This is a genomic window from Arthrobacter sp. E44 (assembly GCF_041877125.1).
Taxonomy (GTDB): Bacteria; Actinomycetota; Actinomycetes; order Actinomycetales; family Micrococcaceae; genus Arthrobacter.
The window spans coordinates 1-57,671 of record NZ_JBHDJA010000012.1; the positions used below are offsets into that span (position 1 = coordinate 1).

Sequence of the window (57,671 nt, forward strand, 5' to 3'; positions counted from 1 at the left end):
GCCGACCCCGCCGAAACGAATCAGTGGGCAGATCTGTTGGCCATAACCGGGCAGTTTTACTGGCCACCAGCGGGCACATCAACTGGCCGCCCATGGGCAGAACGTAATGGCCATTGACACAGGGTACCGATCTTTGTAACCATCTCATGGGTGATGCAACCATGACGTGTACTTTAAAGGCGGCCTGGACCTGCACCCTATTTTGGACGTCCGGCGACGTCGCCCGCTCGGCGCTCCCTGCATCCTCTTGGCGCCGAGAACGAATCGAACTCCGGCTCTGCCATAGGCTGGGCTGGTTCTTCGGCCGTAGATCCTCGACAGGGAGGACATTACCGTGGTCTGGCGGACAATGAGGGGTCTGTTTTCCACTGCATAGGAATCCTGCTCAGGGATGGAACGTGGCGGACTTTCCTGACCCACTAACAGAAAGGTCCCGGTCCGTTGAGTCGGGTCGGGGCCTTTTCGTGCGTCGGGTCAGGCGCCCCGCCTCTCCTTGGCCACGCTCATGCTGATGAGCACTGTGGCCGGGGCTGCCAGTGACAAGAGCATCAGGGGTGCGATCACTCCGACAGTTGCGAACGAAAGGAGTGCAGCCAAGACGGCGACTCCGGAGCAGACAAGCGCGAAGATCTGAACGCCTTTGCTCCTTCGCAGTGCCAGCACCAGGATGCCGGCGGTGAGGGCCGTCAGGCCCAGGAGGAGCAGGCCGAAGCCGAAGCCTGCAACCGCGGTGACGAGCATCCAGGCGCCCATCACGATGGTCATGACGCCGGCGGCGGTGCGGATGCTGGACTTGGGCGGCAGCGGGGCTGTCCAGCCAGGCTGGGCCTGGTACGGGTACGGTGCATTCTGCGGGTACGTCTGGGCGTAGGCCGGCTGCCCATAACCCTGTGCTGGGTACGGCTGTGGCTGCACGTAAGACTGCGGTGGGCGCGGCTGCTGGCCGTACGGAGCCGGCGGTGCTTGATGGTACTGCGGCGGTTGGTTAGGTGGCTGGCCGGGCGCGGCGAACGGCTGGTTGCTGGGCTGCGGTTCCGGTGGCACCGGCGGGTCGTTCTCGGTCATCTGATCCCCCAGGACGTGGTGATGTTGGGGACAGATTACATGTGCGCGGAGCTCATCGAGACTCAGATGGCCAAAGCTGATGCCATCTTGAGTTTCCCCAGAACCTCGAGCATCTCTCCGTGAACCCAGCCGTTGCTGGCCGCCAGATTGATTGTGTCCGTGCCTGCCCGGAAGTGGAGGTCCTGCCCCTTCCAGTCTGTGGTGATGCCGCCGGCTTCGGCGAGGACGAGCAGACCCGCGGCAACGTTCGGGGGTTCACCCCGGCTTCGAAGTCTCCTCCGGGTGCAGACAGGCGAAGATTCGGGCACGGCAAAGGGCGGCCGGATGGTCCCGACCGCCCTTTGTAGCGCTACTTGGTGTTGAGCACGTTCCAGAGGATCAGGTCGTGCGCGTGACGGGCCTTGTCGTCGCCCCGGAAGTCCGCTTCCTTCACGCTTCCCCCCGTGTCGATGCCGATGCTTGAGGTCGATGCGAACCGGCCCATCATCGACTTGTTGGAGAGCATGGAGACGGACCGGATGTTCTTGTAGGGCACGGAGACGATGGCAAGCTTGTTGCCGACGAAGCTCTTGTCCTGCAGGATGACCCGCATGTTGGTGATGCCGACGAAGCCGGTGCCGACTCCGATGCAGTCGTATACCGCGTACACGATCTCGCCCTGCAGCAGGCCGGCGTTGATCTGCGCCAGTTGCTCGGGCCTGTCATGGATGATTTCAGTCAAGATGTCGTCCCCTTTGAATCGTTGGTGGCTGGCAGAGTCAGTCGCGGAGCGGGACACCGTGTGCGTCTGTACGGAAGTACGCCGAACCGGCGATGATCATGATGCCTTCGATAAGGCCCCACAAACCGACAACAAATCCAAGGCCGAACGTCACGAAGCCCAGCACGATCGTCAGGATGAGCTGGATGACGGCGATCTTGGTGTAGCCCAGGTAGAAGCGGTGGATGCCAAGTCCGCCCAGGAAAATCCCCAGCAGACCCGCGACGATCTTCGACTTCGGCTGCGGGTAGCTGAAGGCCGGGTTCGGCATCGGCGGCTGCCCCGGGTACTGCTGTGCCTGCGGCTGGGGCGCCGGCGGGTAGGCCTGGTGCTGCGGCTGGCCAGCATACGGCTGCTGCGGGGCCTGGTACTGCGGCTGACCCGCATACGGCTGTTGGGGGCCTGCCGGGTAGCCCTGCTGCGGCTGGGGAGCCGTCGGGGACTGTCCGCCCTGGTACGGCGCGGGGACTGGGGGCTCGGAGATCTCCCCAGGAGCAGAGCTGGGGTCGGAGTGAGGGTGGGTCATAATGTACCTTTCATTGAGGTGGTGATGCGCCACGGTGCCCGGGCGGCAGCACCGTCAACGACGGCTTCCCCCAAGGATCCACGTGCCGTCATTATTCTGACGGATTAAAGCTGATGTGGCGCCTATTCGCGCTATGTTTCCTAGCCGAACGCCCCGCGGGCATCCGGTTCTTTTCGGGATTGGGCGACGTGCACAATGGCTAAGGTCCACCACAGAACAAATGGCGTGCCACTCGATCCCAGCCTGACTCTCAGTTGACCATGAAGAGGCTCCGGCGCGCTGATCGTGCCGGGGACTCTTTATGGTCACGGCATCGGCGCTGACCGAGACCAGTTTCTTCGCTATCAGCTCCAGCATGCCGTCGCTCCAGTACGTCCAGTTGCCAACGGCGCAAACCGGATAACGCCTGGCGTTGTCTTCGGTTGTCTTCCCCGTTGCAATATAGACAACAGGGACTGCCGCTTTTGATGGAGGAGGACATCCCCGGCCACCTCCTTGCAAGTCCTCCAAGGAGGTGGCCCCGCACTTCCGACAGGTAGGGCGTCTCACCCATTTGGCCAACTGCATGAACAGTTGCCAAAGTTCTCTGGAAACCTCACACTGTCCTGTGCTACCGCCAACTAGGCCAGTTTTTCGCCAACGGTCCAGAACGAAATCGCCAACTAGCTTCCGAGCTCACAGGCGGGCGAATGTGAGATTTTGATCTAGTCGGAAGAACTTCCAACAACGAATCGGCGGAAATACGCGCGACACATCTCCGGCGGCCAGGGCGCAGTGGCAGGTCAAATTGGAAGTTTTCGGTTCAGTTCTCGGAAGTCCGCCTCGGGGACCGTCGACGTCGCATCCGAGAAGCCCCTCGAGCTCCACGTTTTTATGAGGTTGCCTACCGGCATGGTGTCGATCAGACCAGCGGGACGGAGGTTCCCCTAAGTATCCTGGGAGGTCCGACGGTAGGCTGAGCTGACTGAACGGCAAGGGAGAGGTCGGGGACAAGTTGGTTGCAGTCTGGGGCATTCACAATGACGCACTGTCTGATGAATTGGTTGAGGAGGGATTCATCAGCATCGGCTGGTCTGCCATTCCCGACATTCGCTCAATCGGCAGAGACCGCGATTCATTGAAGCGCGCACTTAGCGGCGCTTATCCGGAAGCCAAGGCAGGAGCTATCCCAGTCTGGGCTGGCATTCTCTATCGCTTCGGCTTTGAAATGAAGGCAGGCGACGTCGTCATCGCACCGTACCGCGCCGATAGCACCCTCAACTTTGGCGTCATTACGGGAGAATACGAATACCTACCCGAAGTCCCTGTGCACCCTCACCGGCGCAAGGTCAGGTGGGTCAAGACGGGAGTTTCTCGAGGCTTGTTTCCCCAGGCTGCACTCTATGAAATTGGCTCTGCAATGACGCTTTTCCGGGTCAAGAAAAATGTTCCCGTGTTCATGAACTTCCTCGATGCAGGTACGGACAGCCCGACACAGGAACACGTTGTTTCAATAGAGTCACACGCGGTAGATGAGTGGATCGAAACCGAGCCAAGTGCCGCCCGTTTGGACCAATTCACCCACGACTTCATTCTGAAGACCCTGCTGCAAGACCTCTCACACGAAGAGTTTGAACATTTCACCGCCGATCTCCTCCGCGCCATGGGATACCAAGCGCGCGTGACGCCTTACTCCTCGGACGGCGGTGTTGATGTTATCGCGCACAAGGACCCTCTCGGCCTCGAACCACCGGTGATTAAAGTCCAGTGCAAACACACTGCCGCGCAGCAGTCCCGGCCGGACGTTCAACGCCTGAGTGGAACGCTTGCACACGGTGAACTTGCCCTCTTTGTCTGCCTTGGTAGTTTCAGCAAAGACGCTTTGGGCTACGAGCGTGAACGGCAAAACCTGCGGCTGCTCACAGGAGCGGAAGTCGTGGAACTGACCCTCAACAACTACGACAAGTTGGAACCGCGCTGGAGGACGCGTATCCCCCTACGTCAGGTGTACGTGGTGGACCGCGCTAGTGAAGGTCGTTAGCTCAGTCGGGGATTGCCGCTAAAGCAATGTGTTCGTCCAGTGGTCCCGCCAATTGCCGTGGAGTTCGAGCATCAGGGCGGGCTTCTCCACTGCACGAACGTTCGAAGCCTCGACCGAAAATTCCTGGTCGTGGGTGTTCAGCTTGCCACGGCACTTATCCCAGGACTGCAGAGAGCTTTTTCGTCCTCTGCCACCAGCCTCGTCAATCCTGGAGAACGAGGCTGACCGCATATTCCAGCGCATGCCGAGCGAGGCTTCATGGTCCTGCACAAGTTGAAGGCCCAGTGCCACGTGCGCGAAGTCAGTCGGCCCTTTCCGTAGCTTCGTCAGAGCCAGCCGCGCGCGCTCGTGTCGGTATCGAGGCGCCAACAGCTTCACTCCCGGGTAGTTTGTCCCCGGCAGGGCAGTGAGCAACAAAGACCATTCCATAAGGAGTTCGAGACGCTTTGCCTCAGTCTGAGACCTAGTGCCGGTACTGCCATAGACATCTGCTAGGGCACTCCAGAACAACACGAAGTTCTTGAGCAACCCGTCAGCGGCAAGAGCGTCGGAAGGCGCGCTCCGGTCGAGTTCAATTATGTCGAGTACAAGGGATTGGGGCAGTTAGGCACCCCTCGTGCCCCAGCTGCAAGAACCTGTCGATGCGGGCGGCCGTTGCGCTGAAGCACAGACTCCATTCCTGAATGCCCGGCACCTGAACCACAACAGACCGCTCGTGGTAGCGAAGCAGGTTTTTAGTCCAATTAAAGTACGGTGTGATTTCTTGCTCGGTCATCGTTTCTCCTTTAGTGGGTTAAAGCAAAGTGCCCTTGGCGGATGCCAAGGGCTGGAATTTTGGACAGAATATTCGTTCATGGATAAGCGGATCGGCGTGCACGGCAGCTGGTGCGGGGGTAAGGGAATGCAAAAGGCCTCCGGAACGATCCGGAGGCCTTCATTGCTTCTATTATCTTCTTTGCCGCGTTACCAAATCAATTATCGTTGTTCTGAGTGGGTTTCAGAGCGCCCGTCATCTCGGCAACCTGGACAACATCGCTGATGGCAGCCCGCTACTCCGGGTTATCGATGTGCTCTTCCGTCGTATCGTGGGACCGCTTCCGTGACACATGCAAATCCCGGTCACTGCATATCAGATCGCAACCGCGAAGCAGTGTGCCTAACCCATGAGGTCGTCATGGCTGCTTTAGTCGATCCGGACCTCAGCCAACGGCTCGTCTGAATCAGTAACCAGGGCCGCCGGCAGCGGCAACCCGTACTTCTCACACAGGAATCGGGTCTGGCAGTACCGCTGCGCATCAGCGGCCACGTTGCCGAGAACTGCTGAGTTCATGCCGGCACCAATGAGGATGCCCACGTACGGCACCACTTTAGCGACGTTTTGAACCGGCACTTTGGTACCGGCCGGACCGACGTGCTGCAGTAACTTCTCCAGGGCGGCCAGCAGACGATGGTCGGCACGGAGTTTCTCCGACCACCGAACACGTCCCTTGATAGCGTCAGCTGCGCGGGCGACGTCACGCAGCGGCTCGACCTTGGCTGCTTGCGCCATGAATGACCGGCGTACCAGGCGTTGGATGAAGATCTGCTCATCGGGGTCTTTAGCGTCGTAGCCGTACGAGTACGCGATTCGCGCCGCAATCGATGTGCTCAAGACTTGGATGACGAGAATGTCCGCTGTCATGGCAACAGGGATACCGGCCACGGGAGTCAGAGCCAGCACACCCATGGTCCCACCTTCCAGTGCGCCTGCTGTCCGCCACGTGAGGGTGTTGAATTTCAGCAGCCGGTCGCAAACCTTGAGATCGTGCTGCCGCAATTCGGTGAAACTATTGAGGTCGAGACCTCGCTTGCGGGCAAGCTTCTCAACGCCCTCAGGGTCGTTAAGCTCCATAGCCCAGTCGTTGACCAGCTCGAGAAGCGCTGCAGCGCCTTCGAGCGCTGGCCGCACCGCTGCAGTGGCGACAGCGTCGCCGGCACGGCGGATAGGCTCTTTGACCCCCTCTGGCACAGCTGCCGTGACCCTGTTCACGGCCATTCCTGTTACCTCTCCGGTGCGCTCGAGCGCAGTGCTCGCCCAGTTCGGCAGGCCACGGCGGTTGTTACGCTTCTGCCAGTGATCGTTGAGCTTGTCCCACACTTGCCCCTCGTAGGTGCTCATCGGCATCGCGCCGCCGACGATCGGATCGGTAAATGTGCTCACTGAGGTTCTCCATTTCGACTGCGATTGCTGGGTCCCATGATGCCCTACCACCCAACTCATGTTTGAGAAGGACCGCGTGTGGACGAGAAGGGCATCCGTCTTGTTGATCCTTAGCCGCGGGAATGCAGGACGGTAAGAAGCTCTCCGAGGAGTGCGAAGGAGACGAACCGGTGAATCCGGTAGGCCTCCTTTCGACCTCAAGACCGCCTATCCCGAAATTTGGATCCGGGCAGCCTCCTGCAGCAGCGGATCAGAAATCATGACGGTGGCAGCACCCGGAGCAATATCGAAGGCAACGTTGCCCCGCGCCTTGTCCCCGGGCAACACTTCGCCGGAGCCCAGCTGGTTATCGGCGAACATGCTCATGTCTGCCTTACGCCCGTTGGCATCCTTCGCCGAGAAGTAGAGCGGGTTGGAGCTCGTCTTGCCGGATTCTGTTTCCCAGAGCACGTCCAGGAGCAGGTAGGTGCCGTTCTTGGGCGGAGTAGCGAACGTGCCGGTGGTTACAGAGTCGGTGCGGACGGCGGATACGACAGTGATCCTGGCGACGTTGCCGTTGCGCATCTTCACGGAGAATGGGGCGCCCACCGAGGGTGCCGCGGGCGCGGCCGGAGCGGACGACGGCGGGGCTGCCGCCGCCGGGGCGGCAGGCGCAGCGGCAGCCGGCGCCTCCGCCTCAGCGGTCGCCGTGGCGGAGGCGACCGGGCTGGAGTCGGCCGCCTGCTTGCTACCGCCGGAGCAGGAGCCCATGAGAATACCCACCAGGAGAACGCCTGCGGGGACAACGAAGCGCTTCTTCTTATAGAACGGCCGGACTGCGGGTTCCTGGGCGGCCGGCGGAACAGGGGCGAAGTTCTGGTTGGTCATGATGGTGCCTTTCGAGTGATGCAGTTGGGTGATGCTGCGGAGTAACAGGGGCTACTGCTTTTCCGATTTGCCGCAGCGGGTGGAGTTGAAGTCCTGGCCTGCAGAGAGGGTGACCACGGGGCGGCCACCGCCGGGGATGTCGTTTTCGATGATGTCGCTGCCGTTGCTGCCGCTGCGGTAGATCCCCCAGTAGCAGCTAGATCCCACGGCAGCTGCGGCCCGATAGGTCCCCGGTTCGATGTCCGTGTCCACCGTCCAGGTCCCGTCGCCAACCGTGCGCGCCGCCTTCGCCTTCTCGGCTCCGGTCACGGCGTCCTCGCGGGCCTTGACCGCTGCCTCAGCCGTCTTCACGGCAGCGTCGGCCTTGCCGACTTCGGCCTCCCTGGCCGCAACCTTGGACTCGCGGGACGCCATTCCGTTCTCAAGCGAGTCGTACTTGCCTTTCAGCGAGGCGTAGCTGGAAAGCGCCGCATCCCGTTCGGTCTCGACGGTGGACTTCTCGCTGGCAAGGGACTTGTACGCGGTGCTTTCCTTGGGATCCGGCAACACCGTTCCAAGAGCCGTTCCGCCGGCTAACAGCACGACGGCGGCCGCCGCCAGAAGGACAGGCTTCTTCCGGCCCCGCCTGATCACCTCGGCAGGCTCGTCCTGCCCGGCTACATCCACCTGCTCGGTTTCGGGGATCTCCCCCGGGCCGATGTCGTTGTTCAACACTCAGTTCGCCCCATTTCGTCAGTCGTGCAGGTCGGCGGCGGGATACCTCCCCCCAATGTGCGGTTTCCCGCCACCGCCACAGCCCCGGAGAATCACCTCTTGGCTGCAGAAACAAGCTATGGCTGTGTAGGCAAATTCAGACGCTGACTAGCTGATAACGGGGGTTATCAGCAAGAGTCTGGCGATGTCAGGGCATCAGGTTACGCTGTGGGAACATTCAACGAAGGGGGACGGCAATGGTCACAGCAGCGCACTCACTGCGCATGACACTGACGGACGTGGCATCCGTCTCGCAGGTTCAGCGTCCCGTCGTCTCCATGTGGCGGAAGCGCAGCAGCGCGAGTTCACTCCCGTTCCCCGCGCCGGTGGAAACTGTAAACGGCGTCGAACTTTTCGACGCCGACCAAGTGACCGCATGGCTGCAAGCAACCGGCCGGGGCAACAATCCTGAGGCAAAGGACGACGTCGCGGTATACGCGAAACCTGCGGATCACGCTGGGCCATTGCAGGACGGCCGCAAGACCTTCGACGGCCTCACAGCCCTGCTCGCCCTGAAAGTCATCACCGGAGAGGTGCTGGGCCACCGGAGTGCATCCGGTCTCCTGGATGCGGCCGATGAGGCCGACTCTGATGACCTGTTCCTCTACTCCGAGCTGGAGGCTCTCGGCCCCGCTCTTACCGGGCTGGCCAGCTTTGCGGACAGGCTGGCGAACAGCGCCTACAGCGCTCCGGCGGCGTTTGAGAAACTGCTGACCCACCGCTTCAAGGAGGGCCTGAGGGAGCATGCGAATACCGCACTTACAGCCCCAGCCCTCAACCTCATCAGCGCGGCAGCCATAGAGCTCGCGGTCACGCTGGATAGCCGGCCAGTCTTTGTGGACGCCACACCAGGCGGAAGCGACGTCATGCTCAGCATCGCGCAGCAGTTCGGCGCGTCAGAGTCCGCCACCTTTTTGGCAGCGGATCACGACGGCGGCGCCTCACGTTTGGCCCGCCGGCGCCTGGCAGTGCATGGTGCGGACAGTGGGCCCGTCAAGGTTGATAGCAAAGGCGCCTTCGCCGTCACCGGTCCTGCAGTCCATGTTGCGCAATATCCCGCGCCCGGTGAACCCGGTCTGGACACCGAAGGCATCCTGTCCGGCATCGAGAACATCGTGCTGCAGATGGACGACTCCCAGAGGGCCGTCATTATTGCTCCCGCCCGGGTGCTTTGTGATGCACTGTCGGGCGTGGCCGGCAACGTCCGTGCCGACCTGCTCCGGTCCGGCCGGGCGCGGGCCATCATCCGGCTCACGTCTGGGCTCCTTCGGGCAAAGCCACGCGAGCCGCAGGCGCTGTGGGTGTTGGGGCCGTCTTTTGCCGACGTGCCCATCGCCGAGCGGTGGACCATGGTGGCGGATCTCAGCACCACCCCACTCACCCTCGACGTGAGTCAGGACCTGATCAGCGACGTCGTCGCCTCCATGGGCGACCGGGGCACCATCCGCGCCCACTCCTTCCGGTTCGCCCGGTTGGTGCAGACCCGGCTTCTGCTTGCGCGAACCGGTGCCCTGGTAGACCTGCCGGCCAAGGCTACGTCAACGGCGGCGCCCGGCGCAGAGGCGGCACTGCGTGCCGACGAACTCGTCAGGGCCCTGTCCACAGGGGGAAGTGGTGACACCACGCTTCTTGGTGTTCAGCCTGCCGCCAACCCTTCCTCCCCCGCTCCCGTCTCCGTCACAGAACTTACGGGCTCCGGATACCTCAAATACGTCAAGGGCATCCGGGTCGAGGACCAGCACATTAACAAGACGGCGGGAAGCAGGATCCTGGGCCGCGAGGAACTCATGGATCCCCAGAACACCCAGCCGCGCTTCATCACCCTGCTGGACTTCGCCGCCAACTACCCCGCGGGACGGCTCACCGAGCCGGGTGACGTCGTCTTCTGCACCAGCCCGCGGCCCGCCGCGAGGGTCGACCCAGAGGGCGGCGCCGTCGTCGTCTTTCCCGCGCGGATCCTGAGGATTGACCAGGGCGACCCGGGCGGCCTCCTGCCCGCCGTCGTCGCCAGCGACGTTAACAGCCTCAACCCGGCAGACAAGTCCTGGCGGGGCTGGCTGCTGCGCCGCACAGGCGAAGCCCAACGCCAGCCGCTCACCGAGGCCCTGCACCGCCTGCAACACGAGCAGGCTCTGGCCCAGGAACGACTCAAACAACTCGAAGAACTCGCTACCCTGATTACGGACGGCGTAGCGGGCGGAAGCCTCACCCTGACAGACCCTATTACCCACGCCGTACCAGAAAAAGGAACTGCATAATGCCCCCGAAAGTGAAGGTGGACCTCGCCCCGTCCACCATGAAGGAACTTAAGGACACTCTCTGGAAGGCGGCGGACAAGCTCCGCGGCTCGATGGATGCCTCACAGTACAAGGACGTGATCCTGGGGCTGGTGTTCCTGAAGTACGTATCGGACGCGTTCGAGGAACGGCGCGAACAGATCCAGGCCGAGCTGGAAGCTGAAGGGCTCAACGAGGAGCAGATCTCCCAGCTGATCGACGACGTGGACGAATACACCGGACGAGGCGTGTTCTGGGTAGCACCCCGCGCACGCTGGACGTACCTGGCGGAGAACGCCAAGGGCCTGGATGCGGTGGACGGTGCCGCGCCGAAGTCCATCGGGCTGCTGATTGATGAGGCGATGGAGCTCATCATGCAGGACAACAAGAGCCTGGCCGCCACGCTGCCCAAGATCTACAACCGGGACAACGTGGACCAGCGCCGCCTCGGCGAGCTGCTGGACCTCTTCAACTCGGCACGGTTCACCGGCCAGGGCGCCAGCAAGGCGCGCGACCTGCTGGGCGAGGTTTACGAATACTTCCTGGAGAAGTTCGCCAAGGCGGAGGGCAAGCGCGGCGGCGAGTTCTACACGCCCGCCGGCGTGGTCCGGGTACTCGTGGAAGTACTTGAGCCGCACCGCGGGCGCGTCTACGACCCATGCTGCGGCTCGGGCGGCATGTTCGTCCAGGCGGAGAAGTTCCTGGCCGCCCACCACCTGGAGGGCTCGGACATCTCCGTCTACGGCCAGGAGCTCAACGAGCGCACCTGGCGAATGGCCAAGATGAACCTGGCCATCCACGGCCTCAACGCAAACCTGGCTTCCCGCTGGGGCGACACATTCGCCCGCGACCAGCACCCAGAGCTGACCGGGAACAACGGCGCGGACTTCATAATGGCCAACCCGCCATTCAACATCAAGGATTGGGCCCGCTCGGAGTCGGACCCGCGCTGGAAGTACGGCGTCCCGCCGGCCGGCAACGCCAACTACGCCTGGATCCAGCACATCATCTCCAAGCTGGCGCCCGGCGGCAGCGCAGGTGTGGTCATGGCCAACGGCTCCATGTCTTCCAATTCAGGCGGCGAGGGCGAGATCCGCGCCCAGCTGGTGGAAGCAGACCTCGTATCCTGCATGGTGGCGCTGCCCACCCAACTGTTCCGCAGCACCGGCATCCCGGTATGCACCTGGTTCTTCGCGAAGGACAAGACCGCCGGCCCCCAGGGCTCCGTGGACCGGACCGGGCAGGTGCTCTTCATCGACGCCCGGAACCTGGGCTACATGGTGGACCGCGCCGAGCGCGCCCTGTCCGACGACGACATCGCCAAGATCGCCAACACCTACCACGCCTGGCGCGGCACCGCTTCGGCAATTGAGGCAGGGCTGACGTACGACGACGAGCCGGGCTTCTGCTACTCGGCCAGCCTTGCGGAGGTCAAGGCAGCGGACTACGCGCTGACGCCCGGACGGTACGTTGGTGCCGCTGAGGTTGAGGCCGACGGCGAGCCGATCGAGGAAAAGATCGCGCGGCTTTCAAAGGAGCTGTTTGAGCAGTTCGAGGAGTCCGAGCGGCTTGCGGCTATCGTGCGCGAGCAGCTGGGGCGGGTGCTGTGAACAATCTCGTCCTGGACCAGAAACTTGGAGACGCTGTCGAAGTATCGGACTACGTGGCAAATGGCAGTTTCGAATCGCTACGGCTCAACGTTTTCACGTCTTCAGCCAAGGGATACGCGGTATTAGTTCGCCTCGTCGATCACAATGCCGGATGGACCGGCCCATTCAGTTATGTTGATAGGTCTTCCTACGAGTATCTGCGTAAGAGCCGCCTGAGCGAGGGCGATGTGGTAGTCGCTAACGTTGGTGCGAACGCCGGAACCGTGTTCCGCGTACCTAACCTGGGCATGCCAACGACGTTGGGACCAAACTCGATTGTCTGCCGCCCTCGAGACCTGGACCAGGTGGACAAGACCTATCTGTATTACTACCTCGCGGGTCCTGTCGGTCAGTCGCTAATCGCCGGTATCATCAGCGGCAGTGCGCAGCCAAAGTTCAACAAAACATCCTTTCGGCAGCTTCCCATCTCCCTCCCTCCCATCCGTCAACAAAGAGGGATCGCAGAGGTGCTGGGCGCCCTCGACGACAAGATCGCCGCCAACACCAAACTTGCTAAGACGTCCGCAGATTTGGCGCAGGCCCTGTTCGCGGCTTCAATGCGCGCCGCGGACCACGAGGTAGCGCTTTCCGAAGTTACCGAGCTCCTTAGTCGAGGCGTTGCACCAAAATACTCGGAGGCTGAGGACACTGTCGTGGTGCTCAATCAAAAGTGCATCCGCGATCAGCGCGTCAACCTAGATCCGGCTCGGCGAACAATTGCATCGAAGGTCGGCAGGAACAAGATGCTGAAGATGGATGATGTACTTGTGAACTCCACAGGCCAGGGAACCCTCGGCCGGGTAGCACGCTGGACCAACAGTGACAACGCTACTGTTGACTCCCACATCACTATTGTCCGGTTCGATCCAGCGAAAGCTGATCCCGTCTGCGCGGGCATGGCTCTCCTGGCTTCACAGACAACCATCGAAGAGATGGGCGAAGGAAGCACCGGGCAGACAGAGCTATCACGAACTGAACTCGGCAAGCTCCGTATAAGGCTCCCCGAGAGGAGCCGGCAGGCTGAACTCGGGGAGCGAATCGCGTCGATGTCGGAGATGGAGAGCGCGCTCCTGAGCGAAAACCAGACCCTCGCTGCTACTCGTGACACCCTCCTCCCCCAGCTCATGTCCGGCAAGCTCCGGGTCAAGGACGCGGAGAAAGTTTTGGAGAACGCCGGGGTGTAAACGCTCAGCGCAGTTGCGGCGGGTACCGGGGACAGGGCAGAAGCCTGAGTAAGCTGAGCAACAAATCGATTTTGGGGGAATCACCGTGACATCACCAGCAGTAGCCTTCTCGGAAGCCGACTGGGAAGGCGCCGCGAAGGAGCGGCTTGGCGAGCTGGATTGGAAGCCGTTGGAGGGCCAGTCCATTGCGCCTGGTACAGGGGAACGAGAGTCGTGGTCGGAGCTGCTGATCCGGCCGCGACTGCTTGCCGCCCTCCAGCGCCTTAATCCGGTCGTCCCCGCCCAGTACCTGCAGCAGGCCTTGGCGGAAGTCGCTTCACCCAAGTCAAACGATCCGATGGCCGAAAACCACCGCATCCACAACTGCCTCGTCGACGGCTACCGGCTGAGCTATATCGACTCCGACGGCAACGAAGCCAACCCGACCATCCGACTGCTGAGCCAGGCACCGGACCAAAACGACTGGCTCGCCGTCAACCAGGTCACGCTGGTCCAGGGCGACTACAAACGGCGCTTCGACATCGTTCTTTACTGCAACGGCATGCCCATAAGCATTATTGAACTGAAGAAGGCCGGCAGCGCCCACGCCGACCTTCCCGGCGCCCACGCCCAGCTGCAGACCTACCTCCGCGAATTCCCCATGGCGTTCCGCTTCTGTGTTTTCACGCTCGCCAGCGACGGCATCCAGGCAAAGTACGGAACACCGTTCACCCCCTTCAACCACTTCTCACCTTGGAATGTCGATGACGACGGCGTCCCGGTCCCCCCGGGCTACATGGTGGATGGGGACGCCGTCACCGCCCTCGACACCGCGCTGGACGGCCTCTACAACCAGGAACGGTTCCTGCAGCTGCTCCGCAATTTCACGGCCTTCGACCAAGGCTCGGGCGGACTGGCCAAGCGGATTGCCAAGCCGCACCAGTACTACGCCGTGACCAAGGCGGTGGCCAGCACCATTCAGGCAGTGGAAAGCAACGGCAAGGCTGGCGTGGTGTGGCATACCCAAGGGTCTGGCAAGTCCATGGAAATGGAGTTGTATGCCAACATGGTGGCGCGCCAGCCGAAGCTGAAGAACCCCACTGTCGTGGTCATCACCGACCGGAATGAACTGGACGGCCAGCTGTTCGAAGGCTTCGACCGCAGCCTACTCCTCGCTGAGTCGCCCAAGCAGATCAAGAAGCGGTCGGAACTTCGTGACGAGCTGAGCAACCGTACCACTGGCGGCATCTACTTCACGACGCTCCAGAAGTTCGGCCGCAGCAAGTCCGAAAAGGAAGCCGGCGCTGACCACCCTCTGCTGTCCGACCGTCGCAACATCATTGTGGTCGTGGATGAGGCACACCGCTCGCATTACGACGACCTGGACGGCTACGCCCGCCACCTGAGGGACGCACTTCCCCACGCCACGCTCATCGCCTTCACCGGCACCCCCATATCTTTTGATGACCGGAATACGCAGGAAGTCTTCGGCGATTACATCGACATCTACGACCTGTCCCGGGCAGTTGAGGACGGCGCCACCGTGCCGGTCTACTTCGAGCCGCGGCTGATCAAGGTGGGACTTTCCGAGGGCGTCACGGAGGAGGATCTCGACAAGTCAGCAGATGAACTGACGCTGGGCCTCGACGATACGGAGCGTGCCCGGATTGAAGCGAGTGTCGCCGTCGTCAACGCTGTCTACGGGGCGCCGCAACGCATCGCTGCTCTGGCCGAGGACCTGGTGGCGCACTGGGAGAACCGGCGCGACCGGATGCTCAAGTTCATTGAGGCGCCGGGCAAGGCGATGATCGTGGGCGGGACGCGGGAGATTTGCGCAAACCTCTACTCGGCCATCGTGGCACTGCGGCCGGACTGGCATTCGGACGACCTGTCGAAGGGCAAGATCAAGGTGGTCTACTCGGGCGACGCGACTGACGTTCCGCCGGTGTCGTTGCATGTGCGCCGCGATTCGCTGAATGCGCAGGTGAAGGAGCGGCTCAAGGACGTCAACGACGAACTGGAGCTCGTCATCGTCAAGGACATGATGCTCACCGGCTACGACTCTCCCCCACTGCACACCCTGTACCTGGACCGGCCGCTCAAGGGCGCCCTGCTAATGCAGACTCTGGCCCGGGTCAACCGCACGTTCCGGGGCAAGGAGGACGGGCTGCTGGTGGCATACGCGCCGCTGGCCGAGAACCTGTCCAAGGCCTTGAGCGAGTATACGCAGTCCGACCAGGCGAACAAGCCGGTGGGCAAGAACATCGATGAGGCTGTTGCGCTAGTCCGTGATCGAGTGGACGCCTGCCGAGGCCTGCTTTCCGGCTATGACTGGAAAGCAGTTTGGCATAAGGGAGGACCGAAGGCCTTCCTCAACGCGACGTGGGGTTCAGTAAATTACCTTCGGGATCCTCGTACACCGGGTAACCGTCCGGACGATGGTGAAGAGACGCTCGCGGCCAAGTACCGACGGGTTTCAAGTCAGCTCGCCCGGGCGTGGGCTTTGTGCTCGTCCTCGACGGATCTGGAAGCACTCCGCCCAGAAATTGCCGTGTACGAAGAGATCCGCGTGTTCATGGCAAAAATGGACGCCAGCGACCGGCAGGCAAGCGGCGAGCCGGTACCCGAGGAAATCCAGCGGCTGCTGGCTAACCTGATTGCGTCCGCGACGTCCTCAGGCGAGGTGCTGGACATCTACGATGCTGCCGGCATGCCCAAGCCTTCCCTGGATGATTTAACGCCCGAGTTCATCGCCAAGACGCAGAAGGCACGGAACCCGCAGCTGGCCATCGAGGCGCTGCGGAAGCTGATTGCCGATGAGTCCGCTTCTTCCACGCGGAACAACGTGATCCGGCAGCGGGCGTTCTCTGAGCGGATCACCGAGCTGATGAAGAAGTACACAAACCAGCAGCTGACGTCGGCTGAGGTGATCGCGGAGCTGGTGGAGCTGGCACGCGAGGTGGCCGCGGAAGGTAAGCGGGGCCAGCAGTTCACTCCCCCGCTGAATTCGGACGAATTGGCCTTCTACGACGCCGTCGCCCAGAACGAGTCTGCGGTGGAGGTCCAAGGCGAAGGCGTCCTGGCTGACATTGCCCGCGAATTGGTTTCCGTGATGCGCCGCGACGTCCGGACCGACTGGACCGTCCGCGACGACGTGCGTGCCAAGCTGCGGTCCTCGATTAAGCGGCTTCTTGTGCGCTTCGGGTACCCGCCAGACAAGCAGCCGGAGGCCATCAAGCTGGTTATGGAGCAGATGGAGTCCATGGCGCCGCGCTTTGCCGAAGCGCGTCTCTAGTCCCGAGTACCTGCCAGCAGGCAGTAGCAACAAAATACGAAAAATGGGGGAAATCATGTCGTCATACGATCCGTCTACAAGCTACAAAGGCCCGGCTGTTCCACCGGTTCCGGAGTCCGCCCCGCAGGTGAACGTCAGCAGAGGGAAGGGCCGGATTAGAAGATTTACTGCCGCCGTGGGACCGATCCAGCTGGCACGCATCGTCCTGGGAGCAGTCTTGGCGTTCTTATTCATCTTGACGTGGCTCGGCACCGGCCCTGCTGCAGTTGATGCCGGCAGCCCCTCAGACTGGAAGTCGGAGCTCAATTCAGCCAGCGTCAAGAACGAAATCAACAACGGTGAAACGAGGGGTGCGCCGCAGCAGACTGTAGTCAACGGCTGGTACGCGAACGATATTGCGACTATCACCGCAGCGCAGAACACATACATGGCCGCGAGTTCCGCCCGGAACGGAACTCTTCTCACTCTGCTGGGCCTCGGGTTTGCTGGAGAACTAATCCTCCGGGGTCTGGACAGGGCACGCAACATCAGGTCAGCGACCGCCTAGGATCAACTCCTACACACCAGCGCCTCTCACTTCTGGTAAATGTCCCGCCGGTGCCCTAGGTTCACCACCACGACCAGGAGCACGTCGTCCTGAATGGTGTAAATGATCCTGTAGTCGCCGACACGGACCCGGTAACCAGGACGGCCGCTCAATGCAATAGCCTTGGGCGGCCGCGGCTCTTGGCCAACGAGTGCGATCCGCCCTGACTCCGCTCCCTGCTCACGTCGTTCATACGGAGCTCATCCTCAGATAACGATGACATCCTGGCGGCTCTTTGCGACGCAACTACCGTCCTTGACTATCATCGCTTCGACGTAGTGGTACCCAACGTAGGATGTCGTCTCGATCCAGTTGCGTGCTCCGCTGTCCTTCTGAATTTCACCTCGTAGTGAGCCGGCCCTCTCTGCTTCCTCTCCATAGTTCCGAACCTTCCAGTACACGTCATATGGCTCAGGTATGTTCGATTTTTCAATCTTGAACTTCAAGGATTGACGCTTCCCGACCCTGTCACCGCGCCGAGGCAAGGGGCCGCCACGGAACCCCTTCCGCGGGACTACGTACCCGACGTTTTTGAAGCGATAAGCGGGGTTGAGAGCCTCGGGAATGGCAAAATCTCGGTCCAGGAACCGCTCCGACGCCGGTACCAGCGGCCTGATGGAGGCCGCCGCCGTAAGGCTAGCGGGCTCAACGATCGCACCGAAGTTAGATCCGAACAGATCTCGCCAGATTTTCACTGCCTTGCTGTAGTCGGACTCATCACAGGCTTCATCGATTTTTTCGACATACGAAGCGAATCGGGTCCGGAAAGTCTGGTAGTTGTGGCTTTGCCAGCGATCAGCCAGGTTCCGACCAGTGCCAGGGTCAATAATGCAGGGGGCGTCGTGCGGATATCCAGCGAGTTGTGTAGCCAAAGCCGCTGAAAGTGTTCGGAGCGTATTAGCGACGTTTCTATATGCGTCCGGATCGCTTATCCTCGCGGTCTCACTGACGTGGTGAGCCAACGCGGCTGTTAGTGTGACGGACGGGATCGCGAAGCGGGCCTTGTGGTCGCGTAGGTACTTCAGGAGCCGGACGACCTTGACGAGGTTTCCGTTCGTCATTCGGTTCTTGCCCTCTAGCCACTCGGTGAATTCGTCGGGGGCAGCCGGTTCGAACTGGTTGGTGTTCCTATTGGTGACGTAAGGAGCGCCGTACAGGGTCACAAACGGGACCACGTCGACGTGGAAGTCGCCTGCGTAGTCAATCGTCACGCAGCGCTTCTTGCGCGAACGCATTGACCTGTAAGACGCACGCCGCCCAAACGCCTCGTACAACTTCTGCACGTAGTCGCTGGGCTCCCAGCCTTCAACCCCATCCATCAGGACCAACACGTCTGCGTCAAATTCTTTGTTACCGACGGGCTTGATGATGGTCCCGTGCGCAAAGGAGCCTTGCGGAATCACTTCGACTACATACTCACCAAAGACCTCATCGTTCGAGAGGAAGTTCTCAATGGCGGTCACGCGTTGAGACAGCAGGTTCAACCTGCTCTGGTTCAAATTAACCTTTTCCTTGAGAAAAACTCGAAAATCACCGGACTGACTCATTTTTTGTCCTTCTGAAGAAATTCAAAGCAAGCCGCTAAGCACAGCACTGTGATCTCAGATAGCGGCATCTATAGTCCACTCTGCGGTCTGGGCTATCTGAGTGATCTGGCTGGCTGCGCCATCTGCCGCTCCCCTTCGTCGAATTTGGTCTTCTTTAGCCCAAAGAACCCGAGAGTCTGAAGTGGTCTTCAGCTGCCGCAGCGCAGCCAGTTGGTCAGGCGTAGGTAGGAGCTCCACAACATCGGCGATCAGCAGTTCCTGGCTCTTTGCCCAGGGGCTGTACTTCATAGGGCGATAAAGACGTTCGACTCGGTCGTACTTGATGAGCCGAAATAGCTCTTGGGGCAGAATGCCAGTAGCAACTAGTTCCTCATGGAACTCGCGCCAGCAGTCGGTCTCACGTCCACGCTCTCCCTCAAACCACCGTACGAACGAAACTAGATGTTTGCCCGGGACGCGCACCCGGAGATCACCCTCGCTGACGGCGTCTGGGACCAACAAATCGTCGTCCAGGACGTTCATGTCGCGTAATTTTCCTGACGATGACGGATGAGTCTTGTAAACGCCCCCAACGGGTTGATACTGATCGAACCTTTGACCCTTCACCAGTAAGTAGTCACCGTCAACTTGAATGCGATAAAGGTACGATGCAGAGATACGGACACGGCGTTGCCAAGTACGGAGGGCGTACCAAGCGACCTTCAGAAATCGAAAGTTAGTAATAATGGTGTCTAGCAGCGGTATGGCGAAGCCGATCGCGAAACCACTGGAAACTGCAAAGAATCCTTTGTCGGGATCCGAATTAATCATCGCAATTGTGAAAACTACAATTCCGATGAAATAAACAAACAAGCGAGCCACGCTAAGACTCCTTAGTCGCAGTAGTTAGCGAGTTGCTGAGCGATCGAAGCAGGGTTGAAAGGTGTCGGATCAAAGGCGGTCATGAAGGCAACAAGTGAATCCAGCTCCGATGGGCGCCGAGGACACCTCGGCCTCAGTTGCGAGTTCAACAACTGAAGCCGAGCGTCTGTATCCTCATTGCCGGCGCTCCGGCAAGTACGTTGGGCCGTTTCGCCGACTAGCTAGCCAGCAAACCGTCTGCCAGCCTCCGATCTCATCAAGGAGGGACTAGAAGTCCCAGTCCTCGTCCTCGGTGTTCACAGCCTTGCCAATCACGTAGGACGAACCGGAGCCCGAGAAGAAGTCGTGGTTCTCGTCCGCATTCGGGGACAGGGCCGACAGGATGGCCGGGTTCACGTCGGTGACGGACGCCGGGAACATTGCCTCGTAGCCCAGGTTCATCAGGGCCTTGTTGGCGTTGTAGTGCAGGAACTTCTTAACGTCCTCGGCCAGGCCCACGCCGTCGTAAAGGTCGTGGGTGTACTGGACTTCGTTTTCGTACAGCTCGAAGAGCAGTTCGAACGTGTAGTCCTTAATCTCCTGGCGGCGTTCCTCGGAGACCTTCTCCAGGCCCTTCTGGAACTTGTAGCCGATGTAGTAACCGTGCACGGCTTCGTCACGGATGATCAGGCGGATCAGGTCGGCCGTGTTCGTCAGCTTGGCGCGTGAAGACCAGTACATGGGCAGGTAGAAGCCCGAGTAGAACAGGAAACTCTCCAGCAGAGTGGAGGCCACCTTGCGCTTCAGGGGGTCGTCACCCTGGTAGTAGTCCATGACGATCTGGGCCTTCTTCTGAAGGTTCTCGTTCTCGGTGGACCAGCGGAATGCCTCGTCGATCTCCTTGGTGGAGGCCAGCGTGGAGAAGATGGAGGAGTAGCTCTTTGCGTGCACCGACTCCATAAAGGCGATGTTCGTGTACACGGCCTCCTCGTGCGGGGTCAGCGCGTCCGGGATCAGGGAGACAGCACCAACAGTGCCCTGGATGGTGTCCAGCAGGGTCAGGCCCGTAAATACGCGCATGGTGAGCTGCTGCTCCACGGGGGTCAGCGTGTTCCACGATTGGACGTCGTTGGACAGCGGCACCTTCTCCGGCAGCCAGAAGTTGTTCACCAGGCGGTTCCAGACGTCGACGTCCTTGTCATCCTGGATGCGGTTCCAGTTGATGGCCTCGACGTGGCTAAGCAGCTTGACCTTCTCGGTCATGTCATCCCCTAAGCGTTGGGTGGGTTTCACTAAGTTAAAGCGTACGACGGCGGGCGGCCACCCGCCGTCGTACTGGCACCTTTAGTTGAAGGAGCAACTACAGCATGCAGCTGACGCAGCCCTCGACCTCAGTCCCTTCCAGCGCGAGCTGGCGGAGACGGATGTAGTAGATGGTCTTGATGCCCTTCTTCCAGGCATAGATCTGGGCCTTGTTGATGTCTCGCGTGGTGGCGGTGTCCTTGAAGAACAGCGTCAGGGACAGGCCCTGGTCCACGTGCTGGGTGGCAGCAGCGTAGGTGTCGATGACCTTCTCGTAGCCGATTTCATACGCGTCCTGGTAGTACTCCAGGTTGTCGTTCGTCAGGTACGGAGCCGGGTAGTACACGCGGCCCAGCTTGCCTTCCTTGCGGATCTCGATCTTGGACGCCACCGGGTGGATCGAGGAGGTGGAGTTGTTGATGTAGGAGATCGAGCCCGTGGGCGGGACAGCCTGCAGGTTCTGGTTATAGATGCCGTGCTCCATGACTGAGGCCTTCAGCGCCAGCCAATCAGCCTGCGTGGGGATGTGCACATCCTTGAACAGCTCACGGACCTTCTCGGTCTGCGGCACCCACTCCTGCTCCGTGTACTTGTCGAAGTATTCACCCGACGCGTACTTGGACTTCTCGAACCCGCCGAACGTCTGGCCGGTCTCGATGGCCAGCAGGTTCGACGCCCGTACCGCGTGGTAGACCACGGAATAGAAGTAGATGTTGGTGAAGTCCAGGCCCTCTTCGGAGCCGTAGTGGACCCGCTCGCGGGCCAGGTAGCCGTGCAGGTTCATCTGGCCCAGGCCGATGGCGTGGCTTTGATCGTTGCCCTTGGCGATGGAGGGCACCGAGGTGATGTTGGACATGTCCGACACCGCCGAGAGCGAGCGGATTGCCGTCTCGATTGTCAGCCCGAAGTCCGGTGAGTCCATGGTCTTGGCGATGTTCAGCGAACCCAGGTTGCAGGAGATGTCCTTGCCGGTGTCGGCGTAGGAGAGGTCATCGTTGTACGTGGTGGGCTGGGAAACCTGGAGGATCTCCGAGCACAGGTTGGACATGATGATCTTGCCGTCAATCGGGTTGGCCCGGTTCACGGTGTCCTCGAACATGATGTACGGGTAACCGGACTCGAACTGGATCTCGGCGAGAGTCTGGAAGAACTCGCGGGCCTTGATCTTGGTCTTCTTGATCCGGGAGTCGTCCACCATCTCGTAGTACTTCTCGGTGACGGAGACATCGGAGAACGGCATGCCGTAGACGCGTTCGACGTCGTAGGGCGAGAACAGGTACATGTCCTCGTCCTTCTTGGCCAGCTCAAACGTGATGTCCGGGATGACAACGCCCAGGGAGAGGGTCTTGATGCGGATCTTTTCGTCCGCGTTCTCACGCTTGGTGTCCAGGAACCGGTAGATGTCCGGGTGGTGGGCGTGCAGGTACACGGCACCGGCACCCTGGCGGGCGCCCAGCTGGTTGGCGTAGGAGAAGCTGTCTTCGAGGAGCTTCATCACGGGGATGACGCCGGAGGACTGGTTCTCGATCTGCTTGATCGGGGCACCGACTTCGCGGATGTTGGTCAGTGCGAAGGCCACGCCGCCGCCGCGCTTGGACAGCTGCAGGGCGGAGTTGATGGAGCGGCCGATCGATTCCATGTTGTCTTCGATGCGGAGCAGGAAGCATGAAACCAATTCGCCGCGCTGCTTCTTGCCGGCGTTCAGGAACGTGGGGGTGGCCGGCTGGAAGCGGCCTTCGATGATTTCGTCCACCATCTGCAGGGCCAGCTGCTCATTGCCGCGGGCAAGGTGCAGGGCAACCATGCAGACGCGGTCCTCGTAGCGCTCCAGGAAACGCTTGCCGTCGAACGTCTTCAGCGTGTAGGACGTGTAGAACTTGAACGCGCCCAGGAAGGTCTCGAAGCGGAACTTCTTCTTGTAGGCGCGGTTGAACAGCTCACGGATGAAGTTCATCGTGTACTGGTCCAGCGTTTCGCGCTCGTAGTACTGGTTCTTCACCAGGTAGTCGAGCTTCTCCTCCAGGTCATGAAAGAACACGGTGTTGTTGTTCACGTGCTGCAGGAAGTACTGGTGCGCAGCCTCACGGTCGGCGCCGAACTGGATTTCGCCATTGGGACCATAAAGGTTCAGCATGGCGTTCAGCTCGTGATAGCCCAGCCCCTTGTAGGCAGCCGGCATCTCAGGCTCCTGGGCCCTGGTTACTTCTGTGTCTGCGACAGTCGTGTCCAAAACTTGTCCAATCCTTGGTTGACCCGGGTGACGTCTTCCGGCGTTCCCATAAGTTCGAATCGATAAAGGTGGGGTACCTGGCATTTGGCGGCGATGATGTCCGCGGCCATGCAGTAGTTTTCCCCGAAGTTTGTATTGCCGGCGCCGATGACGCCCCGGAGCAGTTTCCTGTTCTGCGGGTTGTTCAGGAACCGGATGACCTGCTTGGGAACGGATCCCTCTCCCCCGGTGCCGCCATAGGTGGGCACCACCAGCACGAACGGCCGGGTGGCGAGGAGGGGTGCGTCCTTTGCGTAAAGCGGGATCCGGGCCACCTCACGGCCAAGCTTCGCAACGAAGCGGCTGGTGTTCTCGGATGTGGAGGAAAAGTAGATGAGCTGGCTCTCCGTGAGAGCCTGCCCGGGATTGTTCCGATCTGCGGCCGGCGGGGACACCTCCACACGCTGAGCCGTGTGGTCGCGCTGTGCTGTTGGTGCCATGGGAGTCACCTCAGCTGGTAGTTGGTCGCCGGCAGGAAAAAGCTGTGGCTCCTAGGCCACGGAAGAAACGGCGGAGAGGGCCAGTTCTTCGATCTTGTCCGGGCGGAAGCCGGACCAGTGGTCCTGGTCGGTGACCACAACGGGAGCCTGCATGTAGCCCAGTGCCTTCAGGCGCTCGAGTGCCTCGGCGTCCTGGGAGATGTCAACGCTCTGGTAGGTGATGCCCTTTTTGTCGAGCGCGCGGTAAGTGGCGTTGCACTGAACACAAGCAGGCTTCGTGTAAACCGTTACGGTCATTGTCCCTGTCCCCTTAGTTAAACTCTTGCTGGTTCGGTGTCCCCGTCCAGCTGTATGTAGATACTACATGTAGTGCAGACGCCTCTTTGGAACCCCAAGATGATGTATTACAAGTATGTCATTTAATGCACCGTTAATCCACAGGCAGGAGCCGGAAAAATGCCCGGGATCCCGGGTTTTTTGCGGGCTTGGTCCACACCCTGTGGACGGGCTTGCCCACTTTTGCACAGTCCGCGTGTCGTGATTCACCGGCGTGTCGCCCACCTGTCCCGCCACAGGAAAAGGGTCCCTCATCACTACATGTAGTGATGAGGGACCCTTCGATCCGGCACGCGTCAGGCAAAGACTGCCTCCGCTTCCTACTTCGCGCCGGGATTGAGCCTGGCGATTGCCGTGGAAAGTACGGTGGCGAATCCGCACCAGGCAGCGTACGGAGCGAGCGAAACGCCGGCAGTCCGGTTCAGCCGGTAGGTCCGCCGCACCAGGTCCGCGCTGCTGGCTGCGAGCACGGCCGCTTCGGCAGCTCCCAGCCACGGCCGGCGGGAGCGCCAGAAGAACCAGCTCCACGAGGCGTTGAGGACAAGGTTTGCGGCCAAGGCACCCTGATAGGCACGCAACTCCCGGCGGTGGTCCTTTCTCACCGGGCCGGGACTGTCGGCAGCACTGTCCAGTTCGGCAGCCCGGTCCAGCGCGACGGCGGACGTCACCGCCAGATCGGCGTACAAGGCAGTCCACACCACGGGGAACGCAATTGCCGGTGGCTGCCACTCTGGCTTCCGCAACTTCAGGTACCAGCTGCTCCGCGGGTCCGTGGCAACCCCGCCTGCGGCGGCAGTGGCGACCGTCGCCGCCGTCGTCCATGCCAGTGTCCTAAGTTTCATGCCTGTCCCTCCCCTTCCTTAACACCAAGGCAAAACTAAAGCTGCGCCTCCCGGCGGTCCAGCACAATCTGCTGCACGTCCAGGTAACCGGATTGGAACCCCGCGCGGGAGTAGCAGAGGTAGAAGAGCCACATCCGCTGGAACACCGCGTCGAAGCCCAACTCCCCCACTTCCCGGGACCGCGCAAGGAACCGCTCCTCCCACAACCGCAGCGTGGCGGCGTAGTGGTCGCCCATCCCCATGCGCTCCCGGACGCGCAGGGTGGTGTGCTGCTGCGTCACGCCCTCAATGGCCCGGACGGAGGGCAGGAACCCGCCGGGGAAGATGTACTTGTGCACCCATGTGTAGGCGTTGCGGGTGGCCAGCATCCGCCCGTGCGGCATGGTGATGGCCTGGACGGCCACCTTTCCGCCGGGGGCCAGGACGCGGTCGATCGTCTGGAAGTAGATGGGCCAGTATTCGTAGCCCACGGCCTCGATCATCTCCACGGACACCACGGCGTCGTACTCGCCTTCCACCGCGCGGTAGTCCTGCAGCGCCACCGTCACACGGTCCGCGAACCCCGCATCCGCAATGCGTTCCTGGGCCAGCGCCTGCTGCTCGCTGGACAGGGTGACGCTGTAAACGGTGGCGCCGCGGGCCGCGGCACGCAAAGCAAGCTCACCCCAGCCCGTGCCGATTTCCAGCAGCCGGGTCCCCTCTCCCACGCCGGCCTTGTCCAGCAGCCGGTCGATCTTGGCCTGCTGTGCCTCCGCCAGGAAATCCCAACTCACCGAGGACAGCGGGCCGGCTGTCTCGGGAAACAGCGCCGATGAGTAGCTCATGGTGGTGTCCAGGAAGTTGGAGAACAGCTCGTTGGACAGGTCATAGTGCCTGGAGATGTTGCTCCGGGTGTTCTGTTCGGCGTTCCGTTCCTGGCGGGGCGTCCGGGGCAGGTACAGCGAGCGCAGCTTCTGCAGCGGCATCGGGATCAGTGCATCCACGGAGGCGGCGAAGACTTCAAGCACCGCAGCCAGGTCCGACGCTTCCCAGTCGCCGGCCATGAAGGACTCCCCCAGTCCGATCAGCCCGTTGTCGCCGATCCGCTTCTCGAACGCGTCCGGCCGCACCATGGTCATCACCGGGGCGTCGGGACCGCCGGTCCCCAGGGCCGTTCCGTCCGGGTATTCCACCCGCAGCGGCAGCCGCTTGACGGCTCCCTTGAACAACAGGCCGGCGGCTTTCCCGGCCACCTCAGCCTTGGGGCCCGACGGCGGCGTGGCAACACCGGGCCAGCGGTCAGGATCGATGGTGGCGGGTGACGCCGGCACACCGGTTGCGCCCCAGGCTGCAGGGGTGTGCGCGGCGGTCTGGGCCGGGTCTTCGAGGTGGGCAGTGGTGCCGTTATCGTCGGTCATTGTCATTGAACTGCCTCCTGTGAGGGGTGGTGTGGTCTGGCAACGACGGGCAGGCGTCTTGCCCAGAGCTTAATGCCCTGTATGCGGATAAGGGCGGATACCAGCAGCGGCGCCGCGGGCACCGTCAAGGCGGCGGCGAGGATGTTCGGGATGGTGGCCGGTCTCCGCCGTCCGTCCATGGTGGCGACGAAGGGCCGTTGCCCCTCCCGCTCCAGGATGATGGAGACCGCCAGCCGCTCCCCCGGCGCCGGAAGCTTCATGCGGTACTGCCCATCGACGTCGTTAAAGGGTGAAACGTAGAACGCCTTCGGCACCGACGCCCGCCCTGCCGGGTCGGTCCGCAGCAGGTAGCAGTGCCGTTCCCCGTAGGTGTTGTGGACCTCGGCCACCACGCACTGCAGCTCTCCGCCGGCGCGGTAGCACCAGAACAGGGTGAGCGGGTTGAAGACGTAACCGAACACCCTGGCGCTGGCCAGCATGTGGATGGGCCCGCCGTCGGGCTCTATGCCCTGGGTGCGCAGGTACCGCTCCACGTTCGACCGGATGCTGGCCTCCGGATTGCCCAGGTGGTCCGCGGCGCGGAACACTGCCAGCGGGCGGAGCAGGAACGGCAGCCGCGGAATCGCGTCCACGTCAACGAACCAGCTGTAGCTCCGGTACGTGAAGGCGTTTTTCAAGGGACTGCGCCGCACATGGGAAATGGACGTGCGGTAGATCGAGGCGCCCATGGTCATGCAGGTTCTGCGGCGAGTTCCCGCTCCCCTTCACCGCTGGCGTCGCCCGACTCGGGCAGCGGCAGCGGCCACGTGCGGCCCAGCTTTTCTGCCGCACGCACACCGGAGAGGGCGCCGTCCTCGTGGAAGCCCCAGCCAAGGTAGGCCCCGGCGTACGCGATCCTGCTGTTGCTTAGCGCCGCGATGGCCTGCTGGGCCTTCAGGGATTCAGGCGTGTACTGCGGGTGCTCGTACACCATCCGTTCCAGCACCGCGTCGTCGGCGATCAGCTCGGATTCACCCAGGCTCACCAGGTAGGGGCGGGCGTCCGCCGGCGTGAGCCGCTGCAGCCGGGTCAGGTCATAGCTCACCAGGACCTTGTCCGGCCTGGCGTCGCAACCCGGCAGCCGATAGTTCCAGGACGCCCTCGCATTCTCCGACGCCGGCAGGACGGCGGGATCCCGGTGGAACACGGTGTGGTTGACCGAGTAGGGCATCCCGCCCAGCGCTTCCTTCTCCTCAGGCGTGGCGTCCGCCAGGAACCCAAGTGCCTGGGCAGGATGGGTGGCAATGACCACGGCGTCAAAGTCTTCCAGTCCGTTGTCGGTTGCGAGCTCAACGCCGTCGGGCAGCCGCCGGATGGCCGTGACGGGCGTGTTCAGCCGAACGTCGCCCAGTGTTGCAGCGAGTTTTTCCACGTACCGGGCGGATCCGCCGGTGACTGTGCGCCACTGCGGTGAGCCCTTGATGCCCAGCATGCCGTGGTGGCCCAGGAAGGTGAACAGGTACCGAGCGGGATAGGCAAGGGCGGTGGCGGGATCGCAGGACCATACGGCGCTGACCACCGGGGTCATGAAGTGGGAGATGAAGTAGGGGCTGAACTTCTCCCGCTCCAGGAATGCGCCCAGCGTCAGTTCCGGGACTTCCACCTCATCGCTGACGGCCGACGGCGGCGCCGTCCTGAGCAGCTCTCTCGCCTTCCGGTAAAAGCGGGTGACCTCCAGCAGCATCAGCAGGTAGCGGCCACGCAGCAGGCTGGAAGGCTTGGCGATGATTCCCCGGGCACCGTCCCGCGCACCGGCGTATTCCAGCCCGCAGCCGTCGCAGCGGATGGACATGCTCATCTCCGAGTCCTGCGTTTCCACGCCGAGTTCGGCGAACAGCCGCAGCAGGGTGGGATAGGTCCGCTCGTTGTGCACTATGAATCCGGTGTCCACCCCGATGACGCTTCCGTCCGGCTGCGGCATGTCATGGGTGTGGGCGTGGCCGCCCAGCCGTGAGTCCGCCTCGAACAGGGTGACGTCGTCCTGCCTGTTCAGGACGTAGGCGGCGGTTAATCCCGCCACGCCGCTGCCAATGACGGCGATGCGCCGCCTGCCTGCACTTCCTGCTGGGATAAGTGACAATTTATGCTCCTCTGCTGAACATTTGTCGCTGGGCCGGGTATACAGACGGCAATTCGGCGCAGGAGCGGCCGCGGATGGGTGCAGTACTGTGGGCTCGTGGTAAATCCCGTGCACCTGAAGACCCTCCTGGAGGTCACGCGGCTGGGCTCGTTCGCTGCGGCAGCCGCAACGCTTGGCTACACGGCCTCGGCCGTCTCGCAGCAGATGTCCGCGCTGGAGCGGGAAACGGGCGTAACCCTCTTCCAGCGCTCGGCGCGCGCCGTGGTCCCTACGGAGGCCGCCGTCGTCATGACCCGCCATGCCGCCAAGGTGCTCACCGACATCGAGGCGCTCATGGCTGCCGCGTCAAGGACGCAGGACACCGGAAGCCAGGAGCTGCGGCTGGGGATCTTCCCCAGCCTGGCCACCTATGTCCTGCCCCGGATCCTCAAGAACCCGGCCTGGAAGAAGCTCGGCATTGACCTGCGGGTTTCGGTGGCGGAGCCCGGCCAGACCATCCAGGGCCTGCGCACCGGCGGCGACCTGGACCTCGCGGTGGTGTTCCAGGTGGGCCAGACCGGCTTCGCCTGGCCCAACACCATCAACCGGCAGTGGATCGGCGACGACGACTTCCGCGTGGTGCTGCCGGCAGGCTGGGGCTTCCGGGCCGATGCCAAGGTGGCGGCGGACCATCTCTCGGAAATGCCGTGGATCATGCATCACCCCGGCACCAGTGACGCCATGGTGATCGAGCGGCTGTTCGCCGGCTGCAACCTGCACCCCCGCGTGGTGGCACACAGTGATGACTTCCACGCCAGCCTGGAAATGGCCGCAGCAGGACTGGGTGCAGCCCTGGTTCCGGAGTTGGCGCTGCGGAACAAGCCGGCAGGCGTGGTGGTGCTGGACGTGCCCGAGATCCGGCTGGCACGGAACGTGTTTGCGCTGCTGATCAACGACCGGAAGACCGCGCGGGTGCAACTTTTCGTGGACCTGCTGGCTGAAACCCTTGCCGGGATGCGCACAGCGGTGAATTAGGGCCGAACGCTGGAATGGTCTGCCCTTCAGGTCTATGTTGAGACTATGAACAAGGTAGCGAGCCAGCACTTTGGGGAGATTGAGCTCAACCACGGCAGGGATCACCTCTTCGCCGCCAAGCACGAGCTGCGAGGCCACCCGCTGGAACTCGACCTGAACATTAACGCGCACGACCACTTCGATGAAGCCGCGCTGCGGAAAGTCGAGTACCGGCTGCGCTTCCTTCCCGAACTGGTGGACGAAGTCCGGGCAATGATTGCCGAGGAACTTGAGCAGGAGGGCACCAGCCCCCAGGAGTACCTGCACTTCCACTGCAACGCCCTCAAGGACGAGCATCTGCACAAGGTGTTCGGCGTCCAGGACCGCAAACAGCTCACCAACGAGGTGTTCCTCAAGGCGTTGAAACTCGGCCACGTAGGGATCTACCCCGGCCAGCCCGAGCGCTACTTCGTCCTGGACTTCACCCTGGGCCAGCACTTCACGGATGAGGTCCTGGTGGCCTCCGCCGACCAGGACGGAGTTGTGGACGACGAGATCGTCTGGGAGTCCTGAGGGCGTTTGACCCTGGCGCTGCTGAGCGGCCGGTTCCACGATGGATCTCATGCATGATGTGAAAGCCGGAACGTGGCGGCTGGCTGCGTCGCTGCTCCTGGCCGGTGTGCTGGCCTCGATATTCGCCGGCGTGTTCCATGCCGAGTCCCACGACGCCAACGACCACGCCGCTTCCTTCACCGCCTACGCCAACAGCGGCATCTGGACCGCCGTGCACCTGGGCCAGTTCGTGGGGATGGCGTTTGTATGCGCGGGGCTGGTGTCCCTGTGGGCAGCCCTTGGCGTCCGGCAGCGTGCCGTGGCTTGGCTTGCCCGCTTTGGTGCCCTTGCCGCCGCGGCCGCCCTGGCACTTCACGCCGTACTCCAGGCGGTGGACGGGGTTGCCCTGAAGCAGGCGGTGGACGCCTGGGCCGCAGCTCCGGAGCCTGAAAAAGCGGCGCGTTTCGCTACGGCGGAGGGCATTCGCTGGCTGGAGTGGGGCACGCGCAGCTACCAAAGCTTCCTGCTGGGAACGGCACTGTTGCTGCTGGGCGTTGTTGTGACCGCCACACATCGCGTTCCCCGGATCATCGGACTGCTCATGGCGCTGTCCGGGCTGGCCTACCTGGCGCAGGGATGGATCATCGGCGAAACAGGGTTTTCCAACGCCAACTCAGTGCCTACGTTGGTCGGCATCGTAGCGATTGTCGCCGCAAGTGTTTGGCTGGCAGTCAGCGCTTGGAGGATTAAGGAGACGACGGCGGCCGGGCACCCCAGGTGACCAGCCGCCGTCGTGGGTCCGCTACTTGGCCGCTTGCAGCAGTTCCGTACGGACCGTCTGCGTGGCCTTGACCAGGTTCCGCAGCGACTCCTCCGTCTCGGCATAGCCGCGGGTCTTCAGCCCGCAGTCCGGGTTGACCCAGAGCTGGCGGGACGGGACGTGCTTGACCGCGGTCGACAGGAGCTCGGTGACCTCGGCCTCGCCCGGAACGCGGGGTGAGTGGATGTCGTAAACACCCGGACCAACCCCGCGTCCGAAGCCGTGGGACTCGAGGTCGTGGACAACCTCCATGCGGGAGCGGGCGGCTTCGATGGAGGTGACGTCGGCGTCCAGGCCGTCGATCGCGTCGATGATGACGCCGAACTCCGAGTAGCAGAGGTGGGTGTGGATCTGCGTGGCGTCGGCAGCGCCCGCGGTCGCCAGGCGGAAGGATTCAACGGACCACTTCAGGTAGTCGGCCTGGTCTGCCTTGCGCAGCGGAAGCAGTTCACGCAGGGCGGGCTCGTCCACCTGGATGACCTTGATACCTGCGGCTTCGAGGTCGGCGATCTCGTCGCGCAGCGCCAGGCCAACCTGGTTGGCGGTTTCAGCCAGCGGCTGGTCGTCCCGGACAAATGACCAGGCCAGGATGGTGACCGGACCGGTGAGCATGCCCTTCATCGGCTTGCCGGTCAGCGACTGTGCATATTCCGCCCACTTGACGGTGATGGGAGCGCTGCGCGTGACGTCGCCCCAGAGGATCGACGGGCGGGTGCAGCGTGAGCCGTAGGACTGGACCCAGCCATGGACGGTGACGTCGAAGCCTTCGAGGTTCTCGGCGAAGTACTGCACCATGTCGTTGCGCTCCGGCTCGCCATGCACCAGGACGTCATAGCCCAGCTCTTCCTGCAGGTCCACTACGCGCTTGATTTCGTCCTTCATGAGCTGTTCGTACTGCTCATCGCTCAGCTCGCCCTTGCTGTTGCGGGCGCGGGCCGAACGGATTTCGGAGGTCTGGGGGAAGGAGCCGATGGTGGTGGTGGGCAGCGGCGGCAGGTGCAGCGCTTCTTCCTGGGCGGCCTCGCGGACTTCGTAGGCCGAGCGGCTGAAGTCTTTGGCGGTAAGCGCTTCGGTCCGGGCCCGGACATCAGCGCGGCGCACCCCTTCCGCGGTGGCGCGGGAACCGATCACGGCGGTGGCTTCCTCGATGGCAACCTTGGCCGCGGCCGGGTCCGCGAGGTAGGACGCCAGGGTCTTGACCTCCACGGCCTTCTGGTCGGAGAAGGCCAGCCAGCTGCGGAGCTGCTCTGACAGCTGGGTCTCCTCAGCGACGTCATGGGGGACGTGCTGGGTGGACGTGGAGGTGGAGACGGCAACCTTGCCGGCGGCGGCCTTCAGTTGGTCCAGCTTGGCGGCGGACGCGGCGAGATCGTTGCGCCAGATGTTGTGGCCGTCCACGACGCCGGCCACCAGGGTCTTGTTGCCCAGGCCAGCCAGCGCTGCGGCGGAGGGAACGGCGCCCTTGAAGACGTCGATGTGAAGGGCATCGATGTTCGTGGCAGCGAGGGTGCCCAGCTGGCCTTCGAGCGAGCCGTACGGGGTGGAAACCAGAATCTGCGGACGGTTGGCCGCGGCGGTCAGGACCTCATAAGCCCTCGCAACGGCTGCTTCGATGCCGGCGGCAGGGGTTTCCTGGTCAACCACCAGGGCCGGCTCGTCGAGCTGCACCCAGTTGGCGCCGGCGTCGGCGAGCTTTTCGAGCAGCTGGACGTAGACGGGCAGGATGTCCTCGAGGCGGGACAGTGGCGCGAAACCGGCCTGGGCGTCGTCGGAAGCCTTGGACAGGAGCAGGTAGGTCACGGGCCCAACGATGTAGGGGCGGGTTTCGATCCCGTTGGCCAGGGCGAACGCGAACTCGTCAACCTTCGCGGTGGAGGCCAGGGTGAACTCTGTCTCCGGGCCGATTTCCGGCACCAGGTAGTGGTAGTTGGTGTCGAACCACTTGGTCATTTCGAGCGGCTGCTGCTCCTTGTTGCCGCGGGCCAGTGTGAAGTAGCCGTCGATGTCCAGCTGCCCGTCGGCATTGAGCAGCTTGCCGAAGCGGGCAGGAACGGCACCCAGGTGCGCGGTGGTGTCGAGGACCTGGTCGTAGTAGGAGAAGGTGCCCGGCACGGCGGCGGCTTCGGTGAGCCCGAGTTCCTGGAGGCGGCGGGCGGCGGCCAGCTGGATGTCCTTGGCGGCGGCGTCCAGGGCAGCGGCGCCGATCTTGCCGGCCCAGTAGGCCTCCACGGCCTTCTTGAGTTCGCGGCGGCGGCCGATGCGGGGGTAGCCGAGAAGTGAAGCGGACGGGAACGGGGTGTTTTTGGGTGCAGTCAGCTCAGACATGGAAGATCCTAAGTTTTTTGGGCAGCCCTAACGTCGGGCTGGTCGGGTAAAGGTGTGTACGGAGCGCGAAACGCTCAGCTGGCAAGCTGGATGCGGGCGGCGGATTCCCGCCGGCCGTGCTGGCTGCCGGGTCGGCTTCGCCCGGGCAGGGCCAGCTTGTCCAGCACTTCCAGCGCGCTTTGATGCTCGTTGAAGGTGTAGATGTGGATGCCGGGAGCCCCGGCATCCAGGGCCGCGTTGGCCAGGTCCACCGTCGCGTCGACCCCGATGTGGAGCCGTTCGAGGTCGGTCTCGGCGGCGGCCAGCTTGGCCATCAGTTCCGGCGCGGGCTCCACGCCGGTGAGCTGTCCCAGGCGGTTGAGCCGGCGGAGGCTGGTGAGCGGCATGACGCCGGGAATGATAGGGATGGTCACGCCGGCGCGCCGGGCCCTGGTGAGCAGGTCGGCATAGTGCCTGGTCTCAAAGAACACCTGTGTGATGGCGAAGTCGGCGCCGGAACGCTGCTTGGCCAGCAGCACCTCGACGTCGTGCTCCTCGCTGGGCGATTCCGGATGGCGGGCGGGATACGCCGCCACGCCGACCGCGATCTTGCCGGCACAGAGCAGGGCCGAACGGCGCTGCTCCACGCGGCGGATGAGTTCAATGAGGTCCTGGGCGTACCGAAGGGATCCGGCGGCGGGTGCGCCGGCGTCCTTGGGAAGGTCTCCGCGCAGGGCAAGGATGCCCCGTACGCCGGTGTCCAGCAGTTCGCCCACGATAGTGGCTAGTTCCTGCGGGCTGTTGCCCACGCAGGTCAGGTGGGCCAGCGGCCGCAGCGTGGTCTCGAGCAGGAGCCGATTAATGAGTTCGACGGCGGTGTCCCGGTTGGAGCCGCTGGCGCCATAGGTCACGGAGACATAGTCCGGCTCAGTGGTTTCCAGTTCCCGGATGGTGGTCCAGAGGGTTTCCGCTGCTGCAGGGGAACGGGGCGGGAACAGCTCATAGGACAACGCCACCGGGGCGGTGTCGGAGAGGTTCGGGTGTGCGTCAATCAAACTTGGTGGTGACATTTGCGTCCTTGGCTTTGGGCCATCGCCTGCTTTCCGCCGAAAAAACGGCGCGAAACCGGCAATGAATTGAGTTTGGGGAACACGGAGGGACTCCACCAGGGACGCAGCCGCGACTGTTACGCCTTGCATGAAGTAGTCCGTGAGCAAATGTCAGGCCCACATGGGGGCACCCACACCCTCCAGATCGGAGGATCGCTGACACGTTACCGCGGTAACTTGTCTACGACTCTATGGGCTGTGACCGGCAGGGAACAAGTCGGCACCGAATTAAGACACTGTTTTACAGGCCGTTTTCCAAGGCAACAGAATTTTCTTCGCCAGTACGCGCCTTCACCAGGGGCGCTCCACAGCTGCCCCGCCGCTGCTGTCCAGATACTCTTCCCGCTCACGCCCGCTGTTGCGCTCCCGTTCCGCCTGCCGTGCGCTGTCCTGGAGCTGGTCCAGCTGGCCCTGCCGGGGGTCCGCCGACGTGTCCGGCGATGGCTCCTCCCCTGGTGCCGGCGTCCCGTCCGCGCCCTGTCCGGCAGCGCCGAGTTTGCTCTCCAGCCGCTCCCTTGCCGCGGCCAGCCGGCCGCCGGTTTCGGCACTCCCGGCGAGGCACCCTTCCGGCGCCTGCCCGGCCGTTGCCAGCGCTTCCTTGAACAACAGAACGGCCGACGCCGCGTCCCCGGCCAGCTGCCGCTGGTCACCCAGGCGTTCGATCGCCAGCACAAGGTTGACCCGAATGGTGCACGCGTCCCCCGAGCTGGCGGGAACCATGCCTAGAGCTTGTTCGAAGTGTGTCCTGGCAGTCGCATAGTCTTCCTCCGCCACGGCTGCGTCGCCGGCGGCGAACGTCGCCTTGTGCGGCTCCACGACGTTTGCGAAACCAAGGCCCCGGGCGGCGGCATCAACGGCGGCAGCGTTCCCGGCGGTAAAACCGGCGGCGGCGCGGTCAGCCAGGATGCCCAGGCTGAGCAGTTTGATGGCGGTGCACAGCACCAGGAGCACCGGCAGCGCCGACCACAGCAGCAGGCGGCGCCTGCGGGACCGTGGTGTCGACTGTGGGGTCACCGCTTTTCCTCCTTCAGGCCCGCACGCGGAAGTCCGCGAAGCTGCCGCGCGAGTGCCACGGCTTCCGGAAGGGCCAGCAGGAAGGCGCCGGCGGCGAGGATCCAGTACAGCTCCGTCCCGGCGGCCAGCTGCCCTTGCCCGTCAGCGCGTTCCGCCCTGCCGGGGTGCGCCTGCTGCATCATGTCCGCCACTGGGGCGCCGGCAACGCGGTGGGCATATGGCACCCCAAGCTGCCCGGCGATGGCCTGCAGCCGTCCCTCATCAATCATCGACAGTGCATCACCGTTGCTGCCGGGCCGGGTGTCCTGGACGTAGCCGCCGCTGCGGGTGCCGGCCTCCCCTCCCCCGCCTGTCCCGCCGTCGTCCGCCAAACCGGTGTTCTCCTTCATCCGGCCGCCGCCGGATGTGCCGTAACCCAGCACCGCTCCCCCGGCGACCAATCCGCCGTCGACTTTCATGGGATCCGGCTCCCTGCCGCTGGTCTGCTCACCGTCGCCCAGGTAGTACACCAGCCGGGGCCGGCCCGGGTGGCTGTCCCTGGCCGCTGCCAGCCGCTCGGACAGCACCTGCCGTGCTGCGGTGATGCTGCTGCCCTTGGCATAAGCGGTCACCTGCGGTTCCAGGACGTCCGTGATGGTCTGCAGGGCAAGGGTGTCGGTGCTGAGCGGCATGCGGACGTGCGCGGTGGTGTCGAACGTGATGACGGAGAACCGGGCGCCGGGCAACTGTTCAGCGATGGCCATGATGTCCTTCCGGACGCCCTCCAGGCGCGGTTTTCCGTTGTCGTAGTCCTCGGCCACCATGCTGGTGGTGGTGTCCACCACGAAGAAAACGTTCAGGTCCGCGCTGGCGGCCTGGACGGTGCCGCCCGGCAGGTGTGGCCGCAGGGCCGCTGCAAGAAGCAGCAGCACAATTGCTCCCCGGCGCAGCCACGCCTTGCTGCGGAGGCGGATGCCCTGCAGGCGCCAAAGGACAACGCAAAGGGCAAGAGCAGACAGCAGCGCAGCAACCAGCGGCAGGCCAGGTACATCTGCGAACACAGCCCGGGGTGCGCCGTGGATGGCCGATGTCTCGGTTTGCTCAATCCCGGTGACAATCCCGGCCACGGCGTCCGGGCGGTCAAGGGCGTAGTATGCGCCGCCCGTGGATTCTGCGGCGGCCCGCAGTTGGGCACCCGGCTGGTCCGGACCGGGGCCGTAGTCCAGGTCTGCCGGGTTCAGCGCATAGACGCGGACGGACCGATCCTTGGCCAACGCGGCCGCCTGGCCCAGCGCCATGATGGGCTTTCCTGACAGCAAGTTGTCGGTCGCCAGCACCACCGACCGCGAGCGCTGGGAGTTGGTACCCCCGCCGCTGGCCCCTTGGGGCTTGCCGGCCCCTGGGAAACTGTTGAGGCAGGACGCCAGCCCGTCGCCAATCAGGGAGGAGCCCCTGCCGCTCCACGTGCCGTCAAGGAATCCGGAGCTTCCGGGTTTGCCGTCGAAGGCGTCCTTGGCACCCTGGAGCTGCTCCTGCGCGTAGGCGTAATCGTCCGTCAACGGAAAGACCTGGATGGCGCTGCTGTCGAAAATGGTCAGGCCGACCCGTTCGCCGTCGAACTCGCGCGCCAGTTTGGCAAAGACTTCCACTACTGCAGCGTCGGCACTGCTCATGGAGCCCGATGCGTCCAGGCAGAGCATGATGTCGCGGTTGTGCTGCTCCGGCCGGACGGTATCCACCGAGACGGGACGGGCCGCCGCTACCGCGGTGGACACCAGCAACAGGGCCAGCGCAGTTGCGGCCAGGGCCAGCCACCGCCGGTACCGCCGGAGGGCTGCCTGGTATTCCGGCAGCGCGGTGAGCCTGTCCGCGTGGGCCACGGGCCGGCGTCGTACGTTGCCCCGCCTCTTGCTGCGCAACGCAACCCCTGCCGCCACGCCCGCCGCGGCGGCCGCAAGGGGCAGCAGCCACCAGAACATCAGCTCCACGCGCGCACCGCCGCCGAGGCTCTTGCCGCAGACGCAGCAACGGAAGGCAGCGGCCCGGGACCGAATTCAGCCGGGTAAAGGGCCTGGACCGCGTCGGCCGCGGCGGGAAGAGGGTGCCGGGCGAGGTCCTGGTGGGTCATCCTGGTGGCGTCCACGCCCGTGGCGTCCCGGACAAAACCGCGCAGCAGGAGGCTGATCTCCTGATGGGCGGGCCGCGCATCCAGGGCGCCCTCCGCCGCTGCCTGCTCCACATCGTGGATGCGCTGCAGGTAGGCCGCCTTGAGCGCAGGCAGGTCGGTCAGCGCGGACCGTCCCTGGGCACTGCCGGCCGGCTCGGAGCGCCTGGCTGCACGGGTGGTGGCCAGCACGAAGACGTACCACCCTGCCAGCAGGGCAAGCAGCGCTGCCCCGCACCATGCCCAGGCGGTGCTGTACTGCAGCGGGCCGAAGAACCCGGGATCAACCTGCACGGCGGTGCCTCTCGAGGAGCGTGAACAGTCCGGTGATGACATCCCCGCTGCCTGACACGTCCCCTTCAGTGATCCCGGCCGCGCGCAGCATGGCCTGCCGGTCCGCATCACGCTCCGAGGCCGCTTTCGTATAGGCGGCCTCCACTGCGGCGGACATCCCCGGCGGCCAGGGCAGGAGGGAATCGTCGGCAGCGCTGAAGGCCGCGGGGGCGTTGGGATCCGTGCGCTTGGAGGATGGCGCGAGGTCCGCGTCCCGCACGGTCAGCCACAGGACTTCGTGCTGGGCGCGGAGCCGGCGCAGGAGCTGGGCCGTGGCAGCGTCCGCAGCCAGTTCGTCGGCGACGACGAAGAGCAGGTGGCGGCCCTTGACGTTGCGTGCCACGTAGCCCAGCTGGTCCTGGATCCTGCTGGGCGCCCCATCGAGGCCCGTAAGGGAATCCACGTGCCTGAGGAGCCGTTCCAGGTGGGCTTCGCCGCTCTTTGCCGGCAGGGACCGGGTTGCGGTGGAGTCGCCGCACACCAGGCCCACCACGTCACCGTGCCGGTGGGCCAGGTAACCCATGACTCCCAGTGCGAGCACGGCGATGTCCTTTTTCACTTCCCCGGACCGGGACTCCGCTGCCATGTTTCGTCCCGTGTCGGTGACCAGGAGGACGGTCTGCCGGCGGACGGCCACATAGCGCCGGATCAGGGGTGAACCGTGCCGGGCCGTGGCCTTCCAGTCGATGTCGCGTACCTCGTCACCCGGCACGTAGGCGCGCAGGTCGTCAAAGTCCAGGCTGCGGCCCCTGAATACGGAACCGTACTCGCCGTCGAGCATTCCACGCGCTTTGCGGTGCGCGAAGATGGCCATCTTCGACTTCACCCGCTGGAGGAGGCTGGCCATCCGGGGTCACGGAGTCTGGACGGCGGCAACGACGGCGTCGATCACCGATTCGACCGGGACCTGCTCGGCCACGGCGTCAAAGTTCAGGATCAACCGGTGCCGCAGTACCCGGTGGGCCAGCGACCTGACGTCCTCGGGGATGACATGGTCGCGGCCGTTCAGCAGCGCCACCGCCCGCGCCGCCTGGCTGAAGGCGATGCTGGCGCGCGGGCTGGCGCCGAATTCAATGAAGCCGGCCAGCCGGGCGTCGATGTATTGGGAGGCGTTCCGCGTCACGTAGACGAGGCCCACGATGTAGTTGATGACCGACGGGTCGAGGTAGACCCGTCCCACCAAAGCCTGGATTTCGGTGACGGCGTCCAGGGAGGCTGCAGCTGCGGGCTTTTGTTCGCGGGTGTAGACGCCGGCATCGATCCTGCGGATGATCTCCGCTTCTTCCGCGGGAGTGGGATAGTCCAGCACATCCTTGAGCATGAACCGGTCCATCTGCGCCTCGGGCAGCTGGTAGGTTCCCTCCTGCTCGATGGGATTCTGGGTTGCCAGGACCAGGAACGGCGAGGGCAGGGGGTGGTCCTGTCCTCCGATGGACGTCTGGCGTTCCTGCATGGCTTCCAGCATGGCGCTTTGGGTCTTGGCGCTGGAGCGGTTGATCTCATCCAGCAGCACGATATTGGCATGCACCGGGCCGAGTTGGGTGTGGAAGCTGCCCTTGGCGGCGTCGTAGATCTGGGTTCCCACGATGTCGCTGGGCAGCAGGTCAGGGGTGCACTGGATCCTGCGGAATTCGGCGCTCACAGCTTCGGCGAGGGTTTGTGCCGCCGTGGTTTTGGCCAGTCCCGGGACGCTTTCCAGGAGGATATGGCCGCCGGTCAGCAGTCCCACCAGCAGCGACTCCCGCAGCAGGGACTGCCCCACCACTTTTGCATCGAAATTGCGGGAAATATTGGCCACCACCTGCTGCGCCCTGGCCAGCTCCGCCGGCTGGATTCTTGCAGGCACGCTGGTCGAAAGCACTGTATTCCCCCTGATGACGGCGTTGGTCGCGCTGGCCGGGCCGGCCATGTCCCGTCCGCCATCCTATCCAAGCCGGGCACCGGGAGTCCGGCAATGGGCACCCCTCCCCATTGGTGGCAGGCAGGTCTATCCTTTTGCCATGATTGAGCTTCCAGCCAGCTACAAGGAATACCTCGCCGGTAAAAGCGAGCACTTCGTCGACACGGTCCGGCCGGTCCTGATGCAGTCTGCGGCGGAAAAGCTGCACGGAGTCCGGGTGGTGAACAATCCCACCGGCCACCAGGCGCACCTCGACGATACCCTGCCCTTCGGCGTGGTGCTCGAGGACATTGACTAGCCCCTGACAGCACCTGCAAGGGCCAGTGCGTTGCCGGACCCGCGCGCCACGATGACGTACAGGGCCAGGACCGGAACGGAATAGAGAATCGAGAAGGCGGCCAGCTGGCCGTAGGCCACTGCGCCGTGCTGGCCGAAGAAGCTGAAGATCGACACAGCCGCGGGCTGGCTGGCCTCGGACAGCAGCAGCACGAACGGGACAAAGAAATTTCCCCAGGCTTGGATGAACACAAAGATGAACACCACGCCCAGGCCCGGTCCCATCAGCGGAAGCACGATGGACCGCAGCCCGGACAGCCTTGATGCGCCGTCAACCCACGCCGCTTCCTCAAGTGCCAGCGGCACGGCGTCCATGAAGTTCCTGGTCATCCAGATGGCCATGGGAAGGCCGGTGGCAGCCAGGAACAGCACCGTTGCGAAAATGGAGTCCAGCAGCCGAAGCTGGACGAACAATCCGTAGACCGGCACCATGATGGCGGTGACGGGAAGGCAGGTGCCGAACAGGATGGCCGACATGAACGGAGTGTTGAACCGGGACCGGTAGCGGGAGAGTGGATACGCGGCCAGCACGGCTGCCACCAGCGTAACGATGCCGGTTCCGGCCGACAGCAGCAAACTGTTCCACAGTGGCCGGAACAGCAGCTCCGGAGTGAAGACGGCCGCGAAGTTGTCGAACCCGGGCTGCTGCGGAAGTTTGGTGCCGTGTCCGGCGGCCGGGTCCAGGGAACCGAGGACCAGCCACAGCAGCGGCAGCAGGAAACACGCACCGATCAGCAGCAGGACCACGTCGGCCCACACGCTCCGGGTACGTCCATGCCGGCCTGTCACGGTTTCTGCTCTCTGAGCAGGCGCAGGTAGGCCAGCCCGAACACGGCCCCGATCAGGATGAGGACCACGGCGACGGCCGTACCGTAGCCGATGTCGCCAAACTTGAAGGCCTCCTGGTAGGCGAGGACAGGCAAGGTGGTGCTGCCGTTGGCAGGGCCACCGGCCGTCATGACCCAGATCAGGGTGAAGACCGCCAGCGTCTGCAGCGTGACCAGCATCAGGTTGGTGGCGATGCTGCCCCGGATCACCGGCAGGGTGATGAACACCAGCCGCTGCCAGGCACCGGCACCGTCCATCTGTGCAGCCTCGGTCAGCTCGGCCGGGACGCCGTTCAGCGCGGCCCGGTACACCAGCATCGAAAAGGCCGTCCCGCGCCAGGTGTTCGCCAGGATCACGGCCACCATCGGAACGCTGTAAAGCCAGTCGGTTTCCGCCAGCCCAAACGCGCCAAGCAACTGGTTGAGCGTCCCGTCCCGGCTGAAGAAGGCGTAGGCGGCGAAGGCAGCCACGATCTCCGGCAGGACCCAGGCGGCCACGACGGCGGTGCCAACAGTTGCCGACACCATAGGGCGTGCGCGCCGCATGAGGACGGCCAGGGCCAGTCCCAGCACGTTCTGGCCCAGGATGGCCGAGCCTGCAACGAACAGGACGGTCAGCGCCAGCGAAAGCGGAAAGGCGGGGTCCTGCAGCAGCCGCTGGTAGTTCTCCAGCCCCACCCACTCGGGGTTCCTGGCGTGCTTGCCGGTGAGTCCGGCGTTGGTGAGCGAGGCGTGGAAGGCCCACAGCACGGGGCCGGCCAGGAACACGGCCAGCAGCACGACGGCGGGCAGGACCGGCAGGTAGCGGAGCACCTGCCGGCCGCGGTGGTTGGCGGCCACCGCTACTTCCGGATGGTCTTGTCGCCGCCCACGATGCCGGTCACGGCCGTGTCATAGTCGGCCGCCGCCTGCTCAGGGGTCCGGTTGCCGGTGATGACGGCCTCGGTGGCTTCCTGGACGGCAGCGGAAATCCGGGGATAGTCGGAGGTGGCGGGCCGGAACCGGGTGACGGACACCAGGCCGGAGACATCCTTCACGAACGGGTTGGCGGACTGGTAGCCGGGGTCGGCGGCGACGTCGTTGCGGACGGCGATCTGCGAACTGGCCAGCGTGAATGCCAGCGAGTTCTTTGCGTTGAGGGCGGTGGTGAGGAAATTGAAGGCCAGGTCCGGCTGCTTGGTTTCCGCGCCAACGGCCAGCGTCCATCCCCCGGACATGCTGACCTTGCCTGGCGCCTGTCCCTTCTGCGTGGGGAACGGTGCGACGCCCATCTCCTGCTCGTAGCCGGGCCAAGCGTAGCTCCCGCCGGCCTGCCAGAACGACGGCGCGTAGGAGCCTTCCACGGTTGCTCCCAGTTTTGCCTTGGGGAACCACTCGCCGAACACCTTCTTCCAGACGTTCGGGTCCAGCGCTTCGGCCGGAGGAACGGCCAGGTTCTCCCCATAGAGCGTCTCGAGGAAGGTGAGCGAGTCCTTGAAGCCGGGCGAGCCTACGACCCATTTTTTGGAGTCCTGGTCGTAAAGGCTTGATCCGGTGCCGTACAGGAGTTCGTAGAACCCCTGCATTACGGTTCCTTCACCGGTACCCTTTCCGGCGTACATGTTGAAGGGGATCACGTCCGGGTTGGCGGCTTTGATCTTCCGCGCGGTGTCCAGGATGTCCTGCCAGCTGGACGGGTGCCAGGGCAGTCCAATGCCTGCTGCCGCAAGAACCTTTTTGTTGTACCAGATGACCCGCGTGTCGGTGCCCAACGGCACTGCGTACGTGCCGCCGTCGTCCGCTTTCCCCGCTTCCTTCGCTGCGTTGTCGAAAGCGCCCCAGTCCCCCCAGCCGGCCAAGCGGCTGTCCAGGTTCATGAGGTACCCGGCGTCCGCATCGGAGCGGACCTTGAAGGTGTCTTCGTAGAAGACGTCCGGGGCAGTCGAGGGCGACCGCAGGGCCAGGGCCAGCTTGGTGCCGTAATCCTCGTCGCTGGCCTGGATGGGCTGCAGTTCGACTTTCACGCCCTGGTTGGCGGCTTCAAACTCCTTCTTCGCCTCCTGCAGCATGCTGTCCAGGGCGGTGAACGAGTCTGTCTTCTGGTAGGCCACCTTGATGGTCTTGTCGCCGCCGCCCGGATCTGCGGGCGTACAGGCTGCGAGGACCAGGACCGCGGCGGCCAGCAGGGATGCTGTCTTGGATGCCCGTCGAAACATGCTGGTCAGCTCTCCAGCAGGAGCCGCTGGGCGCGGGGGGCGAGGGTATGTTCCAGGACCAGGGACGCGGCCCCGATGGCTCCCACGTCCTCCCCCACGCCTGTGCCCACCACCTCGATGGGGTGGATGAGGCGGGCAGCGCTGTTTCCGTCCAGCAGCGGCGGGATCCGTTCAAGGTAGCGTTCGGCCAGCCCGCTCCAGAAGGGGCCACCGAAAACAACCCTTTCAACGTCCAGGGCGTTTGTGACCACCGACGCCGCCCGGGCCACCAGGACCGCGGACTTATCCAGGATGGCGGCGGCCTTTTCGTTGCCGGCATCGGCAAGTTCGCACAGCCGGGAGAAACTTTGCTGGATTTCGGCGCCGCTGTTCCCCGCGCGGGTGCCGTCCAGGATGCCGGCGGCTTCGGCCTCGGCCACCAGGACCTGCGGGATGGCCGAGGACTTGACGCAGCCGCGCTGGCCGCAGTCGCAGAGCGGACCGTCCGGGTCCACCACGATGTGGCCGATCTCGCCGGCGTTGCCGGAGGTGCCGCGGACAACCTCATCGTTGAGCACGATGCCGCAGCCGATGCCTGTGCCCATGTACATGAAGATGAAGCTGCCGGCTCCACTGGCGCCACCCGCCCAGGTTTCCGCCACTGCGGCGCTGGTGACGTCCTTGTCAACAAGTACTGAGTAGCCGGTGGCCCTGGCCAGCGCGTCCCGCAGTTCCACCCTGTCCCAGCCGGGAAGCAGGGGCGGGTCCACCACTGTTCCATGGTCCAGGTCGATGGGGCCGGGGGCGGCCACTCCCAGTCCCGCAATCCGGCCCCGGTCCACGCCCGAGTCCTCCACGAGCTGGGCGATTTCCGCTGTGATGGTAGCGATGACCGCGGCGGGATCGTTGCCGCCGGGGGTTTTGATGCTTGAATGCCGCACCACTGCTCCCACGAGGTCCAGCACCACGAAAGTGGTGACAGCCGGGTCCAGGTGGACCCCCAGGGCGTACATGCCGCCGGGATTCAGGCGCAGGATGGTGCGCGGCTTGCCCGGACCGGTGCCCTCCTTGCCGGCCTCGACAATCAGGTTCTGGTCCAGGAGGCGGCGGGAAATATTGGAGATGGTCTGGGGGGACAGACCCACGATCTGGGCCAGCTCCACCCGGCTGAGACCACCGGAGGTCCTGCGGATTGCATCAAGGATGACAGTGAGGTTGAAGTCCCCCATCCTGGGCAAGTTGGTTCCGCGTCTCGGAGAGGATTGGCGGATCTCAGACACTGTGTCCCCTAAACGTCTTCGGCTACCGGTGATGGTGATGCTTTGAATCGTACGTTACGGGTGCGCCGCCGCCCACATGCGGGAACGGCGGCGCGGCGCGATGTCTTTTTTCCCGTCAGCAGGGGCTGCGGGTGCTCCGGGTGACGGTGAACTTGGTGTTCCGGCCCTCCACCACGGTGGGCCCTACACAGCGTTCCAGTGCCGGCTGGTAGGCCAGGTGCCGGTTGAAGACCGTCCACAGTTCGCCGCCGGGAGCCAGGACACGGCCGGCGGCCTCGATCATCTTCAGGCCGGCTCCGGCATGGACACCGGCGCCGACGTGGAAGGGCGGGTTGAGCAGCACGGCGTCCACGGACGCATCGGCAAAGCTGCTGAGCGCATCGTCCTGCAGGACGGTGATCCGGTCGGCGAGGCCATTCGCCTGGGCGGTGGCGAGGGCGGACCGGACGGCGGCTGCGGACTGGTCCGTTGCCGTTACGGATGCGGCAGGGAACTTCCGGGCGTACATTGCGGCGAGGATGCCGGTGCCGCATCCAAGGTCCACGGCGTGCCGTGCCGGTTTCATGGCGGGCAGGAACGTCAGCAGGAAGCGTGTGCCGATGTCGAGCCGTGGGCCGGCGAACACGGCTCCATGCGCGGCCACGTCCAGGTCCAGCTCGGCAACGTGCTCCACCACGGGGAAACGTGGGGCGGCGCTGGCAGGCCTGGGCCCGGCGCAGAGCAGGACCCGTGATTTTTGCCGGGCGAGCTGCGGCTGCACCGACACGAAGTACCGTTCCAGGACCGCGTTCATGCCCAGTGACATGTGCTTGATGCGGCCCCCTGCCAGCAACCGGACGTCCGGTGCCGCGTGCCGCGCTACGGCCGTAGCAATTTCCTCCAGTTCGGCAAGGGTCTTGGGAAGCTGCAGCAGGACGGTTTCTGCTCCCTCCAGCAGCTCCCGGCCAAGGGGCAGCTGGACAAACCCGGTTTCGGCACCTTCGGTTTCGGCAGCCTCCCGGCCGGTTTGCAACCCATTCGACAACTCGGCCGCGTTGAGCCGCAGCGCCCTTTCCCCGGTGATGAGGTCCTGGTGCACACGCAGGGACGCGGGGGCAAGCACTGCGGAAGCGCCGAGCGTCAAGGCGCCGTAACGGTCTCCGATGACAGCGAAGCTGCTGCCGGACCTCCCGAGCTGCACTGCTGTCTCCAGCAGCAGCCGGTCCGTGGCGTCCCAGGCCTGAAGGTTGGGGGCCTCCACGTCGGGCCGCCGGCGCAGGACGCGGAAAACGTCCTCCAAGCTGTTTGCTGCCACCGGTGCCCTGCCGCCTTCTGTTGCGATTGCCGTCCCCGGCGCCCGGGGCATCACCCCCACGTTACCGGTTCTGCCGCTGCCGCCATTCCAGGCAGTCCCATAATCGCCGCCACGGCTGCGCGGCCTGCGCGGTTGGCGCCGATAGTGGACGACGACGGGCCGTAGCCGACCAGGTGGACGCGCGGCTCGGCTGCCACCTGGGTGCCCTCCATGGCGATCCCTCCGCCGGGTCCCCGCAAGTGAAGCGGGGCGAGGTGTTCCAGTTCGGCCCTGAAGCCGGTGGCCCAGAGGATGACATCGGCTTTCAGGAGGCTCCCGTCCGCCCGGCGGACCCCATCTGGCTCGATCGAGGTGAACATCGGCTGCCGGTCGAGTGCGCCGCGTTCTTTGGCGGCGCGCAGCGCAGGCGTCCAGATCAGTCCCGTCACGGAAACCACGCTCTGTGGCGGAAGCCCACGGCGGACCCGTTCCTCCACCAGCGCCACGGCGTCGTGGCCTGCCTTGGCATCGAACGGCGCGTCCCGCCACACTGGTTCCCGGCGGGTGAACCAGCTGGTGGTGGTGACGCGGGAAATTTCCTCAAGCAGGCCGACGGCCGAAATGCCCCCACCCACGACGATGATGTGCTTGCCGCGGAACTCGTCCGCCGAGACGTAGTCGGCAACGTGCAACTGGCGGCCGCGGAACGAGTCCTGGCCGGGATAAATGGGCCAGAAGGGGCGGGTCCACGTACCGGTGGCATTGATGAGTGCCTTGGCGCTCCAGTCGCCGTCGGATGTTTCGATTCGCAACCGCCCGGCGGGGATGTCGTCTTCCCGCCTGACAGCGCGCACCTTGACGGGACGGCGGACGGAGAGACCCAGCTCCGCTTCATAGGTGCCAAAGTAGCGGGTCAGGAACTCGGAGCTGGGTTCGGCGGGATCCACCTCGGGCTTGGGAATGCCGGGCAGGTCGCTGATCCCGTTGACGGTGGCCATGCGCAGGCTCTTCCAGCGGTGCCGCCACGCGCCGCCCGGACCTTCCTCGGCGTCGAGCACGGCATAGTCGAGCCCCCGGCGCTGGAGGTGGTAGGCGGCCGACAGGCCGGCCTGGCCCGCCCCGATGACCACCACATCGGTTGGGTCAGGAATCACTCCCCCATGATAGTCGCGGAGGGCAGCGCGGCCTTAGGGTGGGCGCATGGAGACGGGAGCAGCAGTACCAAACGGAAACGGAAGCAAGGGCCACGCCGCACGGCTGGAAAAAGCCCTGGGGGTGGTGCTGGGCACCGGGCAGATACCACTGCGGCTGCGGGCGTGGGACGGGTCGGAGGCGGGTCCAGCGGGTGCCCCGGTCCTGGAGTTCAAATCCCGGAAGGCCCTGCGGCGGATGCTCTGGTCGCCCGGGCAACTGGGGCTGAGCCGGGCGTATGTAGCCGGCGACATCGATGCCCCAGGCGATATCTTCGCCGCGTTCACGGCCTTGAGTTCGGCTGGAAAGTTCGCCGAGCCCGGTCCGTTCCGCCCGCTCTCCCCAGGCGAACTCTGGCTGCTCCTGCGCACCGCCGTCCGGCTCGGGGCCGTCGGGCCCAACCCGGCCCCTCCGCCGGAGGAAGCGCGCGTCGCAAGGAAAGGCAGGATGCACTCCAGGAGCCGCGACTCGGCTGCCATTTCGCACCATTACGACGTCGGCAACGACTTTTACGCCCTGGTGCTGGGCCCGTCCATGGTGTATTCATGCGCGGTATGGCCCGCCGATGCGGCCGCACGGCCGGCTGGCAGCAGCCTGGGCGCGGATCCAGCCCAGGGCGTGGTCACTGAGGGCCGCGGCGGCTTGGACGCTGACGGGCGCGGCGGCGCAGACTGCGGCCTCGATGCCGCGCAGGAAGCCAAGCTGGATCTGGTGTGCCGGAAGCTGGGCCTTCAACCCGGGATGCGGGTCCTGGATGTGGGCTGCGGGTGGGGCAGTTTCGCCATCCATGCTGCAGCCCGGTACGGCGTCACAGTCGTGGGCGTGACGCTCTCGGCGGAGCAGGCGGTTCTGGCGCGCAAGCGGGCGGCAGACGCCGGTCTCACCGACAGCGTGGAGATTCGCGTGCAGGATTACCGGGACGTGCAGGACGGACCGTTCGACGCCATCAGTTCCATCGGAATGTCCGAGCACGTGGGACGGGCCCAGACCCCTGCCTACGCCACGGCGCTCTTCGCGCTGCTGCGCCCCGGCGGCCGGCTGCTGAACCATGCGATCTCCTGGAATGCCGGACCCACCAGCCCCGACCCGGACTCGTTCATCCCCCGGTACGTCTTCCCGGACGGCGAAATGATCAGCCTCGGCGAGATGGTCTCCGCCCTGGAGACCGCCCGGTTCGAAGTCCTCGACGTGGAGGCCCTCCGGCGCCATTACGCCCTGACACTTCGGGCCTGGGTCAGCCGGCTGGAACAGAACTGGGACGAGGCCGTGCGGCTGGTTGGCGAAGGGCGCGCGCGGGTGTGGCGGCTGTACATGGCGGCCAGCGCACTGGGATTCGAAAACGGGCTGACCGGGGTCAACCAGGTCCTGGTCCGGCGGCCGGGCGGGGAAGAACCGCCGCTGCGGCGGAACGCCTGGCTGTAATGTGGGCGCCCTCCTGCCGGGACGTAACCCGGCAGGAGGGCGGTCTAGCCCCTCAGGCGACCGGTGAAGGGCCGCCCGGCTGGGTGAAATGCTGTGTCTTCTCGATCTGTACCACCTTCGGGTCCGTTTCGTCCGCCTCGTAGTCCGTGGGCCTGGTGAGATCCTCGCCTGTCCGGACCTTCAGGGCCCGCATCACCAGGGTCAGGACGGCGGCGACTATCAGGTTCAGCGCGAAGGCTGACACCGCGATGTAGACGCTGAGGTCGGTTCCGGGGATGGGGGCAACCGAGCCGCCGAAGTGTGCCTTGGTGACCGGGTTGACCACGTTGTAGGCGGAGACGGTGCCGAAGATGATGCCAGCCGCCCAACCGATCAGGAGCGCCCAGCGGTCGAACCAACGGGTGTAGAGGCCTGCCACCACCGCCGGGAAGGTTTGCAGGATCCAGATGCCACCCAGCAGCTGCATGTTGATGGCTGCCGACTGGTCCATGGCGATCACGAAGACCAGGGCACCCACCTTCACCACCAGCGAGACGATCTTGGACACCTTCGCCTCGGTCTTGGGATCGACGTCGGGACGAATGAAGTCGCGGTAGATGTTGCGCGTGAACATGTTGGCGGCCGCGATGGACATGATCGCTGCCGGCACCAGGGCGCCGATGGCGATGGCGGCCAGCGCGATGCCGGCAAACCATGCCGGGAAGTGGTCAAGGAAGAGTTGCGGGACCACCAGCTGCGGATTGACCGAGCCGTCCAGGTCGATGGGCTTGGTGCCCGCCTGGATGGCAACGAAGCCGAGCAGGGCAAGGAACCCAAGCATCAGCGAGTACAGCGGCAGGATGGCCGCGTTGCGCCGGATGGTGTTGCGGGCCTTGGAGGCCAGTACCGCCGTCACCGAGTGCGGATACATGAACAGCGCCATGGCCGAACCCAGCGCAAGTGACCAGTAGGCCGAGTAGTTGGCTGCTCCCGGAATGAAGACGCCCGCCGGCTTGCCCGTAGCCTGGTTGATTGTGCCCAGCTTTGACTGGGCCGAACCAAAGATCGTGTCCCAACCGCCGAACTTGATGGGCAGGTAGATGACCGCAACGATCACGGCAAGGTAGATCAGCAGGTCCTTGACGACGGCGATCATCGCCGGTGCGCGCAGGCCCGACGTGTACGTGTAGGCGGCAAGGACCACGAAGGCCAGGATCAGCGGCAGGTCGGTCAAGAACACATTCCCGGAGCTGCCCAGGCCAAGAACCGTGAGCACGGCCTTGATGCCAACCAGCTGCAAAGCGATGTAGGGCATGGTGGCAACGATGCCGGTGACCGCGACGGCAAGCGAAAGCCAACGGCTGCCGTACCGTCCGCCCACGAAGTCTGCCGAGGTGACGTAGCCGTGGCGGTGGGACACCGACCACAACCGGCTCATGATGATGAAGATGATGGGATACAGAACGATGGTGTAGGGGACCGCGAAAAAGCCGCTCACCGCGCCTGTGGCCCACATTGCCGCCGGCACCGCCACGAACGTATACGCGGTGTACAGGTCCCCGCCCAACAGGAACCAAGTAATCCAGGTACCGAACCCACGGCCGCCCAGGCCCCATTCATCCAGGCTGTGCAGCCCCTCCACTTCGGCGCTGCGGCGCCACCTCGCGGCCAGGAAGCCCATCACCGCGACGACCACAAAGAGCAGCACGACAATGACAAGCGCCGTCCAGTTGATCTCCCGCCCGCTCATGGCCGCTCCCCTTCCAAACTGTTCCCGGCGGAGGCTGCCCCTTCCTGGGGTGGACGGGCCTCTGCCCGCCGTCGTCGGTCCTCCTTGGTGACCAGCCAATACGCGCTGCCGGTCAAGATCGCCGAAATCGGCACCCACAAGAGCTGGTACCAGTAGAAGAACGGGAGGCCGCCAAGCCGCGGCGCATCAAAGGCGTAGAGCTGGGGCATCAGGGGGAACAGGATGGCGGCCGCCAGCAGGACGCCGGCGCCGATATAGGGGGCGGGCCTGGCCGGCCCGCGGATGGCGGTGTCGCGTGTCAGGCGACCTTCGGGAAAAGCTTCACCGTTCGGGACGTAGCCGGAACCACCTGCGTGGGACATCTGTGACCTCCTCGTCAGCGCGTCCCGCGGCCGCCGCCTTGGATGAAAGCAGTCCGGAGGCGGGACGATGTGCCCTCAATCACAGTTGTACCGCGCTTTGACCAGCGCCGGAAGAGTTTTAGTCCACAAACGGTTGCCGGTGGCAACAACAAAGGGAACCATCACCAAGTGATGGTTCCCTTTGTTTTGTTATATCGGTGGAGCTGAGGGGACTCGAACCCCTGACCCCCTGCATGCCATGCAGGTGCGCTACCAGCTGCGCCACAGCCCCTTACTTTTCGTCCCTTCCGGTCGAATTCCCCGGAGCAACCTGACCAGAGTAATGCACTTTTCCGCAGGACGCCAATTGGCCGCCCTAAGGCCCAGTCACACTCCAAGCCGCCAAACCCCAAAGGCGCACCGAGGCAGGAACACAAAAAAGTCCGCCGGAACCATAGGTTCCGGCGGACTTACCGGTGGAGCTGAGGGGACTCGAACCCCTGACCCCCTGCATGCCATGCAGGTGCGCTACCAGCTGCGCCACAGCCCCGGATTGTTGCCGCTCCAAGCAAGCTTCGTTTCGGGGTCTCCCCCGAAGCGACTCAAATATCTTAGAACAGCAGTTCCGAAAATTCCAAATCGGGAATATTCACCCAGGCGCCGCGCCTACTCGCTTTCGGTTGCTGCGCCGGCCTTGGCCGAGGCGTCGTCGCCGAGCTGCAGGTCCACCACGGGGCAGTCCTTCCACAGACGCTCCAAGGCATAGAACACGCGGTCCTCCTCGTGCTGGACGTGGATGACGACGTCGGCGTAGTCCAGCAGGACCCACCGACCGCCGGAACGGCCCTCGCGGCGCACGGGACGCAGGTCCTGCTTGGCCAGTTCCTCTTCGATGCCGTCCACGATGGCGTTGACCTGGCGTTCGCTGGGCGCCGACGCGATGAGGAAGACGTCGGCGAGGGCCAGGCGTTCACTCACATCCATGGCGACGATGTCCTGGGCGATCTTGTCCGCGGCGGCCTTGGCGGCCGTACGGGCAATGGCGATGGATGATTCTGTTGCAGTCACGGGACTCCTTGATTGTGTTAAGTATTGGTGCCGGCCGGGTCAGCGGGACATGCCGCTGACGATCAGGATGATGCCGGCAACGAGGGCCAGGATCCCGAACGCGAGGATGCAAAACTGGAGGATGCGGTTCCGCTGCGCCCTGGCCAGGCCGGCCGTGGCGGCATCCAGCGGATCGAGCCCATAAGCGGAGCTGGCGGGAACACGGGGAAGGTCCTCGAAGAGGTCCTCCGACTGGTTCGCCGGCTGGCCCACCGGCTGCGCCACCGGTTTGGGACGGCTTGCAGCCTTCGCGGCAGCCTCCGCCCGGGCTATGACCTGGGAACGGCCGGCGGCGGTGTCAGCCGCAGGTGCCTTGGGCCGGGCCGCAGGCTTACGTTTCCCACCTGGCGGCACCTTTGGACCCGGGGAAACCTTCGTACCGGGCCGGGTGGTCACCGGAACATGGGAGGTTGCCGGCGGCTTCATCACCGGACGTTCGACGCCGGGCACCTGGACGAACTCGAGCGGGGTCACCATTGCCAGGTTGTTGGCGGTGGAGGGGCCGGGTTTGGCGGCAGTGTCCGGGGCGGGCTTGTTCGCAGTCTCCGGGGCTGGCTTGTCCGCGGGAGCGGGGGTCCTGGCCTGGACGGCCGGGGTGCCTGCCTGCTCGGCAAGCTTCTGCCGGGCCATGGCCCGGCGGTTCAGCACGGCGGCACGTTCGGCGAGGGCGATCTGCTCAGCAAGGATCTCCGGATCCACGGCTTCGGGATCCATGGAGGCGATGTGCTCCATTTTGGCGATCTGGTTCCGGGCCTGCGCGGCGATGAGTGCGCGCGCTTCCAGCGCCTGTTCAACAGTCATGCCATCCGGAACGTTCCCGGAATCCTGCGTGGGGCCCTCCGGTTTCTGGCCCTCACGCTTCCTTCCGGCTCCGCTGCCCTTTCCGGCGTCGGGGGATGGCGGAGCAGTGGGAGCTGGAGCGGCGGCCTGAACAACAGGATTGGCCGCCGTCAGTGCCTGCTCTTTGAGCTGCTGCAAACGCAGCTGGCGCCGGGTGGGTGGTCCTCCGGCAGAGAGCTGCCCTTCTTTTTCCTCAAGTTCCTTGATGGCGCGAAGCGTGGCTCGGTCGCGCGCCCGGATCTGGGACGAACGCTGCGTGGACGTCTGGTCCGCGGCCGTTTGGGGGTGGGCTGCGGGTGCCGGGGCGCGGTCAGCCGGCCGGTCGGCGGCAGGCGGGCGCTCTTCTGCGGAAGGTGGGGTGGCCTGTTGGGCTTCCCTGGCCTTCCGGAGTTCCCGGCGGCTGCGGATAGGTGGCTGTTCCTGACTCATTGAGAACTCATTCAGTACTGGCGGGTTCGCGTGCTTCGGAAGTTTGTTCCTCCGCGCTTGCGGGGGCGTCGGAATAAAGGCCGTACTTGGCGATGTACTGCACTACCCCGTCCGGGACCAGGTACCAGACCGGGTTGTTCGCCGCCACGCGGGCACGGCAATCGGTTGACGAAATGGCCATCGCCGGGACCTCCAGGAGGCTGACGTCTTCACGGCCCATGCCGTCCAGGACGTGTCCTGGCCGCGTGACTCCCACGAAGTGCGCCAGCGACCAGAGTTCGTCGATGTCCTTCCACGACAGGATCTGCGCCAGGGCGTCCGCGCCGGTGATGAAGAACAGATCGGCGTCCGGGCGTTGTGCCCGCAGGTCGCGCAGGGTGTCGATGGTGTAGGTGGGACCAGGACGGTCCACGTCGACGCGGCTGACGGTGAACCGCGGATTGGATGCCGTGGCAATCACGGTCATCAGATAACGGTGCTCGGGCTCGCTGACCTGTTTATGGGACTTTTGCCATGGTTGCCCGGTGGGGACGAAGACAACCTCGTCAAGGTCGAATTCCGCCGCGACCTCGCTGGCCGCAACGAGGTGGCCGTGGTGGATGGGATCGAACGTCCCGCCCATCACGCCCAGCCGCAGCCTCCCCCGGGCACCATTGCGGTGCAGATTGTGGGAAATCTTAGTGGCCCTGCCCGCGATCGTGCTTGTTGGGGTGCTGCCGGTGCGGATCCGCGTGTTCCTCGGTGGCGGCGTGCCGGTTGCCCAGGTTCGTGTAGGAGAGCGTGATGAACATCAGGACCACCAGGATGCCGAACATGGACACGCCGAATACCCACGGCTCAGCCCACAGCGGAGCAAGCTCCTCATGGCCTGATTCACCGGCGGCGGCGACGGACGTGGCAATCTGCTGGAGCAGCATTTTCTCCCCTATGTTCAAGGATTACGGGCAGCGGAACCTACCGCTGCTTTCCGGGTTCTGGTCTATGTTACCGCGTTGCTACGCGCGGACCTGGCCTTCGCCCTGGACAATCCACTTCGTGGTGGTGAGTTCGGTCAGGCCCATCGGGCCGCGGGCGTGCAGCTTCTGGGTTGAAATCCCCACCTCGGCACCAAGGCCCAGTTCGCCGCCGTCGGTAAACCGGGTGGAAGCGTTGACGATCACCGCCGCCGAATCCACCTCCGCGATGAACCGTTCCGCGTTGGCAAGGTGGTTGGTGAGGATCGCCTCGGTGTGTCCCGTGGACCAGGTCCGGATGTGCTGGACGGCGTCATCCAGGCTGTCCACCATGGCCACTGCGAGGTCCAGGTCCATGTACTCGGTGCCCCAGTCCGCGTCCGTCGCCGGCTCGGTCTCAACGCCGGGCAGCGCCGCCTTGGTGCGGTCGTCCACGTGGAGGCGGACGCCGGCGTTGCGGAGGGCGGTGGCGACGGCCGGCAGCACGGTTGAACCCGAATGGACTAGCAGCGTCTCCACGGTGTTGCACACGCTGGGCCGCTGGGTCTTGGCGTTGAGCAGGATTTCCACGGCCATGTTTTCGTCGGCGGACTCGTCGATGAAGATGTGGACGTTGCCTTCCCCTGTCTCAATGACCGGCACGGCGGAGTTGGTGACCACGGTCTGGATCAGGTCGCGGCCGCCGCGGGGAATCAGTACGTCCACCCGGCCGCGTGCCTTCATCAGGACGTTGGCGCCGGCGCGGCCGAACTGGTCCACGGTCTGCACGGCATCGGCGGGCAGGCCGACTGATTCAAGGGCTTCACGAAGCACGCGTACCAGGACCTGGTTGGTGGCTTCCGCCGCACTGCCGCCGCGCAGGATCACTGCGTTGCCGCTCTTGAGGGCCAGCCCCGCGATGTCCACGGTGACATTGGGACGCGCCTCGTAGATCGCCGCCACAACGCCCATGGGCACATTGACCTGGCGGAGGCGCAGGCCATTGGGGAGGGTCTGGCCACGGACCACGTTACCCACGGGGTCAGGAAGGTTGGCCAGGTTCTCCAGGGCCGCCACCAACCCGGCAACACGGGTTTCGGTGAGGGTGAGCCGGTCCAGGAGGGCCTTGGAGGTGCCGTTGTCCTTGCCCCGCTGCACATCCATGGCATTGGCGGCGAGGATCGCCTGGACGTTCTCCTGCAGCGCGGCTCCCACGGCGCGAAGGCCGCGGTCTTTCCACGCGCGATTGGCGGTGGACATCCGGCGGGCTGCGTGGCGGGAGCGGTCGGCAATGGCGTGGACGGCCGCTTCCACTTCCGCGGGGGAAAGAGTGTCCACGGCTGATACCTGCTCTGCCGACGGACCCGGCTGCGCCTGCGCAGCAGTGGTTCCGGAATTTTCAGCAGTATGGATCAGGGCTTCAGTCATGCTCCAAGTTTAGGCGAGCCGGCAGCTCACAACAGCACCAGGTCATCAACATGAACAACTTCGCGGTCATAGCCACTGCCCAGTTCTTCGCCAAGTTCCCGAGTGGACCGTCCCAGCATGTGGGGCAGTTCCTGGGATGAGTAGTTGACCAGACCACGGGCAACAACGGAGCCGTCGGCACCCGCGAGTTCCACGGCATCGCCCGGCTCAAAGTCTCCGTGTATGGCGGAAATTCCCGCCGGCAGCAGGGAGGTGTGGTGGTGCCGCACGGCGCGCACAGCCCCGTCGTCCAGGATCAAGCGGCCCTGCACGGAGGCGACGTGCGCCAACCACAGGAGGCGGACCGGTTTGCGGGAGCCGTTGACGGAGAACCAGGTGCCCACGTCCTCGCCGTTCAGGGCCGCGGCGGCGTTGGGCGTGGAGGTCACCAGGGCGTGGATGCCCGAGCCTGCCGCCATGCTGGCAGCTTCGACCTTGGTCATCATGCCGCCTGTGCCCACGCCGGCCCTACCCGCCTTGCCGATGGAAACGCCCTCAAGGTCGTGCGCGCCGGTGACCAGGGGGATGCGCTTGGCACCCTGGGCGGGCGGACCGTCATACAGGGAGTCGACGTCGGACAGCAGCACGAGTGCGTCGGCGCGCACCAGGTGGGCCACCAGGGCGGCGAGCCTGTCGTTGTCGCCGAAGCGGATTTCGTGGGTGGCGACAGTGTCGTTTTCGTTGACCACGGGGACCACCCCGAGGTTCAGCAGCCGGTCCATGGCGCGCAGGGCGTTGGTGTGCTGGCTGCGGCGCATCAGGTCCTCGGCCGTGAGCAGGACCTGGCTGACGGTCACGCCGTGGGCGCCGAAGGCCTGGGTGTAGCGGGCCATCAGCAGTCCCTGGCCCACGCTGGCGGCGGCTTGCTGGGTGGCGAGGTCGCGGGGCCGCTTTGCCAGCCCCAGCGGAGCCAGTCCGGCGGCGATCGCGCCGGAGGACACCAGGATGATCTCGGCGCCGGCGTTGCGCTTGGCCGCCAGCGCGTCGGCCAGGGCCGTGAGCGACTCTTCCGAGATGCCGCCCTTGATGCTGGTCAGCGAGGATGACCCCACCTTCACCACGATGCGCCGGGCACCTGCCAGCGCACTTCGGTCCGCGGTGCGCTGGGCAGGGTCAGCCGTGGTGCTCTTAGAGGTCATCGTCCGCTTCCAGTCCGCTTTCCTTGAGGGGCTGGGCGGCGCGGCGGCCGCTGACGGATTCGGTCCAGATCCCGGCTTTCCGCTCCGCCTCAAGCTCGGCGCGGGCGGCAGCCTTGGCATCCCGGCGTTCCTGCTGCTCCTCGCGCTTCTGGGTGCGGGTGGGGCGGTCACCGATATCGGCGAACCGCGGATCAGTGCCGCGCGGTGAGGCCAGGAGTTCGGCACCCGCCATCATGGTGGGCTCCCAGTCGAAGACGACGCCGTCATCCCCGCCGATGACCACGGTGTCCCCCGGCTTGGCGCCCTGCTTGAACAGCTCGGTCTCCACGCCGAGCTTGGCCAGGCGGTCTGCGAGATAACCAATGGCTTCCTCGTTGGTGAAGTCGGTCTGCTTGACCCACCGCTCGGGCTTTTCGCCCAGGACGCGGAACAGCGGCTCCAGGTTCTTCTCCTCGCGACGGATCTTGAACCCTGCCTCATTCACGGCGCGGGGCCGCAACACGGCGGGCTGGACCTTGGGCGGGGCGGCGGCTACGGCGTCGCGGGCGGCCTGGACGATCTCGGCCATGGCGAAGCCGAGCTGGCGCAGTCCCTCGTGGCTGGTGGCGGACACTTCGAAGACGCGGTAGCCGCGCGATTCGAGTTCCGGGCGTACAAACTCTGCCATGTCCTTGCCGTCCGGCAGGTCCACCTTGTTCAGCGCAACCAGGCGGGGGCGGTGGTTCAGGGGAACCACTTCGCCGTCCTGGCCGGCATAGCTCATGTCGACGGCGTACTTCTCCAGCTCCCCCTCGATGATGGCGAGGTCGGAGAGCGGGTCCCGGTCCGATTCCAGGGTGCCGCAGTCCAGCACGTGCACCAGGGCAGCGCAGCGCTCAACGTGGCGCAGGAAGTTGTGGCCCAGGCCGCGTCCCTCACTGGCGCCTTCGATGAGGCCGGGGACATCGGCGATGGTGAAACGCACATCGCCTGCCTGCACCACGCCGAGGTTGGGAACCAGTGTGGTGAACGGGTAGTCGGCGATCTTGGGGCGGGCGGCGGACATCGCTGCGATGAGGCTGGACTTGCCCGCGGACGGGAAGCCCACCAGTGCAATGTCCGCGATGGACTTCAGCTCCAGCACGATGTCGCGGGAGTCACCCTCAAGGCCCAGCAGGGCGAAGCCAGGGGCGCGGCGCTTCTGGGAGGAGAGTGCTGCGTTGCCGAGCCCGCCCACGCCTCCGGCGGCCGCCACGTACTCGGCACCTTCACCTACGAGGTCGGCGAGCAGGGTGCCGTCCTTGGTCTTGACCACGGTACCGTCCGGCACGGGAAGCACCAGGGTCTCGCCGTTCTTACCGCCGCGCCAGTCACCCATGCCGGGACCGCCGTTGCTGGCATGCCGGTGGGGTGCGTGGTGGTAGTCGAGGAGTGTTGTGGTCTGGTGATCGACGCGAAGGATCACGTCACCGCCGTTGCCGCCGTTGCCGCCGTCGGGTCCACCCAGGGGCTTGAACTTCTCGCGGTGGACGGAGACGCATCCGTGGCCGCCCGATCCGCCGGATACGTGCAGGACTACCCGGTCTACAAAGCTGGCCACGTGGATCTCCTCAAATGCTGTTTACCTGGCGTCCGGAACGCCACATCGATTGTAATGCGGTTAAAAGAACAGTGGAGCGGACCCACAGGCCCGCTCCACCGCTTCAGAACTTGTTGTTACTCTGCAGCTGCAGCAGCAACGATGTTGACCACGCGACGACCGCGGCGGGTGCCGAATTCAACGGC

51 protein-coding genes and 2 tRNA genes (1 of these 53 running past the window's edge) are annotated in these 57,671 nt (G+C 64.4%); 11 read left to right on the forward strand and 42 right to left on the reverse strand.

Annotated elements, in window-relative coordinates; all coding sequences use genetic code 11:
• Positions 1-474: 474 nt before the first annotated feature.
• From ACETK3_RS12080 to ACETK3_RS12090, 3 genes are all read right to left on the reverse strand, one after another.
• A complete protein-coding gene (locus tag ACETK3_RS12080) occupies positions 475-1,065 on the reverse strand; it encodes a hypothetical protein (RefSeq protein WP_236819646.1) in 591 nt (196 codons plus the stop codon).
• A 349-nt stretch (positions 1,066-1,414) separates the two neighbouring features.
• Positions 1,415-1,786, reverse strand: a complete 372-nt coding sequence (locus ACETK3_RS12085; protein WP_236819651.1) for a PH domain-containing protein — start codon at positions 1,784-1,786, stop codon at positions 1,415-1,417.
• 37 nt (positions 1,787-1,823) lie between these two features.
• Positions 1,824-2,351 (reverse strand): TM2 domain-containing protein, encoded by a 528-nt coding sequence (locus ACETK3_RS12090; protein ID WP_272910794.1) that lies wholly within the window; start codon positions 2,349-2,351, stop codon positions 1,824-1,826.
• Between the two features lie 994 nt (positions 2,352-3,345).
• On the opposite strand from ACETK3_RS12090, the gene ACETK3_RS12095 reads away from it, so the two are divergent.
• Complete coding sequence (locus ACETK3_RS12095) at positions 3,346-4,371, forward strand: restriction endonuclease (RefSeq protein ID WP_373992979.1); 1,026 nt, start codon at positions 3,346-3,348, stop codon at positions 4,369-4,371.
• 1,183 nt (positions 4,372-5,554) lie between these two features.
• Here the strand turns inward: ACETK3_RS12095 and ACETK3_RS12100 are convergent.
• The 3 genes from ACETK3_RS12100 to ACETK3_RS12110 all read right to left on the reverse strand — a co-directional run bounded on the left by ACETK3_RS12100 (position 5,555) and on the right by ACETK3_RS12110 (position 8,152).
• Positions 5,555-6,571 carry an EcsC family protein gene (locus ACETK3_RS12100; protein ID WP_373992980.1) on the reverse strand — a complete coding sequence of 339 codons (1,017 nt, stop codon included), beginning with the start codon at positions 6,569-6,571 and terminating at the stop codon, positions 5,555-5,557.
• 207 nt (positions 6,572-6,778) lie between these two features.
• Complete coding sequence (locus ACETK3_RS12105; RefSeq protein WP_373992981.1) at positions 6,779-7,438, reverse strand: DUF4352 domain-containing protein; 660 nt, start codon at positions 7,436-7,438, stop codon at positions 6,779-6,781.
• A gap of 51 nt (positions 7,439-7,489) precedes the next feature.
• A complete protein-coding gene (locus ACETK3_RS12110) occupies positions 7,490-8,152 on the reverse strand; it encodes a hypothetical protein (RefSeq protein ID WP_373992982.1) in 663 nt (220 codons plus the stop codon).
• Positions 8,153-8,388: 236 nt separating this feature from the next.
• Between ACETK3_RS12110 and ACETK3_RS12115 the strand changes: the two genes are divergently transcribed.
• The 5 genes from ACETK3_RS12115 to ACETK3_RS12135 all read left to right on the forward strand — a co-directional run bounded on the left by ACETK3_RS12115 (position 8,389) and on the right by ACETK3_RS12135 (position 17,121).
• On the forward strand, positions 8,389-10,449 hold the full coding sequence (locus tag ACETK3_RS12115; RefSeq protein WP_373992983.1) for a hypothetical protein: 2,061 nt from the start codon (positions 8,389-8,391) through the stop codon (positions 10,447-10,449).
• A complete protein-coding gene (locus ACETK3_RS12120; protein WP_236819669.1) occupies positions 10,449-12,077 on the forward strand; it encodes a class I SAM-dependent DNA methyltransferase in 1,629 nt (542 codons plus the stop codon). The genes ACETK3_RS12115 and ACETK3_RS12120 overlap by 1 nt, the downstream gene beginning before the upstream one ends.
• Positions 12,074-13,300: a restriction endonuclease subunit S gene (locus ACETK3_RS12125; protein ID WP_236819677.1), complete on the forward strand. Its 1,227-nt coding sequence runs from the start codon at positions 12,074-12,076 to the stop codon at positions 13,298-13,300. Before ACETK3_RS12120 ends, ACETK3_RS12125 begins: the two co-directional genes overlap by 4 nt.
• Before the next feature lie 85 nt (positions 13,301-13,385).
• Positions 13,386-16,574: a type I restriction endonuclease subunit R gene (locus ACETK3_RS12130; protein ID WP_373992984.1), complete on the forward strand. Its 3,189-nt coding sequence runs from the start codon at positions 13,386-13,388 to the stop codon at positions 16,572-16,574.
• A gap of 43 nt (positions 16,575-16,617) precedes the next feature.
• Positions 16,618-17,121 (forward strand): hypothetical protein, encoded by a 504-nt coding sequence (locus ACETK3_RS12135; protein ID WP_236819681.1) that lies wholly within the window; start codon positions 16,618-16,620, stop codon positions 17,119-17,121.
• Positions 17,122-17,147: 26 nt separating this feature from the next.
• Here the strand turns inward: ACETK3_RS12135 and ACETK3_RS12140 are convergent, their stop codons facing one another.
• The 11 genes from ACETK3_RS12140 to ACETK3_RS12190 all read right to left on the reverse strand — a co-directional run bounded on the left by ACETK3_RS12140 (position 17,148) and on the right by ACETK3_RS12190 (position 28,252).
• Positions 17,148-17,318: a type II toxin-antitoxin system RelE/ParE family toxin gene (locus ACETK3_RS12140; RefSeq protein ID WP_373993011.1), complete on the reverse strand. Its 171-nt coding sequence runs from the start codon at positions 17,316-17,318 to the stop codon at positions 17,148-17,150.
• A 48-nt stretch (positions 17,319-17,366) separates the two neighbouring features.
• Positions 17,367-18,707: a cyclic GMP-AMP synthase DncV-like nucleotidyltransferase gene (locus tag ACETK3_RS12145; RefSeq protein WP_373992985.1), complete on the reverse strand. Its 1,341-nt coding sequence runs from the start codon at positions 18,705-18,707 to the stop codon at positions 17,367-17,369.
• 54 nt (positions 18,708-18,761) lie between these two features.
• The gene (locus ACETK3_RS12150; protein ID WP_236819693.1) at positions 18,762-19,568 is read right to left on the reverse strand and encodes a hypothetical protein; all 807 of its coding nucleotides are present in this window, start codon (positions 19,566-19,568) and stop codon (positions 18,762-18,764) included.
• Positions 19,569-19,835: 267 nt separating this feature from the next.
• A complete protein-coding gene (nrdF, locus tag ACETK3_RS12155; protein WP_141181700.1) occupies positions 19,836-20,810 on the reverse strand; it encodes a class 1b ribonucleoside-diphosphate reductase subunit beta in 975 nt (324 codons plus the stop codon).
• A 97-nt stretch (positions 20,811-20,907) separates the two neighbouring features.
• Positions 20,908-23,028 (reverse strand): class 1b ribonucleoside-diphosphate reductase subunit alpha, encoded by a 2,121-nt coding sequence (gene nrdE / locus ACETK3_RS12160; RefSeq protein WP_236798563.1) that lies wholly within the window; start codon positions 23,026-23,028, stop codon positions 20,908-20,910.
• A 20-nt stretch (positions 23,029-23,048) separates the two neighbouring features.
• Positions 23,049-23,558: a class Ib ribonucleoside-diphosphate reductase assembly flavoprotein NrdI gene (gene nrdI / locus ACETK3_RS12165; RefSeq protein ID WP_373992986.1), complete on the reverse strand. Its 510-nt coding sequence runs from the start codon at positions 23,556-23,558 to the stop codon at positions 23,049-23,051.
• A 51-nt stretch (positions 23,559-23,609) separates the two neighbouring features.
• On the reverse strand, positions 23,610-23,855 hold the full coding sequence (gene nrdH, locus ACETK3_RS12170) for a glutaredoxin-like protein NrdH (protein WP_013601222.1): 246 nt from the start codon (positions 23,853-23,855) through the stop codon (positions 23,610-23,612).
• Positions 23,856-24,214: 359 nt separating this feature from the next.
• On the reverse strand, positions 24,215-24,736 hold the full coding sequence (locus tag ACETK3_RS12175; RefSeq protein WP_306970509.1) for a TspO/MBR family protein: 522 nt from the start codon (positions 24,734-24,736) through the stop codon (positions 24,215-24,217).
• A 35-nt stretch (positions 24,737-24,771) separates the two neighbouring features.
• Positions 24,772-26,139, reverse strand: a complete 1,368-nt coding sequence (locus tag ACETK3_RS12180) for a class I SAM-dependent methyltransferase (protein WP_373992987.1) — start codon at positions 26,137-26,139, stop codon at positions 24,772-24,774.
• The gene (locus ACETK3_RS12185; RefSeq protein ID WP_373992988.1) at positions 26,136-26,867 is read right to left on the reverse strand and encodes a DUF1365 domain-containing protein; all 732 of its coding nucleotides are present in this window, start codon (positions 26,865-26,867) and stop codon (positions 26,136-26,138) included. The genes ACETK3_RS12180 and ACETK3_RS12185 overlap by 4 nt, the downstream gene beginning before the upstream one ends.
• On the reverse strand, positions 26,864-28,252 hold the full coding sequence (locus tag ACETK3_RS12190; protein ID WP_373992989.1) for an NAD(P)/FAD-dependent oxidoreductase: 1,389 nt from the start codon (positions 28,250-28,252) through the stop codon (positions 26,864-26,866). The genes ACETK3_RS12185 and ACETK3_RS12190 overlap by 4 nt, the downstream gene beginning before the upstream one ends.
• A gap of 96 nt (positions 28,253-28,348) precedes the next feature.
• On the opposite strand from ACETK3_RS12190, the gene ACETK3_RS12195 reads away from it, so the two are divergent.
• The 3 genes from ACETK3_RS12195 to ACETK3_RS12205 are packed head-to-tail and all read left to right on the forward strand — an operon-like array spanning position 28,349 to position 30,578.
• Entirely contained in the window at positions 28,349-29,266 is a 918-nt protein-coding gene (locus ACETK3_RS12195; RefSeq protein WP_236798568.1) for a LysR family transcriptional regulator, read from the forward strand.
• 45 nt (positions 29,267-29,311) lie between these two features.
• On the forward strand, positions 29,312-29,818 hold the full coding sequence (locus ACETK3_RS12200) for a DUF2004 domain-containing protein (RefSeq protein WP_236798569.1): 507 nt from the start codon (positions 29,312-29,314) through the stop codon (positions 29,816-29,818).
• A gap of 49 nt (positions 29,819-29,867) precedes the next feature.
• The gene (locus ACETK3_RS12205; RefSeq protein WP_373992990.1) at positions 29,868-30,578 is read left to right on the forward strand and encodes a DUF4386 family protein; all 711 of its coding nucleotides are present in this window, start codon (positions 29,868-29,870) and stop codon (positions 30,576-30,578) included.
• Between the two features lie 21 nt (positions 30,579-30,599).
• On the opposite strand, the gene metE is transcribed toward ACETK3_RS12205, so the two are convergent.
• The 7 genes from metE to ACETK3_RS12240 form a co-directional block, all read right to left on the reverse strand.
• Positions 30,600-32,942, reverse strand: coding sequence for a 5-methyltetrahydropteroyltriglutamate--homocysteine S-methyltransferase (gene metE / locus ACETK3_RS12210; protein WP_373992991.1), 2,343 nt, complete (start codon positions 32,940-32,942; stop codon positions 30,600-30,602).
• A 74-nt stretch (positions 32,943-33,016) separates the two neighbouring features.
• Positions 33,017-33,991, reverse strand: coding sequence for a methylenetetrahydrofolate reductase (locus ACETK3_RS12215; RefSeq protein ID WP_237428297.1), 975 nt, complete (start codon positions 33,989-33,991; stop codon positions 33,017-33,019).
• Between the two features lie 330 nt (positions 33,992-34,321).
• Entirely contained in the window at positions 34,322-35,044 is a 723-nt protein-coding gene (locus tag ACETK3_RS12220) for a hypothetical protein (protein ID WP_237428298.1), read from the reverse strand.
• The gene (locus tag ACETK3_RS12225) at positions 35,041-37,002 is read right to left on the reverse strand and encodes a VWA domain-containing protein (RefSeq protein WP_236822032.1); all 1,962 of its coding nucleotides are present in this window, start codon (positions 37,000-37,002) and stop codon (positions 35,041-35,043) included. The genes ACETK3_RS12220 and ACETK3_RS12225 overlap by 4 nt, the downstream gene beginning before the upstream one ends.
• Positions 37,002-37,481: a hypothetical protein gene (locus ACETK3_RS12230; RefSeq protein ID WP_237428299.1), complete on the reverse strand. Its 480-nt coding sequence runs from the start codon at positions 37,479-37,481 to the stop codon at positions 37,002-37,004. The genes ACETK3_RS12225 and ACETK3_RS12230 overlap by 1 nt, the downstream gene beginning before the upstream one ends.
• The gene (locus ACETK3_RS12235) at positions 37,471-38,367 is read right to left on the reverse strand and encodes a DUF58 domain-containing protein (RefSeq protein WP_237428300.1); all 897 of its coding nucleotides are present in this window, start codon (positions 38,365-38,367) and stop codon (positions 37,471-37,473) included. Before ACETK3_RS12235 ends, ACETK3_RS12230 begins: the two co-directional genes overlap by 11 nt.
• A gap of 6 nt (positions 38,368-38,373) precedes the next feature.
• The gene (locus tag ACETK3_RS12240; RefSeq protein ID WP_237428301.1) at positions 38,374-39,381 is read right to left on the reverse strand and encodes a MoxR family ATPase; all 1,008 of its coding nucleotides are present in this window, start codon (positions 39,379-39,381) and stop codon (positions 38,374-38,376) included.
• Positions 39,382-39,520: 139 nt separating this feature from the next.
• Here ACETK3_RS12240 and ACETK3_RS12245 point away from each other — a divergent pair, with 139 nt between their 5' ends.
• Positions 39,521-39,718, forward strand: a complete 198-nt coding sequence (locus ACETK3_RS12245; RefSeq protein WP_236798577.1) for a hypothetical protein — start codon at positions 39,521-39,523, stop codon at positions 39,716-39,718.
• Here the strand turns inward: ACETK3_RS12245 and ACETK3_RS12250 are convergent.
• The 6 genes from ACETK3_RS12250 to ACETK3_RS12275 all read right to left on the reverse strand — a co-directional run bounded on the left by ACETK3_RS12250 (position 39,715) and on the right by ACETK3_RS12275 (position 46,464).
• Entirely contained in the window at positions 39,715-40,545 is an 831-nt protein-coding gene (locus tag ACETK3_RS12250; protein ID WP_237428302.1) for a carbohydrate ABC transporter permease, read from the reverse strand. The genes ACETK3_RS12245 and ACETK3_RS12250 overlap by 4 nt on opposite strands.
• The gene (locus ACETK3_RS12255) at positions 40,542-41,423 is read right to left on the reverse strand and encodes a carbohydrate ABC transporter permease (RefSeq protein WP_237428303.1); all 882 of its coding nucleotides are present in this window, start codon (positions 41,421-41,423) and stop codon (positions 40,542-40,544) included. Before ACETK3_RS12255 ends, ACETK3_RS12250 begins: the two co-directional genes overlap by 4 nt.
• Before the next feature lie 2 nt (positions 41,424-41,425).
• Positions 41,426-42,778 carry an extracellular solute-binding protein gene (locus tag ACETK3_RS12260; RefSeq protein ID WP_237428304.1) on the reverse strand — a complete coding sequence of 451 codons (1,353 nt, stop codon included), beginning with the start codon at positions 42,776-42,778 and terminating at the stop codon, positions 41,426-41,428.
• Positions 42,779-42,783: 5 nt separating this feature from the next.
• Positions 42,784-43,986 carry an ROK family transcriptional regulator gene (locus ACETK3_RS12265; RefSeq protein WP_236798581.1) on the reverse strand — a complete coding sequence of 401 codons (1,203 nt, stop codon included), beginning with the start codon at positions 43,984-43,986 and terminating at the stop codon, positions 42,784-42,786.
• A 166-nt stretch (positions 43,987-44,152) separates the two neighbouring features.
• Positions 44,153-45,331 carry a class I SAM-dependent methyltransferase gene (locus tag ACETK3_RS12270; RefSeq protein ID WP_237428305.1) on the reverse strand — a complete coding sequence of 393 codons (1,179 nt, stop codon included), beginning with the start codon at positions 45,329-45,331 and terminating at the stop codon, positions 44,153-44,155.
• Between the two features lie 50 nt (positions 45,332-45,381).
• Positions 45,382-46,464 carry an FAD-dependent oxidoreductase gene (locus tag ACETK3_RS12275; protein WP_237428306.1) on the reverse strand — a complete coding sequence of 361 codons (1,083 nt, stop codon included), beginning with the start codon at positions 46,462-46,464 and terminating at the stop codon, positions 45,382-45,384.
• A 46-nt stretch (positions 46,465-46,510) separates the two neighbouring features.
• On the opposite strand from ACETK3_RS12275, the gene ACETK3_RS12280 reads away from it, so the two are divergent.
• Entirely contained in the window at positions 46,511-47,923 is a 1,413-nt protein-coding gene (locus ACETK3_RS12280) for a cyclopropane-fatty-acyl-phospholipid synthase family protein (protein WP_237428307.1), read from the forward strand.
• Between the two features lie 52 nt (positions 47,924-47,975).
• Here the strand turns inward: ACETK3_RS12280 and mctP are convergent, their stop codons facing one another.
• The 12 genes from mctP to rpmA form a co-directional block, all read right to left on the reverse strand.
• Positions 47,976-49,652 carry a monocarboxylate uptake permease MctP gene (gene mctP / locus ACETK3_RS12285; RefSeq protein WP_236798585.1) on the reverse strand — a complete coding sequence of 559 codons (1,677 nt, stop codon included), beginning with the start codon at positions 49,650-49,652 and terminating at the stop codon, positions 47,976-47,978.
• Entirely contained in the window at positions 49,649-50,014 is a 366-nt protein-coding gene (locus tag ACETK3_RS12290; protein ID WP_237428308.1) for a DUF3311 domain-containing protein, read from the reverse strand. Before ACETK3_RS12290 ends, mctP begins: the two co-directional genes overlap by 4 nt.
• Before the next feature lie 198 nt (positions 50,015-50,212).
• Positions 50,213-50,285, reverse strand: a tRNA-Ala gene (locus tag ACETK3_RS12295).
• A 185-nt stretch (positions 50,286-50,470) separates the two neighbouring features.
• Positions 50,471-50,543, reverse strand: a tRNA-Ala gene (locus ACETK3_RS12300).
• 116 nt (positions 50,544-50,659) lie between these two features.
• On the reverse strand, positions 50,660-51,061 hold the full coding sequence (gene rsfS, locus ACETK3_RS12305; protein WP_142133637.1) for a ribosome silencing factor: 402 nt from the start codon (positions 51,059-51,061) through the stop codon (positions 50,660-50,662).
• 39 nt (positions 51,062-51,100) lie between these two features.
• Positions 51,101-52,369: a hypothetical protein gene (locus ACETK3_RS12310; RefSeq protein ID WP_237428309.1), complete on the reverse strand. Its 1,269-nt coding sequence runs from the start codon at positions 52,367-52,369 to the stop codon at positions 51,101-51,103.
• Between the two features lie 7 nt (positions 52,370-52,376).
• A complete protein-coding gene (nadD, locus tag ACETK3_RS12315) occupies positions 52,377-53,045 on the reverse strand; it encodes a nicotinate-nucleotide adenylyltransferase (RefSeq protein ID WP_373462201.1) in 669 nt (222 codons plus the stop codon).
• Position 53,046: 1 nt separating this feature from the next.
• Positions 53,047-53,286, reverse strand: a complete 240-nt coding sequence (locus tag ACETK3_RS12320) for a hypothetical protein (protein ID WP_236819738.1) — start codon at positions 53,284-53,286, stop codon at positions 53,047-53,049.
• Positions 53,287-53,364: 78 nt separating this feature from the next.
• Complete coding sequence (locus tag ACETK3_RS12325; protein ID WP_236819741.1) at positions 53,365-54,729, reverse strand: glutamate-5-semialdehyde dehydrogenase; 1,365 nt, start codon at positions 54,727-54,729, stop codon at positions 53,365-53,367.
• Positions 54,730-54,755: 26 nt separating this feature from the next.
• On the reverse strand, positions 54,756-55,907 hold the full coding sequence (proB, locus tag ACETK3_RS12330; RefSeq protein WP_237428310.1) for a glutamate 5-kinase: 1,152 nt from the start codon (positions 55,905-55,907) through the stop codon (positions 54,756-54,758).
• Positions 55,897-57,486, reverse strand: a complete 1,590-nt coding sequence (obgE, locus tag ACETK3_RS12335; protein ID WP_236798591.1) for a GTPase ObgE — start codon at positions 57,484-57,486, stop codon at positions 55,897-55,899. Before obgE ends, proB begins: the two co-directional genes overlap by 11 nt.
• A gap of 116 nt (positions 57,487-57,602) precedes the next feature.
• Positions 57,603-57,671 carry the end of a 50S ribosomal protein L27 gene (rpmA, locus tag ACETK3_RS12340; RefSeq protein ID WP_009372867.1) on the reverse strand. 195 nt of this gene lie beyond the right edge of the window, so the window shows 69 of its 264 coding nt (coding positions 196-264); its start codon lies beyond the right edge, outside the window; it ends in the stop codon at positions 57,603-57,605.

Coding starts and splice junctions, on each gene's coding strand:
- ACETK3_RS12080 (WP_236819646.1), bottom strand. CDS start 1,065: ATGACCGAGAACGACCCGCCGGTGCCACCGGAACCGCAGCCCAGCAAC.
- ACETK3_RS12090 (WP_272910794.1), bottom strand. CDS start 2,351: ATGACCCACCCTCACTCCGACCCCAGCTCTGCTCCTGGGGAGATCTCC.
- ACETK3_RS12105 (WP_373992981.1), bottom strand. CDS start 7,438: ATGACCAACCAGAACTTCGCCCCTGTTCCGCCGGCCGCCCAGGAACCC.
- ACETK3_RS12115 (WP_373992983.1), top strand. CDS start 8,389: ATGGTCACAGCAGCGCACTCACTGCGCATGACACTGACGGACGTGGCA.
- ACETK3_RS12120 (WP_236819669.1), top strand. CDS start 10,449: ATGCCCCCGAAAGTGAAGGTGGACCTCGCCCCGTCCACCATGAAGGAA.
- ACETK3_RS12135 (WP_236819681.1), top strand. CDS start 16,618: ATGGGGGAAATCATGTCGTCATACGATCCGTCTACAAGCTACAAAGGC.
- ACETK3_RS12145 (WP_373992985.1), bottom strand. CDS start 18,707: ATGAGTCAGTCCGGTGATTTTCGAGTTTTTCTCAAGGAAAAGGTTAAT.
- nrdF (WP_141181700.1), bottom strand. CDS start 20,810: ATGACCGAGAAGGTCAAGCTGCTTAGCCACGTCGAGGCCATCAACTGG.
- nrdE (WP_236798563.1), bottom strand. CDS start 23,028: ATGCCGGCTGCCTACAAGGGGCTGGGCTATCACGAGCTGAACGCCATG.
- nrdI (WP_373992986.1), bottom strand. CDS start 23,558: ATGGCACCAACAGCACAGCGCGACCACACGGCTCAGCGTGTGGAGGTG.
- nrdH (WP_013601222.1), bottom strand. CDS start 23,855: ATGACCGTAACGGTTTACACGAAGCCTGCTTGTGTTCAGTGCAACGCC.
- ACETK3_RS12175 (WP_306970509.1), bottom strand. CDS start 24,736: ATGAAACTTAGGACACTGGCATGGACGACGGCGGCGACGGTCGCCACT.
- ACETK3_RS12180 (WP_373992987.1), bottom strand. CDS start 26,139: ATGACAATGACCGACGATAACGGCACCACTGCCCACCTCGAAGACCCG.
- ACETK3_RS12185 (WP_373992988.1), bottom strand. CDS start 26,867: ATGACCATGGGCGCCTCGATCTACCGCACGTCCATTTCCCATGTGCGG.
- ACETK3_RS12200 (WP_236798569.1), top strand. CDS start 29,312: ATGAACAAGGTAGCGAGCCAGCACTTTGGGGAGATTGAGCTCAACCAC.
- ACETK3_RS12205 (WP_373992990.1), top strand. CDS start 29,868: ATGCATGATGTGAAAGCCGGAACGTGGCGGCTGGCTGCGTCGCTGCTC.
- metE (WP_373992991.1), bottom strand. CDS start 32,942: ATGTCTGAGCTGACTGCACCCAAAAACACCCCGTTCCCGTCCGCTTCA.
- ACETK3_RS12215 (WP_237428297.1), bottom strand. CDS start 33,991: ATGTCACCACCAAGTTTGATTGACGCACACCCGAACCTCTCCGACACC.
- ACETK3_RS12225 (WP_236822032.1), bottom strand. CDS start 37,002: ATGTTCTGGTGGCTGCTGCCCCTTGCGGCCGCCGCGGCGGGCGTGGCG.
- ACETK3_RS12235 (WP_237428300.1), bottom strand. CDS start 38,367: ATGGCCAGCCTCCTCCAGCGGGTGAAGTCGAAGATGGCCATCTTCGCG.
- ACETK3_RS12245 (WP_236798577.1), top strand. CDS start 39,521: ATGATTGAGCTTCCAGCCAGCTACAAGGAATACCTCGCCGGTAAAAGC.
- ACETK3_RS12260 (WP_237428304.1), bottom strand. CDS start 42,778: ATGTTTCGACGGGCATCCAAGACAGCATCCCTGCTGGCCGCCGCGGTC.
- ACETK3_RS12265 (WP_236798581.1), bottom strand. CDS start 43,986: ATGGGGGACTTCAACCTCACTGTCATCCTTGATGCAATCCGCAGGACC.
- ACETK3_RS12280 (WP_237428307.1), top strand. CDS start 46,511: ATGGAGACGGGAGCAGCAGTACCAAACGGAAACGGAAGCAAGGGCCAC.
- mctP (WP_236798585.1), bottom strand. CDS start 49,652: ATGAGCGGGCGGGAGATCAACTGGACGGCGCTTGTCATTGTCGTGCTG.
- ACETK3_RS12290 (WP_237428308.1), bottom strand. CDS start 50,014: ATGTCCCACGCAGGTGGTTCCGGCTACGTCCCGAACGGTGAAGCTTTT.
- ACETK3_RS12310 (WP_237428309.1), bottom strand. CDS start 52,369: ATGAGTCAGGAACAGCCACCTATCCGCAGCCGCCGGGAACTCCGGAAG.
- ACETK3_RS12320 (WP_236819738.1), bottom strand. CDS start 53,286: ATGCTGCTCCAGCAGATTGCCACGTCCGTCGCCGCCGCCGGTGAATCA.
- ACETK3_RS12325 (WP_236819741.1), bottom strand. CDS start 54,729: ATGACTGAAGCCCTGATCCATACTGCTGAAAATTCCGGAACCACTGCT.
- proB (WP_237428310.1), bottom strand. CDS start 55,907: ATGACCTCTAAGAGCACCACGGCTGACCCTGCCCAGCGCACCGCGGAC.